This is a genomic window from Actinoplanes sp. NPDC023936, from assembly GCF_040639325.1.
GTDB lineage: Bacteria > Actinomycetota > Actinomycetes > Mycobacteriales > Micromonosporaceae > Actinoplanes.
The window spans coordinates 67,867-125,537 of the sequence record NZ_JBEZZR010000024.1; the positions used below are offsets into that span (position 1 = coordinate 67,867).

Here is a 57,671-nt window from a genome sequence, read left to right on the forward strand (position 1 = left end):
GTCCACACGCGCTGTGGTGCCGCGGGTTGCGTGGGGACTTGAGGTGCGGAGCGCGCCCGTATTCCACACGCGCTGTGGTGCCGCGGGTTGCGTGGGGACTTGAGGTGCGGAGCGCGCCCGTATTCCACACGCGCTGTGGTGCCGCGGGTTGCGTGGGGTTTTGAGGTGCGGAGCGCGCCCGTATTCCACACGCGCTGTGGTGCCGCGGGTTGCGTGGGGCTTTGAGGTGCGGAGCGCGCCCGAATTTCACACGCGCTGTGGTGCCGCGGGTTGCGTGGGGCTTTGAGGTGCGGAGCGCGCCTGAACTTCACACGCGCTGTGGTGCCGCGGGTTGCGTGGGGACTTGAGGTGCGGAGCGCGCCTGAACTTCACACGCGCGATGCGAGCTGCCGCGCCCGCTGAGCGTGCCTCTCACGGGATTGGGCACGCACAGCACCACGGGAACCGCACTTGACGGTCCTTCATGGCGCTGGAGGGCGATGAGCGTACCCAAACGGGCCTTAGGTCGGCCACGCACCCGGCGCAAGCAAGCGATGAGGCCGCGACCCCCAGAGGGTCGCGGCCTCATCAGAGGATCACACGGATCAGCGACCGCCGAAGCCCGCGTTGTTGTCGCGGTACTCGTCGGCGGCCTGGCCGTCGCGCGTGAAGTCCCACCCGCCGGCGGCTTCCCGGCCCGGGCGGCCACCCATCGCGAAGCCGCCGATCTCCTGACCCCGCCGCCAGCCGCGGAAGTACCCCGTGGTGTGCGCGGCGATCGACGCGGCGTCGCGGACGATGCGCAGCGGGCGTTCCTCGCGCAGGGGCGAGCCCGGCACCAGGTTGGCCTGCGGCACCCGCTTGGGCAGGCCGGCTGAGGTCTCGGCGGCGACGGCGGGAGTGGCGGCCTTCTCCGCCGCACGCCAGCCGCTGTCGTTCGGGTTGGACCAGTCGACCTTCTCGGTCTCGGTGGTGCCGCCGGTGAACCACGCCGACCGGGCCGCCGCGAAGATGAGCAGGTCACCGTCGTTGCCGTCGGCCGGGACCGGCGGGCTGGCGCTGCGGTCGAGGGCGGTCAGTCTCGACGCGCTCTTACTCGCGCGCAGCGAGGGCGAGCTACCGGCCGGGTCCAGCGAGGAGCCGCCGGAGCGGCTGCGGGCCGGGTCGAGCGAGGAGCCGCCGGGGCGGCTGCCCGTCGGGTCGAGCGAGGAGCCGCTGGAGCGGCCGCCGGCCGGGTCGAGCGAGGAGCCGCCGGGGCGGCTGCCCGTCGGGTCCAGCGAGGAGCCGCTGGAGCGGCCGCCGGCCGGGTCGAGCGAGGAGCCGCCGGGCCGGCTGCCCGCCGGGTCCAGTGAGGAGGCGTTGGAGCGGCTGCCGGCCGGGTCGAGCGGCGAGCCGACGGCACGGCCCTCGACGAGGCGCAGCGGCGGCGGCTCCTTGGGCATGTCCTGCCACGGCGGCTTGACCCGTCCGCCGGCGGGCGCCGGGCTGACCGAGGCAGCGGCCGGGCTGACCGAGGCGGCGGCCGGCGGCGGGACCGCCAGGTCGTCCTTGTCGGGGTTGAGCAGCGGCCAGTTGGCACGCGAACCGGGGCCCGAGATCTCCTGGCCGGGGCGCTGTGCCGGGGCGGACGGCGCGGACGGGGCGGACGGCGCGGGCGACGTCGGCTGCGCGGGCAGCGGCAGGCTGAAGTCGGTCGGGCCGCCCGGCACGCCGTTCGCCGGGTTGGTTTTCGGCCGGGACGGGATGACCGTGCGCTGACGCTCGGCCCGCGCCCGGTTCAACTCGGCGTTGGTGAGCGTCGGCCGGAACGGCTCGCCGGCCTCGGCCGGGGTGGCCCGGCCGCCGGGCTGCGCGGACGTCGGCGTGGCCGAGGGCCGGGACGCCGGGACGCCGGGACGCGTCCCCGGGGTGATCGGGGTCATGCCGGGGGGAGGCGGCGGAACCGAGACCGGCCGGTTGCCGGGCGTGGCGCCGCGGCTGGGCAGGCCGGGAAGGCCGTTCGCCGCGGCCGGTGCGATCGGCGGCGGTGCGATCGGGTCCGGCGCGACCGGGGGAGGGGTCATCGGCTGCGGCACGGCGGGGCCGCTGCCGCTCGTCGCCGGCTCGGGACGGCTGCGTCGGCCGAACCGCGGGTTCTCCCCGGTCGGCACGGGCTGCAGCGGCGCAGGCTCGGTGGTGGCCCGGCGTGCCGCGCGGCGTCCCACGTTGGGGTGGGCGCCGGGCATGGCGCCCCGGGCGGTCAGCGTGCCGACGAGCGCGGTGCAGGCGGCGTCGCAGGAACGGATCGCGCCGATCGCCTGGCGCACGGCGTCGGCAGCGGCCGGGGCGAGCGACTTGTTGACCCCGCCCCGCCGCGGCGACTCGCTGATCGCCACCTGCAGGGCGGTGACAGCGGCGATCAGCTGGTCGTCGCTGCCGGCGCCGTTGCGGGCCAGCTCACCGGCGATCTCGCGGGTGACGTGGCCGGTGTCGCCGGGCCGGCCGGTGATCCGGCCGGGCTCGGGCACCGCTTCCAGGACGGCCATGGCCAGCGGGTGCGCGGGATCCGGGTACGCCCGGAGGGCCGCCGGATAGAGCTCGCGCAGCACCTCACGGAGCGCGACAGCCGCCGCGTTCCGGCCGACGAGCATCGCGACGTGCGCGGCCAGGACGGGTTTGTAACTGACCAGCTCGCGCGGGGTCGGCAGGTTGATCGCCGCGATCGCGCCGGCCTGCAACGCCCGGGCCAGGCCGACGGCCCGGCGGGCGGCGAGCGGCGCCGCGATCTCCTCGGGGGAGTCGTCGTCGGAGAAACGCTCGGCGTAGTCGTCCGCGTCGTCGTCGTCGACGACGACCAGTGGCCGCCCGGCGGCGGTGAGCAGCGACGTGACGACGTGGTCGTCACTGTCCGCGGCGACTGCCGCGTCGCTGAATCCCGTCGTCCGTTCCACGAGCAGCGTGCCCAGCTGGGCGTAGCCCGCCGGGTCGTCGCTGATCTCGTGAACGCCGAGCAGCCGGCCTGCGTCGTCCACCACGGCGATGGTCAGTGGCGCGGCCGAAGCCGTACGCACCGAATCATCAGCCGACGCCAGACCGCAGTACACGCGCACGAGCGCCACGGCGTCGTCCTCCTCCCCGGGACTGCTTTTACTCACTGGCCAAGGACTGATGTTCCCTGGTAATCGGTCAGTCACGCCAGTCCACAGCGGCAGAGATCTTGCCGATGACCGAGCGCCAGCCGAGACTCGCCTGTTGTGCTCCGATTTTCTTCAACCGCCGACGTCCGAAGAATCCACCCATCCCACCGCTTTCCGCGGAACGCAGGGACTCGTCCAGGTCGTCGAGCGGAGAACCGGGCGACAGGGCCAGGATCACCGGCTTGATGCGGAGAGCATGCCCGAGGTCGCGGGCCACTTCGCCGGCGGCGATGAGGAGCGGAAGGTCCCACGTGTCGTGGCCGCCGCGCAGGTTCTCCACCACGAGGTCGAGCTCGTAGCGGTTCTCCGGCAGCGGGTCGATGTCGCTCGACTGTACCCGCTCGGCGACAGCCTCCCAGGTGTCCAATTGTGCGAGATCGTGCGGAGCACCCGAACGAAGGAAGGCCACGAGCGATTCGGTGCTCTTGAAGGCGAGCAGCCGGCCCTTGTGGCTGAGGAACACCGGAACTTCCTCGTCGTCCGGCTGGTCGGCGGCCGTTTCCGGCTCGTCGTCCGCCTTGGCCTCGGTCTCGGCGTCGGTCGCGCTCTCCGAGGAATCGGATTTCTCCGACAGCTCGGATTCAACGCGGGCGGCCTCCAGCGCCTGCCGCTCCAACTCCTCGTCGCTGACCTCGACGAACTCCTCGCCGTCCTCCTCGCGGACGCGCTTGCGCGCCTCGAACGGGTCGTCCTCGTCGACCTCGATCTCGGTCGGCGTCACCACGCCGGCCGCCCGGTACGCCCGCAGGGTCAGACCCACACCACCCGGCAGCGCGATCTCCACCGGCTCGATGCGGACAGAATCCCAAAGCTCACGCCCGGACGGCCCCTCGGACGAAGGCTGCTCGGCCACCGGCGCGGACGCCTCGGGCTCGTCGGACTGGCTGGTCACGGTTGACCTCCGGATGCTCAATGGGGTGGCGGGACGGGTGACTCTGGGCACACACCCTAGTCCGCAACGCTGTGTGACAAAGGCCCCGGTCGGCTCACTCGCCCTTCGGGTGCCACACGGTCTTCGTCTCCAGCAGCGCTGTCATCGGCCGCAGCCCCGGATCGGCGGTGAAGTCGGCGCCCGGACGCGGGCGGATCACGCGTTTCAAGGTCCCGGCGGCGGCCCGCTCCAGCTCGGCGGCGAGCTCGGGGTGCTCAACGCCGGTGAGATCCAGCGCGTTGACGTCGGCGTGCGCGGCCAGCCAGGGCGCGGTCTCCGCGTACCTCCCGGTGAGAATGTTCACCACGCCGCCGGGCACGTCGGAGGTGGCGAGCACCTCGGCCAGAGTGATCGCGACCTGCGGTTCCGGCGCGAGGACCACCACGGTGTTCCCGGTCACCACGGCCGGGGCGATCACGCTGACCAGACCGAGCAGTGACGGCGGGGCGACCACCGCGACCACGCCGGTGGGCTCCGGCGCGGAGATGTTGAAGAACGGGCCGGCCACCGGGTTCGCCCCGCCGGCCACCTGGGCGATCTTGTCGGACCAGCCGGCGTACCAGACCCAGCGGTCGATCGTGGCGTCCACCTCGTCGGCTTTCACCCCGAGCGCGGTGAACTCGCGGCGGCGGGCCTCCAGCATCTCGGCGATCCGGTAGAGCACCTGACCGCGGTTGTACGCCGTGGCGCCCGCCCACTTCTTCTGCGCCGACCGTGCCGCCACCACCGCGTCGCGGGCGTCCTTGCGGGAGGCGAGGGCCACGTTGTCGCCGGTCACCACGAAGGTCCGTCCTGACTCGCTGCGAGGGAACGCGCCACCGATGTAGAGCTTGTAGGTCTTGCGGACGGCAAGACGAGACGACTTAGGCAAGGTAGGCCTCCAACCCGTGCCGGCCACCTTCCCGGCCGTAACCGGACTCCTTGTAGCCGCCGAACGGCGACGCCGGGTCGAACTTGTTGAACGTGTTCGCCCACACCACGCCGGCGCGGAGCTTGTCGGCGATCGCGAGGATCCGCGAGCCCTTCTCCGACCAGACGCCGGCCGACAGGCCGTACGGCGTGTTGTTGGCCTTTTCCACGGCCTCCGCCGGTGTCCGGAAGGTGAGCACCGAGAGCACCGGCCCGAAGATCTCCTCCCGGGCGATCCGATGCGCCTGCGTCACCCCGGTGAAGATGGTCGGGGCGAACCAGAAGCCGCGATCCGGCAGCTGACACTCCGGCGACCAGCGCTCCGCGCCTTCCGTACCGCCTATTTCCGACAATTCGGTAATGCGAGCCAGCTGTGCCGCCGAATTGATCGCGCCGATGTCGGTGTTCTTGTCGAGCGGGTCACCGACCCGCAGCGTCGACATCCGGCGCTTCAGCGAGGTGAGCAGTTCCTCGGCGATCGACTCCTGCACCAGCAGCCGGGAGCCCGCGCAGCACACGTGCCCCTGGTTGAAGAAGATCCCGTTCACGATGCCCTCGACCGCCTGGTCGATCGGGGCGTCCTCGAAGACGATATTCGCGGCCTTGCCGCCCAGCTCCAGGGTGAGCCGCTTGCCGGTGCCGGCCACCGCGCGGGCGATCTCCCGGCCCACCTCGGTCGAGCCGGTGAAGGCCACCTTGTTCACATCCGGGTGCTGCACCAGGTACGCCCCGGTGTCACCGGCGCCGGTGACGATGTTGACCACGCCCGGCGGCAGGTCGGCCTGCCGGCAGACGTCGGCGAAGAAGAGCGCCGACAGCGGGGTGGTCTCGGCCGGCTTGAGCACCACGGTGTTGCCGGTGGCGAGCGCCGGAGCGATCTTCCAGGCCAGCATCAGCAGCGGGAAGTTCCACGGGATGACCTGACCGGCCACGCCGAGCGGCCGCGGGTCCGGGCCGAAGCCGGCGTAGCCCAGCTTGTCCGCCCAGCCCGCGTAGTAGAAGAAGTGCGCCGCGACGAGCGGAAGGTCGACGTCGCGCGACTCCTTGATCGGTTTCCCGTTGTCGAGCGACTCGAGAACCGCCAGCTCACGCGATCTTTCCTGAATGATCCGAGCGATGCGGAACAGGTACTTCGCGCGCTCGCTGCCCGGCAGTGCCGACCACGACTCGAAGGCTCGCCGGGCCGCGGCGACGGCCCGGTCGACGTCGTCATGACCCGCCGAAGCGACCTCGGCGAGCACCTCCTCGGTCGCCGGGTTCACCGTCTTGAAGCTGCCACCCTCTTTGGGCGGGTCGAAGGAGCCGTCGATGAAGAGGCCGTAGGAAGAGGCGATCTCGACGACGGAACGAGACTCGGGAGCTGGTGCGTAAGAGAACATCGGCCTCAGTCCAGGGTGAAGTAGTCCGGACCGGCGTAGTGACCGGTAGCCAGCTTGGTGCGCTGCATGAGCAAATCGTTGAGCAGCGACGACGCCCCGAACCGGAACCAGTCCGGGCTCAGCCAGTCGTCGCCGACGGTCTCGTTGATCATCACCAGGTACTTGATGGCGTCCTTGGTGTTCTTGATGCCGCCGGCCGGCTTGACCCCGACCTGCCGGCCGTGGCGGTCCCGGAAGTCCCGCACCGCCTCCAGCATGACCAGGGTGATCGGCAGCGTCGCGTTGACAGCGACCTTGCCGGTGGAGGTCTTGATGAAGTCGGCGCCGGCCAGCATCGCGAGCCAGGACGCGCGGCGGACGTTGTCGTACGTCGCCAGCTCCCCGGTCTCCAGGATCACCTTGAGATGTGCGCTGCCGCACGCCTCCTTGACCGCGACGATCTCGTCGAAGACCCGGTCGTAGTCGCCGGCCAGGAACGCGCCCCGGCTGATCACCATGTCGATCTCGTCAGCGCCGGCCTCGACCGCGCTCCGGGTGTCGGCGAGCTTGACGTCGAGCGGCGCCTGCCCGGACGGGAACGCGGTGGCGACACTGGCCAGGTGCACTCCCGAGCCGGCGAGCGCGGCCGCGGCGACCGGGACCATCGCCGGGTAGACGCAGATCGCGGCGACCGGCGGGCAACCGGGATCGGCCGGGTCGGGCCGCCTGCCTTTCGCGCAGAGCGCCCGGACCTTGCCCGGCGTGTCCGCGCCCTCGAGCGTGGTCAGATCGACCATCCGGATGGCCAGGTCGATCGCTGTCGCCTTGGCGCTGGTCTTCACCGAACGGGTGCCGAGTGCCGCCGCCCTCGCCTCGACTCCGACCTTGTCGACCCCGGGCAGGCCGCGCAGGAAGGAACGAAGATCGGACGACCCGACGGACGCTGTCGCAGTCATGAAATCGATTCTAAGCAACCCTGTGACAGTTGATCTTGAATGAACGGTAGGTTGAGGCCGTGGACGTCCTTGTCGTAGATCATCCGTTGGCACAGACCCGGCTCACCGCGATGCGCCGCACCGAGACCGAGTCCGGTGTCTTCCGTGCCTCGCTGCACGAGCTGACCACGATGGTGGTCTACGAGGCGGCCCGCCTCTTCGCCGTCGAGAAGTACCCCATCGAGACGCCCGTCGCCGCCACCGAGGGCACCCGCCTGGCGAACCCGCCGCTGATCGTCCCGGTCCTCCGCGCCGGCCTGGGCATGGCCGACGCCGCGCTGGGCCTGCTCCCGGAGTCGTCGATGGGCTTCGTCGGCCTGGCCCGCGACGAGAAGACGTATGAGCCGCGCGCCTACATGGAGTCGCTCCCCGCTGACCTCTCCGGCCAGCCGGTCCTCGTCCTCGACCCGATGCTCGCCACCGGCGGCTCCCTGCTGCACTGCTGCAAGCTCCTCGCCGACCGCGGCTGCACCGACATCATCATCTGCTGCGTCCTGGCCGCCCCCGAGGGCATCGAGCGCCTGTCGAACTCCGACCTCCCGCTCCGCCTGGTCACCGCCTCGATCGACGAGGGCCTGAACGAGAAGGCCTACATCGTCCCCGGCCTCGGCGACGCCGGCGACCGCCAGTTCGGCGGCATGCGCCGCTTCTGACCGGCTGCCCCCTAAGGCCGCGTCTCTCTCCCGGTGAGAGGGGTGCGGCCTTTCTTGCGGGTACGCGCCACCCCTCCCCAACCGCACCCAGCCACTCCCCGAGAGTCCCCGCGACCCAGGACCGCCGTCCCGGCCGCCACGCGCGTTTCGCTATCGCTGCACCCGCGCGCGGAGACAGCCCCGAGCCCGCGCCGGCTCCCGCAGAGCGGCGCCCATCGGCCACGCCGGCTCCCGCAGAGCAGCGCTCAGCGCCCACGCCGAGCAACGCCCTGCGCCCGTGCCCACGCCGGGCGTCACGAGGGGTCACGGCAACGGCGGAGCGTTTCGGCGTTGCGTCATTCTGTGGGGCCTGGAGCATCCGCGCACTTCCGCGAAGCGCCGCCTTTACCCCGGATGCCGGCACACGGAGTCACGATCACGGGCGCTGGCGGCAGGCCGCTCTCGGGCGCTGGCGGCGGGCCGCTCTCGCGCGCTGGCGGCGGGTCGCTCTCGGGCGCTGGCGGCGGGCCGCCCGCGCGCGCGGGCCGGTCATCGCGGCAGGACAGGGCGGGACGGCTCGGGTGCGGGGTGGCGGCGGGACCGGGTCTGCCGGCGGGACGGGGCGCGGGGTGACCATGCACCTGTCGCCGTAGGACGCGCTGCGGCCCGGGGACGGCAGGTGCTCGCGCGGACTCTCGGGCAGTGGCCGGGTGCGGTCGGGGAGGGGTGGCGCGTACCCGATCAGGTGTTGTAGCTCCACGAGGTCGCGCGCCCTGCGGAGAAGGGCATCACGCCGTGGAAGACCTGGGGGTCGTCGGCGAAGACCAGGGGGAGGAAGTGGCGGTCGGACTCCCACATCGGGAGCTTTCCGGCCAGGACGTCGGCGATGTCCACCCAGTGCAGCGAGCCCTCCGGGTTGGCGCTGTGCGGGGTGCCGGACCAGTCGGTGACCCGGAAGAGGAAGGCCAGCCAGTTCTCCCCGTTGCGGCCGAAGCCGGGCCAGGAGATGGTGCCGGCCAGTTCGACGCCGGCGCAGTCGAGGCCCGCCTCTTCGCGGATCTCGCGGCGGAGGCCGGTGACGACGTCCTCGCCGGGCTCGAGCTTGCCGCCCAGGCCGTTGTAGTAACCGAAGTGGATGTCATCGGGCCGGGCGTCCCGGCGGATCATCAAGATCTGGCGACGATCGGGGGAGAAGACGTAGCCGAGAGTGGCGACGATGGCCTGCACCTGCCCACCTTAGAGCATGCCGTTGGGTGACAAAACGGTGCATGATGGTACGAATCGTCCTCACGTCGGGCCCTGCTGTTCTGCTAACGTTCGCCGAACAGCCGACGCATAGAGTGAGAATCCGCGTCGAAATTCCAGGAGGGTACACGGGAATGGATTCCGTGCTGAGCATCATCGTGCCGATCTACAACGTGGCACCCTACCTGGAGGAATGCCTCTCCTCGATCGCGGCTCAGTACTATCGCCAGCTCGAGGTCGTCATGGTGGACGACGGGTCGACGGACGAAAGCGGTGAGATCGCCGCCGAGTTCGCCGCTCGCGACCCCCGCTTCAAGCTGGTGACGAAGGCCAACGCCGGGCTGGGCGCCGCACGCAACACCGGTGTCGAGCACGCCACCGGTGAGTTCCTGATGTTCGTGGACAGCGACGACGTGCTGCCGCCGGCCGCGTGTGAGCTGCTCGTCTCCTCGATCGCCGAGACCGGGTCGGACTTCGCGTCCGGCAACGTCTACCGGCTGACCAGCCGCGGCGTGCACCAGTCCGGCCTGCACCGGGCCGCGTTCGCCACCACGAGTCTGCGCACCCACGTGAGCAAGCAGACCTCGCTGATGGACGACCGGACCGCGTGGAACAAGGTCTTCCGCCGCTCGTTCTGGGACCAGCACCAGCTGGCCTTCCCGGAGGGCGTGCTCTACGAGGACACCCCCGTGATGGTCCCGGCGCACGTGCTCGCGAAGAGCGTCGACGTGCTGGACGTGCCGGTCTACTACTGGCGTGAGCGCGAGGGCGCCGACAAGTCGATCACCCAGCGCCGGGACGAGATCAAGGGCTTCATCGACCGGCTGGCCGGCGTGGAGTCGGTGAGCCGGTTCCTCGGCAAGCACAAGCAGCAGAAGCTGAAGCGGCTCTACGACGCCTCCGCGCTCAAGGGCGACCTGATGCTGTTCATGCGGGTGCTGCCGAAGGTCGACGAGGACTACCACCGGCAGTTCCTGGACGGCTGCAACCGCTTCCTGGCGACCGTCGACGACCGGGTCTACGACGAGATCCCGGCGGCGCACCGGGTGCTGTGGCGGCTGGTCCGCAACCGGATGCTGCCCGAACTGCTGGAGATGATCCCGACCGTCCGCGCGCGGCACCGGATCGTCCGCAAGGGCCTGCGCCGGTACCACAAGCTGATGTTCCTCGAGGACCGCCTGCCGAACGTGCCCCGCACGCTGTTCCTGGCCGGCACCCCGCGCCCGCGCACCCGGGTGCACGACGCGCAGTGGCGCGGCGACAAGCTGCGGATCCGCGGTCACGCGTTCATCCCCGGGCAGTCCGCCGCGCACGCGTGGTCGACCACCCGGCTGATCTGGCTGCGCGACGAGAGCGGCCGCCGGACCAAGCGCCAGGCGCTGGCGAACCACAAGTGCCTGGACGCCACGGCGGTGCACGGCAGCCCGTCGATGAACTACGACTGGTCCGGCTTCGAGTCGGAGGTCGACGTGCAGTCGCTGCGCGGCGACGACGGCAAGTGGCACGACGGGGTCTGGACGGTCGTGGTCGGCGTCCTCGGCCTCGGCCAGAAGAGCAAGGGCCCGCTGACCGTCGGCGAGCACGCCAACCCGATCCGGCTCACCAGCCTCTACGTCGACAAAGACGTCCGGGTCACCCCGGTCGTCACGAACGGCAAGTTCCAGCTGCACGTCGAGCATGTCGGGGCCCGGCTCACCAACGGTGGGCTGGACGACCAGGGTGACCACGTGGTGATCCGGGGCGAGGTGACCGGGCCGAACCGGCGGCCGGCCACGGCGCGGCTGTCGCGCACCTCGGGGATCGCCTGGCGCAGCTACCCGGTGGAGATCTCCGACGACCGGTTCGAGTTCCGGATCCCGGTCACCGACCTGCAGGACGAGACCCTCGAGTACCCGCAGCTGCTGCCCGGCGAGCCCGGTGAGCGGTGGGACGTCGAGCTCTCGGCCGGCGACGAGCACGCCGCGCCGATCCCGCTGGCGATGCACGACTACTTCACGTTCCCGCCGCTCTACCTGAGCGGGCGCACGGTCAACGTGCTGCCGGACCGCAAGGGTCACCCGGTGCTGACCGCGCTGCCGCTGACCCCGGCGATCTCCGGTGTCACGTCGCTGAGCACCGGGTTCCGGCTCACCGGCACGCTGCCGCCGACCGGTGACTGGAGCGACATGCGGGTCGTCGCCCGGATCTCCAACGCCCGGGAGACGAGGCACTTCCCGGTGAAGGTCGACGGCACCACCTGGAGCCTCGACCTGGACCCGCTGCGGGTGCCGAACTTCGGCTGGGACATCCGGCTCAAGGCCGGCACGTGGAACGTCTTCTACCGGCTCGGCGAAGGCCCGATCCGGCCGCTTCCGCTCGCCGTCGGCAGCATGGAGAGCCTGCCGGTGGGCCACCCGGCCGACCCCGAGCGGGTCACCTTCGAGTGGCTGACCGACCAGCGCAGCGTGATCCGGGTCCGTACCGCGCTCACCGACTCGGAGCGGGGCAAGGCGAACGGTTTCCGCAGCCGCACCGAGCTCTACCCGAGGATGCGCAAGGCGCCGCTGCGCGACGTCGTGCTCTACAACAGCTTCACCGGCCGGCAGTACTCGGACAGCCCGCGCGCGGTGCACGAGGAGCTCGTCGCCCGCGGTCTGCCGCTCGGCCACCTCTGGGTGGTCACCGACGGCCAGGCCGCCGTGCCGGACACCGCCAAGGCCGTCGCGCTGTGGCGCCACGAGTGGTACGAAGCGCTCGCCACCAGCCGGTACATCGTCACCAACCAGCACCTGCCCGGCTGGTTCGAGCGCCGCCCGGACCAGGTGGTGATCCAGACCTGGCACGGCACCCCGCTCAAGCGGATCGGCTTCGACATCGAGGACCTGCAGTTCGCCGACAAGCAGTACTTCGAGAAGCTGGAGACCGAGGCGAAGAACTGGAGTCACCTGGTCTCGCCGAACACGTTCAGCACGCCGATCCTGCGGCGCGCGTTCCGCTTCCCCGGCGAGATCCTGGAGATCGGCTACCCGCGTAACGACGTGCTCTTCCTGGAGGGCGAGAAGCGGGACGCGCTGGTCGCCGACGTGCGTCGGCGGATCGGCCTGCCCGAGGGCAAGAAGGTCGTGGTCTACGCGCCGACCTGGCGTGACGACGAGTACTACAGCGGCGGCGCCTACAAGATCACGATGATGCTGGACCTGGAAGCGGCTCGGGAGCGTCTCGGCGACGACCACGTGCTGCTGATCCGCCGCCACCCGAACGTGGTCGACGAGATCCGCGGGGCCGGCAACGGCTTTGTCTATGATGTCTCGACATATCCGGACATGGCCGATCTGCTGGCGATCGCGGACGTGCTGATCACCGATTACTCCTCGGTGATGTTCGACTTCGCGAGCACCGGCCGGCCGATGCTGTTCTTCACCTACGACCTGGAGAACTACCGGGACAACCTGCGCGGCTTCTACTTCGACTTCGAGGCCGAGGCGCCGGGGCCGCTGCTGAGCACCTCGGACGAGGTGATCGAGGCGATCCGCACCTCGGATCAGGTGGTGGAGAAGTACGCGACCCAGTACCAGGCGTTCAAGGAACGGGCCAGCGACCTCGACGACGGACACGCGGCGGCCCGTCTGGCCGACGCCATGCTGGCAGCCGGGAACAAGAGCAAGTGACCGACCTGGGGATCCGATCCCGTGACTCGGAGCACTATCGTTGTCAAATATGACCCCCATTCCGCTCGCTGAGGAACTCCTCCTCCTCGCGTACGACGACCAGACCGGTAAGGCGACCGGCTCACGCATCGGGCTTGACCTGGGCATGGCCGCAGCCATCCTGATCGACCTCGCACTGGCGAACCGGATCGCATACGCCGCTGACGGCTATCTCAAGGTGGTCGACGCCACGCCGATCGGTGACGCGGTCGCCGACGCCGTGCTGGACAAGGTCGCGGCGGACGAGCCGCACACCCCGGCGCAGTGGCTGCAACGGCTGCGCCATCGGCTGCGTACCCGGGTCTTGGAAGATCTCTGCGAGCGGGGTGTCGTCCGCGACGTCGACGAGACTCAGCTCGGCGTGATCCACGTGCACCGCTACCCGACCAGCGACCCGGCCTACGAGGCCGAGATCCGTCAGCGTCTGGCCGCCGCCCTGATCGGGAACACCCTTCCCGACGAGCGCACGGCCGCGCTGGCGACGCTGCTCGTCGCGGCCCGGATGGAGCCGGCGCTGAAACTGCCGCCGGACGAGGCCGAGCGGGCTCACGAGCGGCTCGAGGAGATCGCCAGCAACGCCGGGTTCGTCGGCGACGTGTCGCTGGAGGACTCCATCGTGCGTCCGAGCGTCGCCCTGGTGGTGGCCACGCTGGGCCGGGCGATCACGGCCGCGCTGGGCGCGCCCAAACCCCTGTGACGGGTACGGACTGAGGCGCGGCCTCGCGAACCACTGCTCCCCGGGAGTCGGCGCGAGGCGGTGCCTTGGTCCCGGCCGCTGCGCGGCTGCCGGCGACGGGTGCCGGGTCAAGCCCTTCGGCTCCCGCCGCCTGCGGACCTCTCAGACGCCCAGGGTGGTCGCGATCTCCGCGCGCAGATCGACGAGGGCGGCGGCGGCCCGCTCCCGCGCCGAGCCCAGGCCGGCCGCGCTCACCGGTTCCACCACTTCCAGGTACGCCTTGAGCTTCGGCTCGGTGCCCGACGGCCGGATCACCACGCGTGCGGCCGACGTCCGGAACGTCAGCACGTCGTTCGCCGGCCTCAGGTCGGCCACCTCGGTCACCGGGGAGCCGAGCAGGGTGGTCGGCGGGTTCTGCCGGGCCCGGGTCATCGCCCGGCCGATCTCGGCGAGGTCGTCGACGCGTACCGACAGCTGGTCGGTGGCGTGCACGCCGAATTCGGCCGCCAGCTCGTCGAGACGGTCGCTCAGCGTCCGCCCGGAGGTCTTCAGCTCGGCGGCCAGCTCGGCGACCGTCAGCGCGGCCGTGATGCCGTCCTTGTCACGGACCATGGCCGGGGCGACGCAGTACCCGAGCGCCTCCTCGTACCCGAACGCCAGCTCCTCGGCGGCCCGGACGATCCACTTGAAGCCGGTGAGGGTCTCCGCGTACGGCACGCCACGGGCGGCGCTGAGGCGGCCCAGCAGCGACGAGGAGACGATCGTGGTGGCGTACGTGCCGGGGACGCCACGCCGGATCAGGTGGTCGGCGAGGAGGACGCCCAGCTCGTCACCGCGCAGCGGGCGCCAGGAGCCGTCGCCGGTGGGGATCGCCACGGCGCAGCGGTCCGCGTCCGGGTCGTTGGCGATCGCCAGGTCGGCGTTCTCGGCGCCGGCGAGCGCGAGCAGGTGATCCATCGCGCCCGGCTCTTCCGGGTTGGGGAAGTGCACGGTCGGGAACTCGGGGTCGGGCTGCTCCTGGTCCGCCACGACCGACGGGGCGCCGAATCCGGCCGCGGTGAAGGCGGCGGCCAGGGTCTCGCCGCCGACACCGTGCAGGGGCGTGTAGGCGATCCGCAGGTCCCGCGGGCCGCCCTCGGTGAGCACCGAGACGGCGCTCCGCACGTACTCTTCGGCGATGTCGTCGCTCAGCACGGTCCCCGGCTCGCCCAGCGGAACCGCGGCGAGACTTCCCACCGCCCGGATCGCCGCCTCGATCCCGGCGTCGGCCGGCGGCACGATCTGCGCGCCGTCACCGGCCGGACCGCCGAGCGCGGCGCCCAGGTACACCTTGTAGCCGTTGTCCTGCGGCGGGTTGTGGCTCGCCGTCACCATCACGCCGGCCACCGCGTCCAGCGCTCGCACCGCGTAGGCCAGCACCGGGGTGGGCAGCGTGCGGGGCATCAGCAGCGCTCGGCGGCCGGCGCCGGTCGCCACCCGGGCGGTCCGCTCGGCGAACTCCCGGGAGCCGTGCCGGGCGTCGTACCCGATCACCAGCGGCCCTTCGCCGCCCTGCGCGGCGAGCCAGGCGACAAGCCCGGCCGCTGCTTGGGTGACCACCGCCAGATTCATGCCGTTCGGCCCGGCGCGCAGCGGGCCGCGCAGCCCGGCCGTGCCGAAGGTGAGCGGGCCGGAGAACCTGTCGCGCAGCTCCGCGGCGGTGGCCGGGAGCCGGTCGATCAGTTCCCGGAGCTCGGCGCGGCTCGCCGGGTCGGGGTCGTCGGCGAGCCAGGCCTCGGCCCGCTCTTCAAGGTGCACATCAACGTCGGACGCCATCAGGGATTGATAGCACAGCGTCACAGGTTGATCTTGAAGGTCTCCGCCATCTTGGTGAAGTACTTCTTGCTCTCCGCGAAGTTCGCTTCCGGCGAGGTGAGGTAGAACGAGTACATCCGGTCGCCGACCGTGGTCATCCGCCAGATGCCGTGACGCCGGGCCTCGCCGTCGCCGCAGGTGTACTCGAACTGCGCGCCGGGGTTGCCGGACACCTGGACCTCGATGGTCTCGCCCTGCGCGTACGGCTTGGGGCAGTTCTTCGACTTCTTCAGCGTGGCGGGCGCGGTCTCGTTGACGAACCGGGTCGGCGCGATCGAGCCCTTCTCGACCAGGATCCGTACCTTGACCCCGTTGTTGTCCGGGTTCACGTAGTCCACGTAGGTCTTGCCGGTGGACCGGGTCCACCCGGCCGGGACCAGCACGCTGATCGGGGCGCCGCCCTTGAAGGGCTGCGTCTCGAACGGCGTGTCGACCGGCGGCGCGGCGCTGGCCGGCGCCTGCGCCTGCGGCTGCTGGGCCGGATCGGGATCGCCGCCCAGCGAGAAGACCAGGATCAGCAACAGCACCACGGCCGCCGCGGCGCCGCCGGTGATCAGCTGCTTGTTGCGCGGCCAGGACCGGAACGTGGTGACCAGTTTCTCGGCGGTCTCCCGCGCGCCCGTGGTGACCTTGTCGATCGTGGCCCGGCGCTTGGCCGCCGGGCTCATCACCACGGTCCCGGGGCGCTGCTCGCCGCTCGGGCTCCACGGGGTCTGCGGGGGGATCACGCTCGTCGTGTCGCCGGAGTGGCCCTGCTGAGCCGGCATCATGCCGGTCGGGTACCCGGCGCCGGCCGCCTCCGGCGCGCGGCGGCGGCCGCCCGCGTTCTGCGTCTCCAGCTTGCTGAGGTGGTCGGTGAGCGACTCGCCGGGCTGGAGCATGGCCCGGCCGCCGATCTGGCCGGAGGGCTGGGCCGGAGCATGCTGGCTGGGGATCTGCGGCGGGATCTGCTGGGTGGCGCCCGGCGCCGGGCTGGTCGGCCGGGACGAGACCACCGAGTACGGGTCGGTCATCAGGTGCGGCGGCTGCTTGCTGGCGAGCGGACCGGCCAGCTGCTGGCGCAGGATCGTGCGAGCGGTCTGCACGTCCATCCGCTGGCTCGGGTTCTTCTCCAGCAGGCCCATCAGCACCGGGGTGAGCGAGCCGGCCCGCACCACCGGGGCCGGCGGGTCCTCGACCACGGCGTGCATGGTCTCGATCGGGTCGCCCTTGTCGAACGGCGGGCGGCCCTCGATCGCGGTGTAGAGCGTGACGCCCAGCGAGAACAGGTCGCTCGGCGGGCCGAAGTCGTGGCCCATCGCCCGCTCGGGTGAGATGAAGTGCGGCGAGCCGAGAACCATGCCGGGCGTGGTGAGCTGCACGTCGGTCGGCATCCGGGCGACGCCGAAGTCGGTCAGCACGCAGCGGCCGTCCTGGCAGATCAGCACGTTCGCCGGTTTCACGTCCCGGTGCAGCACGCCGTGCGCGTGGGCCACCTCGAGCGCGCCGAGCAGCGCGATGCCGATCTTGGCGACCACGCGCGGGGAGACCGGGCCGTCCTCGATGACCATGTCGGCGAGGCTGCGCGCGTCCAGCAGCTCCATCACGATCCACGGCCGGCCGTTCTCGTGGACCACGTCGTAGACCTGGACGACGGCGGGGTGCTGGAGCGCGGCGGCGGCGCGGGCCTCCCGCATGGTGCGCTCGTACATCGCGTCGCGGTCGCTGGGCGCCAGACCGGGCGGGAGGATCACCTCCTTGATCGCCACGTCCCGGCGCAGCAGCGTGTCCGCCGCGCGCCACACCGTGCCCATGCCGCCGTGACCCACCGCGGCGCGCAGCGTGTACCGCCCGCCGATGAGCGTGCCCGGGGCCGCACGTCCGCTGAGGGGGGAGGTGTTGCCACCGCTCCACGTCGGAATCTGAGTCACTGAGGATGCCACCGAGGGGGTATAGGGGCTGTCGGCCAACCCCGCTATCTTGCCCGGTGGGTGGCGTTCAATGAAAGTCACTGCGGGAGTGTTCCACTCACTTCGACGGTGGGTAGCCGCAACGTGGCCGAGGGTGGAGCGCAAGGAAACGCAGGGTGCAAAATCCCTCACTGTCGGCGTCCTTTGCGAACATTAGGATCACGATGTGAATGCAGAGTCCGGGTTCCCGATCAAGCCGGTCTACGGCCCCGACGACGTTCCTCAAGGCGTCGGAGACGAACAGCCGGGTCAATATCCCTACACCCGCGGCGTCTATCCGACGATGTACACCAAACGGCCGTGGACCATGCGGCAGTACGCCGGATTCGGCACCGCGGCCGAGTCCAACGCCCGCTATCACCAGCTGCTGGCGGCCGGCACGATGGGCCTCTCGGTGGCCTTCGACCTGCCCACCCAGATGGGGTACGACTCGGACGACCCGATCGCGCACGGCGAGGTCGGCAAGGTCGGCGTGGCGATCGACTCGATCGACGACATGCGGCTTCTCTTCAAGGACATCCCGCTCGACAAGGTGTCCACCTCGATGACGATCAACGCGCCCGGCTCGGTGCTGCTGCTGCTCTACCAGCTGGTCGCCGAGGAGCAGGGCGTGCCCGGGTCGGCCCTTCAGGGGACGATCCAGAACGACATCCTGAAGGAGTACATCGCCCGGGGGACGTACATCTTCCCGCCCAAGCCGTCGCTGCGGCTGGTCGCCGACACGTTCGCCTACTGCAAGGCGGAGATCCCGAAATGGAACACCATTTCGATCTCCGGCTACCACATGGCCGAGGCCGGGGCGACGCCCGCGCAGGAGATCGCGTTCACTCTGGCGAACGGCATCGAGTACGTACGGGCCGCGATCGCCGCCGGATTGGCCGTCGACGATTTCGCGCCGCGGCTGTCGTTCTTCTTCGTCGCGCGGACCACGCTGCTCGAGGAGATCGCGAAGTTCCGGGCGGCGCGGCGGATGTGGGCCCGGATCATGCGGGACGAATTCGGCGCCAAGGACCCGAAATCGCTCATGCTGCGGTTCCACACACAGACCGCCGGCGTCCAGCTCACCGCGCAGCAGCCCGAGGTCAACCTGATCCGGGTCGCGATCCAGGCGCTCGGCGCGGTCGCCGGCGGCACCCAGTCGCTGCACACCAACTCGTACGACGAGGCGCTCGCCCTGCCGACCGAGAAATCCGCCCGCCTCGCGCTGCGTACCCAGCAGGTCCTCGCGTACGAGAGCGGGCTGACCGGCACGGTGGACCCGTTCGCCGGCTCGTACGCGGTGGAGGCGCTGACCGACGCCGTCGAGCGGGAGGCGACCACGCTGATCGAGCGGGTCTTCGAGCACGGGTCCGCGGTCGACGCGATCGAGCAGGGCTTCCAGAAGGGCGAGATCGAGAAGTCCGCGTACCAGATCGCCAACGAGATCGATTCCGGCGAGCGGGTCGTCATCGGCGTGAACCGGTTCGCCGCCGAGAGCGAGGAGAAGTACGAGCCGCTGCGTGTCGACCCGGCGATCGAGTCCGCTCAGGTGAACCGGCTCGCCACGCTGCGTGCCGAGCGGGACAACCCGGCGGTGCAGGCCGCCCTGGCGGATCTGGGAAAGGCCGCGGCCGGAAGCGTGAACGTCCTACCGTTGATGAAGGAGGCGTTGCGCCTGCGTGCAACGGTGGGGGAGGTGTGCCACACGTTGCGGGGGGTATGGGGCGTCCACCGGCCGGTCGAACGCTTCTGATCGACGGGTCCCCGGCAACGCACCTGTAGTACGTCGCGTCACCTCCGCGATTCACTACCCGTTGAGGGGTTGGCGGGCCGGGACGATCTCCCGTGTGCCCGCCCTGCCTCGGCTGTGGGACGTGAAGATCTCTTTACCCACCCGTTACACAGCGTGACTGAAATCGGGCTAGGCTGGCGCGCGTCGCCAAACCCGACAAACCTCTAGAACGAATACGGAAGCCGACGTGACTACTGCTCTGACGGCGCCGGAAGGTGTCGATACGTCGTGGCCCGGGCCCCCTCCCGGTGCTGACCCGCTCCCCGGCCAGCTGGACCGCTGGCTCGCCGCGAGGGGCGCAGAGCTGGTAACGATTCGCCGGCACATTCACGCCCACCCCGAGCCGTCACACTCCGAGTTCGAGACCGCCGCCCTGATCGCCCGTGAGCTGACCGTGGCCGGTCTCTCCCCGCGCCTGATGCCGCGCGGCAACGGGGTGATCTGCGACATCGGCGAGGGTGACCGGGTCATCGCGTTCCGGGCCGACATCGACGCGCTGCCGTTGCAGGACCTCAAGGATGTGCCGTACCGCAGCACCGTCGACAGGCTGGCGCACGCCTGCGGCCACGACGTGCACACCACCGTGGCCCTCGGCCTCGGTCTCGCCCTCGCCCAGCTCAACGAGCAGGGCGAACTCCCCGGCCGGGTGCGCCTGATCTTCCAGCCGGCCGAGGAGGCGATGCCCTCCGGCGCCCCCGAGGTGATCTCGGCCGGCGCTCTCAAGGACGTCTCCGCGATCTTCGCGCTGCACTGCTACCCGCAGCTGCCGGCCGGTCTGGTCGGCGTCCGCTCCGGCCCGTTCACCGCGGCCGCCGACGCCGTCGAGGTCAAGCTCAGCGGACCCGGCGGGCACACCGCCCGGCCGCACCTGACGGCCGACCTGGTGCACGCGCTGGGCCGGGTCATCATCGACGTGCCCTCGCTGCTGAACCGCCGGATCGACCCGCGGGCCGGGATCTCGCTGGTCTGGGGCGCGGTGCACGCCGGTCAGGCGTTCAACGCGATCCCGGGCGCCGGCGAGGTGCGCGGCACCGTCCGGGTGCTCAGCCGGGAAGCGTGGCGGGAGGCGCCGGAACTGGTCACCAAGCTGATCCACGACGTGGTCGCGGGAACCGGCGCCCAGGTCGACGTCAACTACATCCGCGGCGTCCCGCCGGTGATCAACGACCGGATGGCCTCGGCGATCATCGCGGGCGCCGCCGGCGCCGCGCTCGGCGCCGACCGGGTGGTCGAGGCCGAGCTCAGCATGGGCGGCGAGGACTTCTCGTTCTATCTGGAGAACGTGCCCGGCGCGATGATCCGGCTGGGCACCGCGGTTCCCGGCTCGGACGTGCGTCACGACCTCCATCAGGGCGACTTCGACGTGGACGAGCGCTGCATCGGGTACGGGGTTCGGGTGATGACGCACACGGCGCTCGCGGCCCTGTCGTCGGGCGCCTTCTGAGTTTCCGCTTGGGGCGTGGCGGGTCCGCTGGAGCGTCGCGGGTCCGCTGGGTGTCCGGGTTCGCTACGGCGTCGCGGCCGGCGGGGTGGTCGTGGCGGGCGGCGACGGGAGTTGCCGCCGCCGGTACCGGCGGATCGCGTAGACGGCCGCCGCTGCCGGGACGCCGACGGCCAGGAGCCAGGGCAGCAGCACGCCCAGAACGGTCAGCAGGACGGCCAGTGACGCCTTCAGCGCGTCCCAGCCGCCGGCGAGGCCGGCCAGGAAGCCCGGCGGCTCGTCGTCCGGGTCGCTGACCGCCGCCTCCGGGTCGAGCAGCACCACGGTGATCGTGGAGAGCGCGGTGAGGTCGGCGAGCCGGCGCTTCTTCGCCTCCAGCGAGGCCAGGTCCGCCTCCCGGGTGGCCACCTCGCGCTCCAGCATCACCAGGTCGTCCAGCGAGTTGGCCCGGGCGAGCAGCTTCTTGCCGCTCTCCACCCGGGCCTTCTGCACCGAGATCCGGGCGTCCAGGTCGACGACCTCCTCGGTGACGTCCTCGGTGTTGATCCCGCGGGTCTCCTCGTCGCCGAGACCGGCGAGCTCCTCCACGGCAGAGTTGAACTTCGCGGCCGGGATCCGCAGCGTCAGATTCGCGGTTTTCGCCCCGTCGCCGCTGTGCCGCTCGTCGCCGCCGACGAAGCCGCCCGCCGCCGAGGCGATGCCCGTCGCTCGCGCCGCTGCCGTGGTGACGTCCTCCACCCGTACCGTGATGGAGCCGGTGTAGATGATGGAGCGCTGGTCGACGCGCAGGTCCGGCGCTTGCGCCGGAGCGTTCTTGCCCTGCTCCGCAGCACCCTCGGCGGCCTGTGGCGCGGCCGCGCCGCCGGCACTGTCGGCATTGCCGCCGTCGGCACGGCCGACCGCCGGCTCCGCCTGCGAGGCGGTCCCCTCATCGCTGCTGTCCGCGCCGCAGCCGGCCAGCAGGGCCCCCGCGAGCAGTGCGGCGGCGATCAGTTTGGTGGCTCCCCGTTTATGCATCGTCACTCCGATCTCTTCAGGCTTGACCGTTGGGACGTACGCCACGCGACTCGTGGTTCCGGCAGACTGGCTGGTAACCGGTAACGATTGAACTGCGGAGGGATCCCGTGCGCGTCACGAAGTTCACGCATTCATGCCTGCGACTGGAAGGCGCGGGAGTTCTCGTGGTGGATCCCGGCGAATTCTCCGAGTCGTCCGCATTGGCCGGTGCGGATGCCGTGCTCATCACCCATGAGCACGCCGACCACCTGGACGTCGCGGCGGTCACGGCCGCAGCCGGGCGCCGGCCGGATCTGCGGATCTTCGCGCACGAGGCGGTGCTGCCCCTGCTCGCCGACGTGGCCGAGACGACCACCGCGGTGACGGCGGGGGAGGAGTTCGAGGCCGCCGGGTTCCGGATCCGGGCGTACGGCGGGCAGCACGCGATCATTCACCCGTACGTGCCGGTCTTCGCGAACCTCGGCTTCCTGATCGACGACGGCGCCACGAACGTCTACCACCCGGGTGACTCGTTCGTCCGGCCCGGCGACGAGGCGGTGGACACGCTGTTCGCGCCGATGAACGCGCCGTGGGCCACGATCGCCGAGTCCCTGGAGTTCGTCCGGTCGGTGCGGCCGGGGCGGGCGTACGCGCTGCATGACGGGCTGCTCAACGAGCGCGGCTCGGCCATCTACGGCAAGCACCTGGAGAGCTTCTCGGAAACCACCTTTCGGCAGGTGGCGCCGGGCACTGTGCTGGACTCGGGCACTGTGCCGGACTGACGTGGAGACCGACATCGACGACAGCGTGCGGCGGCTCTACGAGGAGCCACCGGACGGCTTCGTGGCGACCCGCTCCGCCGCGATCGAGGAAGCCCGCAAGGCCGGCGACCGGGACGCGGCCAAGCGGCTCGCCGCCCTGAAGAAGCCGACCGTGGCCGCCTGGGTGGTCAATCTGCTCGCGCTCAAGCGCCCCGACCTGATCGACGAGTTGGTGGAGCTCTCGTCCGCGCTGCGCACCGCACAGCGCGACCTGCACGGCGACCAGCTGCGCGAACTGTCGACCCAGCGCCGCCAGTTCGTCTCGGCGATGGTCGCGGCGGCCCGCAAACTCGCCGTCGCTGCGGGCGTCCCGGCCGCACGGCTCCCGCTCGGCGAGGTGGAGGCGACGCTGACCGCGGCCCTCGCCGAGCCGGAGATCGCCGAACAGGTCCGCACCGGGAGGCTGATCCGGGCGGCTACGTATGCGGGGTTCGGGGAGGTGCCGCGGCCTCGCCTGCGCCTGGTGACGGACGGTCCCGAACCCGATATTTCGGATTTGGCGCCCGAGGAGCAGGCGGAGGCGCACGGCAGCGCGGCTTTTGGGGGCGGTGCGGCCGGGCCGGGCAGGTCCGGGGGCGGTGCGGTGGGGCCGGGCAGGTCCGGGGGCGGTGCGGTGGGGCCGGCCAGGTCGGAGGGCGGTGCGGCCGGGACGGCGCGGTCCCGGGGCGATGCCGCTGGGAGGTCCGGCGGCGATGCGGCTGGGGCGGCCGGTTTCGGCGGCGGGGCCGCCGAGCTGGGCGTTGCCGAGGGTGCTCGGGAGCGGGCTGCGGCGGAGAGGCGGCAGCGCGAGGCGGAGCAGCGGAAGCGGGAGCTCGAACGGAGACGGCGGGAGCTGGAGCGGGAGATGGCGACCGCGCTGGCGGCGGAGCGGCGGGCCGACGCGCAGCTGGAGCGTGCCGAGGCGGCCGAGCGGGACGCCGGGCATCTGGTCGAGGACCTGGACGCCGAGCTGGCCGAGCTGGAACGCCGCCGCACCGAAGCCGTCGCCGACGTGGCCCGGCGAAAACTGGCCCGCCGCACCGCCGAGCGCGAGTCCGCCGCGGCTCGCCGGCGGGTGGGTGACGTTCAGGCGGCGCTGGAAGACATCTCACCCCCCTGACCCCCGCTACCCGCTCTGCCGCCGCCCGCCCGCCCGTGCTGGGCGGGGCTGGGCGGCGCGAGGCGGGGCGGCGCGGCGCGGTGCCGGGGCGGGGGCTTGGAGTGAGGGGAGTGAGCGCCGGGAGCGTTTTCTTTCGGGGGGCGGGGAGGGCAGAATCGGGCAGGTGACCCCCGAACAGGCTGCCGCCAACACCAAGGCCGGACTCGCCGCGATTGTCGGGGCCTTCGCGGAGTCACCGCAGACGTTGCGCCGTGCCCGGCTGCTGGGGCTCTCCGGGTGGGCCTATCACGTGTCGGCGCGGGCCGGGGCGCTCGGTGAGGTCCGGCCGGAGACGGTGGCGGCGGCGCTCGCCTTCATCGCTCCGGAGGCCGTCACCGACGGGTGGGAGGCGACCGCCAAGACGTCGGCGCCGGTGGAGGTCGCCACCTGGCATCTGCACGAGCTCTGTGCGTGGGGTGTCGAGCAGCTGGGGCCGTACCCTCGGATCGCTCGTCTTCTGGAACTCGGCGGCCGGGTGGTGGAAGCGGTCGACGCGGCGGGGCTGACCCTGTTCGCGGCGTGGCGGGCGATGCCGGTGCCGGATCCGGCGCCGGGGGCGCGGGCCGCCGTGCTGCTGCACCTGCTGCACGAGCACCGGCAGGGTGTGCACGTCATGGCGGTGCGGGCGAGCGGTCTCACCCCGCTCGAAGCGATCATCGCGGGGCCGGACGGCGAGACCGGGGCCGTGGCGTTCGGATGGCAGCCGCCCTATCCGCCGGCCGGCCCGCTGGTGCGGCGGCTGATGTGGGCCGAGGCGGTGGCGAACTCGCTGGCCGGGCAGGCCTACGCGGCCCTGGACCGCAGTGAGCGGGTGGAGTTCGCCGGGCTGCTGGAGTCGCTCGGCCACCGCCTGGCCCGCTGAAAAATCGGTGGCGGGGCGATGTGCCGCATGGTCGGATGCGGGGATGTCCGATCTGCCGCCCGGCTGGACCCTGCGCCGGCCCACCCTCGACGACGTGCCGGCCATCCTCGACCTGGTGCATGCGAGTGACATCGCGGCGGTCGGCGAGCCCGACTTCACCCTCGACGAGGTGCACGAGGAGCTGACCGGCCCGCACACCGACATGTCCCGGGACTGCTGGCTCGCGTTCGACCCGGAGGGCGGGCTGGCCGGCTGGGCGTACCCGCGCAATCACACCGGCCAGGCCCGGGACTTCGTCGAGGTCTACGTGCGGCCGGGGACCGGTCTGCCGGCACAGCGCCCGCTGCTGCGCCTGATGATGGCGCGCATGGTGGAGCGGGCCGCGGAGTTCGGCCATCCGGTCTACACGGTGCGGGCCGGCGCGATTCCGAACGAGACGGAGTACATCGCGGCGCTGTCCGACGCCGGGTTCACCTTCCTGAAGCAGCATGCCCGGATGCAGATGCCGCTCGCCGGTGTTCCGGAGCAGCCGCCGGCGCCGCCGGCCGGGGTGCTGGTCCGGCCGGTGCGGGACGGCGACGAGGACGAGATGCGGCGGTTCCACGCGGTGATCGAGGAGGCGTTCCGGGATTCCGATCACCGGGCGCTCGATTACGACGACTGGCGCGCGCAGGTCCGGGCCGAGTCCGGGGTGGCGTTCGACGAGTGGTTGGTCGCCGAGGTGGACGGGGCGGTGGCGGGTGTGCTCCAGTCCGGCGGCTCGGGTGGCGACGACGAGAACGACGAGGGCTGGGTCCGGTCGCTGGCGGTGCTCCGCCCGTACCGGAAGCGGGGTGTGGGTGAGGCCCTGCTGCGCCGAGCCTTCTCGGTCTACGCGGCCAAAGGCCGCGCGAAAGCCGGCCTCGGCGTCGATCTGGCGAACCCGACCGACGCCGCGAGCCTGTATGCCAAGGTCGGCATGACCGCGCTGTACCGCGCGAATGTCTACGAGACCACGGTGACCAGGGCTTAGACCTCGGGCGAGGAAGTCCCGGTGGGGCGGGAGCGCAGCTCGGCGACGTAGTCGTCGGGCGCGCCGGCCTTCTCCGCCGCGTTGGCGATCTCGGAGAGGTACCACGCGGTGGGCAGGCCGCCCTCGTAACCGGTGAAGACGTAGATCCAGGCGGGCACGTCACCGTCGAGCGTCGATACACGCACGGTGAGCTTCTGGTACGCCCCCGCAGTCACTCCCTCGACCTCGTCGAGCTGTGCCGCGTCCCATGGGTGGACGTCGTAGAGCGAGACGAACACCCGGTCGCCCGGTGACTCGACGACCGTGGTTACCGCCCCCTCCCAGCCCATATCTCCCTCACCGGCAAAGGTGAGGCGCCAGCCTTCGATCCACCCCACGCCAACCATCGGCGAGTGCGGACAGTAGGCCCGCATGCGGGCGGGATCCAGGTTCGAGCCATACGCGGCGTAGTGACGCACGGCGACGACACTAGCCGGAGTAGGGGGTGGTGAGAATATAGAACGTGCGTGTCGGCACGTCTCAACCGATTTTGCATAGATTTTCCCCAGCGGGGGAAAGCTCAATGGTTTTTTGGAGGTCTGGTAGTCGTGAGTCGGATCGTGATCATCGGTGGGGGGCCGGGAGGCTACGAAGCGGCCCTGGTCGCGGCCCAACTCGGCGCGGACGTGACCCTCGTGGAGGCGGACGGGCCCGGTGGCGCGTGCGTGCTCACCGACTGCGTGCCGTCCAAGACCTTCATCGCCAGCTCGGAGGTGATGACCGGGTACCGGCACAACGAGCGGTTCGGCATCCGTTCGGCCGGCCTGGACGGCGTGAGCGTCGACGCCGCGGCGGTGAACCAGCGGGTGAAGTCGCTGGCGCTGGCGCAGTCCGGCGACATCCAGACCAAGCTGATCAAGGCAGGCGTGGACGTGGTCCGCGGCCGGGCGAAACTCGGCGAGGACCGGCTCGGTCACACCCATCAGGTGCTGATCACCCCGGAGGACCGGGAGACGTACGCGGTGGAGGCGGACACGGTCCTGCTGGCCACCGGCGCCACCCCGCGGGTGCTCTCCTCGATGCGCCCGGACGGTGAGCGGATCCTGGACTGGCGGCAGGTCTACGACCTGACCGAGCTGCCCAGCCACCTCGTGGTGATCGGTTCCGGTGTGACAGGCGCCGAGTTCGCCAGCGCGTACCTGGCGATGGGCGTCCAGGTGACGCTGGTGTCGAGCCGGGAGCGGGTGATGCCGCACGAGGACGCGGACGCCGCCATGGCGATCGAGCGGGTGTTCCGCGAGCGCGGCATGACGATCCTCAGCCAGGCCCGCGGCAAGTCGGTGGTGAACACCGGCGACGGCGTCCAGGTCACCCTCGGCGACGGCAAGGTGATCGAGGCGTCGCACGCGCTGATCGCGGTCGGCGCGATCCCGAACACCGCCGGCCTCGGCCTCGAGGAGTACGGCGTGGCGGTCGGCGACGGCGGCTACGTGACGGTGGACCGGGTGTCGCGGACGAACGTGCCGGGCATCTACGCCGCCGGTGACTGCACCGGCGTGCTGCCGCTGGCCAGCGTCGCCGCGATGCAGGGCCGGATCGCGATCTGGCACGCGATGGGCGAGGCGGTGGCGCCGCTACGGCTGCGGACCGTCTCGGCGAACGTCTTCACCGACCCGGAGCTGGCCACGGTCGGGGTGTCGCAGAACGAGGTGGACTCCGGCCGTACCCCGGCGCGTCAGGTGATGCTGCCGCTGACCGGTAACGCCCGGGCCAAGATGGCCGGTCTGCAGGACGGTTTCGTGAAGCTGTTCTGCCGCCCGGCGACCGGGCAGATCGTCGGCGGTGTCGTGGTGGCGCCGAAGGCCAGCGAGCTGATCCTGCCGATCACCATGGCGATCGAGAACAACCTGACCGTCGATCAGCTGGCGCACACCATCACGATCTACCCGTCGCTTTCCGGGTCGATCGCGGAAGCGGCACGCCAGTTGATGCAGCACGAGGTGCAGTAGGCGGTTTCTCGCCGGCGGCCGGCTCCGCGCTCTCGGGGGCCGGGCCGCCGCCGAAGAGCGCGAGGATCCACCCGGCCGTGCCGAAGACCACGGCGGCCGTGGCGGCGACGGCGAACAGCCGCCACGCCGACTGGGTGATCGCGGTGCCGCCGAGATGACCGACGAGGCCGCCGTAACTCGCCCAGCACACCGACGCGAGGCCGTCGTAGGTGACGAAGAGCTTCACCGGGTACCCGGTACGGCCGGCGTGGTACCCGGATGCCATCCGGCCGCCCGGGACGAACCGGCAGAGCAGCATGACGAGCGGGCCGGGCCGGCGCAGACCGCGGGTGAACCGCTCGGCGGCACGCCGGGTCCGGCCGGGCTCGGAATCGTCGCCGCGCGGCGCGAACCGTTCGCGTAATGCGCTCAAACGGGCACCGGTCGAGCGGCCCAGGACGAAGGCCACGGCATCCCCGGTGAACATCCCGATCGCTCCCACCGCGATCACGGCGGCCAGATCGAGATTGCCGTAGACAGTGAGCGCCCCAGAGGTGATCATGATGGCCTGGATGGGCACGACCGGCACCAGAGCGTCCACCGCGAGGAAACCGAACAGGGCGAGGTACGCCCATGCGGGCGTGGCCAGCATGGTCAACAATTCGGTCATCGGCAGATCACCTCGCGGCTTCGGGGCTCACGGCATTGTGCGTGGTCGTAGCTGAGAGTGCGCTGTGCTGTCAGCATCCGGTTATCACCATGCACGCTCGCGCGGCGCCATCCGTCATGACGACGGACACGTTACGTGCGAGGTTCACCCCTGCGCGCCTGGTTTTCGATGGCGGCGGGTCCGCGGCGTACGGTGGGACTGCCCGTGCCGCCGGGTCTCGGATTCCCCGGCGACGCGGCGCGGGCCGCCGGTAGGTCCCGTATCGGCGGCCCGCCCTGGTAAGCCGATTGTGGTCAGGCGATCTCGCAGATCACCGTGCCCGCGGTGATGGTGGCGCCGACCTCGACGGTCAGGCCGGAGACCGTGCCCGCGCGGTGCGCCTGCAGCGGCTGCTCCATCTTCATCGCTTCGATGACCACGATCGTGTCGCCCTCGGCCACCTCGTCGCCGTCCTGCACGGCGACCTTGACGATCGTGCCCTGCATCGGGGCGGTGAGCCCGCCGCTGGTCACCGCGGACGTGGCGCCCTGGGATCCGCGGGGACGGCTCGCGCTGCGTCTGGGGGAGGCTGACCCCGTACCGGAGAAGAGGGTCTTGGGAAGACGGACCTCGATGCGCTTGCCGCCCACCTCGACCACGACGGTCTCGCGTTCGGCGGTCTCGGCGGAGGCCGCGGCCGGCGCGGCGAACGGCGGCACGGTGTTGTCCCACTCGGTTTCGATCCAGCGGGTGTGCACGGTGAACGGCTCGCCGGTGAACGCCTCGTCGCGGATGACCGCGCGGTGGAACGGCAGGACCGTGGCGATCCCCTCGATGACCGTCTCGTCGAGGACGCGGCGGGAGCGTTCGAGGGCTTCCGCCCGGGTCGCGCCGGTCACGATGATCTTGGCGAGCATCGAGTCGAAGTTGCCGCCGATCACGCTGCCCTTCTCGACGCCGGAGTCGACCCGGACGCCGGGACCGAACGGCCAGGTCAGCTCCGTGACAGTGCCGGGAGCGGGCAGGAAGTTGCGGCCGGCGTCCTCACCGTTGATCCGGAACTCGATCGCGTGGCCGCGCGGAACCGGGTCGGCGGTGATGTCCAGCGGGAGACCGGCGGCGATCCGGAACTGCTCGCGGACCAGGTCGATGCCGGTGGTCTCCTCGCTGACCGGATGCTCGACCTGCAGGCGGGTGTTGACCTCGAGGAACGAGATGGTGCCGTCCTGGCCGACCAGGTATTCCACGGTGCCGGCGCCGTAGTAGCCGGCTTCCCGGCAGATCGCCTTCGCACTCTCGTGGATCTTGGAGCGTTGCTCGTCGCTGAGGAACGGCGCGGGGGCCTCCTCGACGAGTTTCTGGTGCCGGCGCTGCAGCGAGCAGTCCCGCGTGCCGACCACCACGACGTTGCCGTGGGTGTCCGCGACGACCTGGGCCTCGACATGCCGGGGCCGGTCCAGGTAACGCTCGACGAAGCACTCGCCGCGGCCGAACGCGGCCACCGCCTCCCGGGTCGCGCTCTCGAACAGCGCCGGGATCTCCTCGATGGTGCGTGCCACCTTCAGCCCTCGGCCGCCACCGCCGAACGCGGCCTTGATCGCCACCGGCAGGCCGTGCTGCTCGGCGAACGCGACGATCTCCGCGGCGTCGGACACCGGATCCGGTGTTCCGGGCACCAGCGGCGCGCCCGCCCGCTGCGCGATGTGCCGCGCCGTCACCTTGTCACCGAGATCCCGGATCGCCTGCGGCGAGGGACCGATCCAGGTCAGGCCCTTCTCCAGGACCGCCTCGGCGAACTCGGCGTTCTCGGAGAGGAAGCCGTAACCGGGGTGGACCGCGTCGGCGCCGCTCCGTGCCGCCACGTCGAGCAGTTTGTCGATGCGCAGGTACGTGTCGGCGGCTGTCTCGCCGTCGAGCGCCCACGCTTCGTCCGCTGCTCGCGCGTGCAGCGCGTCCCGGTCGCTGTCGGCGTAGACGGCGACGCTCGTGAGGCCGGCGTCCTTGCAGGCCCGGATCACCCGGAGGGCGATCTCGCCACGGTTGGCGATCAATATCTTCCGCACGGGTAGAGCCTAACGGTCGTTCGGCCCGGTTTCCGCCGCAGCGGTGTGATTCTGGATTAACTTTTACTTCCGCCAGAGGCTCGTGATCGGGACACCCATCTCCGCCAGGAGGGTTCGCAGCAGCGGCAGCGACAGGCCGATCACGTTGCCCGGGTCGCCCTCGATCCGTTCCACGAACGCGCCGCCCCGGCCGTCCAGGGTGAACGCTCCGGCCACCTGGAGCGGCTCGCCGGACGCCACGTAAGCCTCGATCTCGGCGTCGCTCACGTCCGCGAAGTGCACCACCGTGGTGCCGACCGACTCCGCCTGCAAGCCGCTGACCAGTCCGGTCAGGTGATGGCCGGTGTGCAGGACGCCGGACTTGCCGCGCATCGCGGACCAGCGCTTGACCGCCTCCTCCGGGCTCGCCGGCTTGCCGAAGATCTCGCCGTCGAACGCCAGCACCGAGTCGCAGCCGAGCACCAGCGCGCCGGGGTCGGCCGGGAGGTCGGCGGCGACCGTCCGGGCCTTCATCCGGGCGAGAGCGAGACAGAGCGTGTGCGCGTCCTCGGCCTCGACGACGCTTTCGTCCACGCCGCTCACGATGACCTCGGCGTCGATGCCCGCGCCGGTCAGGAGGGCACGTCGGGCCGGGCTGGCCGAGGCGAGGATCAGGCGGTACGTGATGTCGTTCTGCACGGGAATGGACACTACAAGGCGTGGTAGTGGGCCCGTGGGCGCAAGCGGCATGTTTCCGCCGTTTCGGGCCGGTCAGGGGCGTCTTCGGGCTCGGCCACGGGCGTCTTCGGGTCCGGTCAGTAGCGTCTTCGGGCCCGGCCACGGGCGTCTTCGGGCCCGGTCAGGGGCGTCCGAGGGCCGGGCCGGGATCTATCGGTGTCTCCGGCGGGGGAGTTATGACCGGGTTGACGCCGCTGTTCGTCTCCCAGGGGTCCTGGTGCGTCGTCCTGCGGGCGGCGGGCTGGTCGTCGCGGCGCGCCGGTGCGGGCAGCCGGCCGATCACGCCGCCGACCGGATTGACCCGGGGCATGCGCTGCTCCGGCGCCGGGCCGGGCGGCCCGTCCGGGGACGGCGCGCCGATGATCCCGTTCACCGGAAGGACGCGGCGAACCGGTGCGGCCGGGGAAGCTGCGGCTCCGGGGCCGGGACTGCCGATCACGCCCGGGTGGCGCCTGGCGGATGGTGTCCTCGATCTTCCGGGATCGTCCCCCTGGCGGCCGGTGAGCGGTTCCGGCTTCCGCGCGGTGGCCGGCGCGGTCTTCCGGCTCCGGCCTGTGGTGTTGTCCCGCTGATCGGATGCCCGCTGATCGGATCCGCGCTTGTCCGATCCGCGCTGCTCCGTTACGCGCTGCTCCGAGGTCCGCTGCTCCGACGTCCACTGCTGAGATGTCAGCTGATCCGGTGCCGCCTGTGCCGGCCTGCGGCTGCGGGACAGCTCCGGCGCGTTGACCGGGAGCGGGAATCGGTCGCCCACCGTCGCCGGCTGGTATCGCGGCGGCACCACCAGCGCCGTCTGTGCCTGCGCCAGCTCCGTGCTCAACGCCTGCATGACCGCCCGCGCCCGCGCCTCCAGCGCCTCCTGCCGTCCCTGGGGAACCGGTCGTCGCGGCGGCACGCCACGCGCCTTGCCCGGGGCCAGCTGGTACAGCCTCTTCTCCTCGGCGAACGCCGCCAGCAGCGCCTGGTTGACGGCGTGCTCCCGGTGGATCTCGGCCATCTCCCGCCGGGCCGCCTCGATCGCGGCGCTGGCCCCGGTGAAGGCCCGGTGGTTGGCGATCGCCGCCTCGTGCGTCTCCGCCAGATTGGCGAGGAGCGCGTCCAGGCGGGCGAAATAGGCGGCTGCCGCGGCGCTGCGACCAGGCGGCCATGCCGCCACGAGCTTTGCCCGGTACGCCGTAACTTGTGAAATGTGCGAGAGGACCAACTCGTGGGATCGCCGCCAGCCGCCGCTCAGCCGTGCGTACGCCGACGAGTCGTGGGACGCGAGCATCGCCCACATCTGGTCGACGCGCAGCGAAGCCCAGTCGGTGCCACCACCACCGCCGGTCGCGGAGATCATGGCGCGTGCCGCAGGCCGGCCGCCGCCGACACGTCACTCGCCGCGTACCGGGCGCCGGCCTCCCGCGCCGCGTCGGCGAGACCGTATGTCCCGTTGGCGTAGTGGTGGACGTTCTGCAGGGTCGCTTCCTGCGCACGCTCGTGGGCGTGCACGAAGAGCCCCAGCTCGCTGAACGTGCGGTCGGCTTCCGGCAGCCGGGTGAGCATCGTGCTGCTCACCGTGACCGCCTCCGGTGCGTAATCCCGCTCCACGGCCCCGGCCAGCTGGGCGGCGACCTCCTCCATGGCGAGGAGGTCCGCCTCGATGTGACAAGCGTCGCCCGGCCATGAGAGGGTCACCTCTCCGAGGTTATCCGGTCACGGCGCGTATGACTTCCCCTGTGGACAGTCGTCAGCGGGGGAGGGCGGATGCTCGCCAGCCGCGCGCCGCGCCGGTCGGCCGTGCTGATCTGCTCCACTCCGAGACCGGTTGTGACGGTGTTTCGTAATTGACCGAAGTGGATCGAGATGTCAGGATGGCGGCCAGCGCGGCCACCTCATGATCGTCTAGGCTTCCTCGTACGACGCTGACCAGCGGTTCCGCATTCATCAACCGAGCGTACGACGGGTGCCCGGAGATCCGGTGACACGTGTCCCACACTCGGCTGATCAATTCGCGGCCGCTCGACAGAACCAGGTATTTTCTGCGTGATGTCTTCTTCTCCCCCACTCGTTGTCGCTGATCGTTACCGGCTCGTTGCGCCGCTCGGTCAGGGCGGGATGGGGCGTGTCTGGCGGGCGACCGATGTCGTCCTGCACCGGGACGTGGCCATCAAGGAGCTCGTTCCGCCGCCGGGGCTCACCCCGGCCGAGCGGCAGGAGATGCGCGAGCGCTCACTGCGTGAGGCACGCGCCATCGCCCGGCTCAACAACATCAACGTGGTGCGCGTCTTCGACGTGCTGCGGACCGCCGACGACCCGTGGATCGTCATGGAGTACGTCGCGTCCCGCTCGTTGCAGGACACGCTGGCGCAGGACGGGCCGTTCAACGCGGTCCGGGCCGCGGAGATCGGTCTCGGCGTGCTCAACGCGCTGCGAGCCGCGCACCGCGCCGGCGTCGTGCACCGTGACGTCAAGCCGGGCAACGTGCTGCTCGGCCACGACGGCCGGGTGGTGCTGACCGATTTCGGTCTGGCCACGGTTCCCGGCGACCCGAACGTGACCCGCACCGGTCTGGTGCTGGGCTCCCCGGCGTACATCGCTCCCGAGCGCGCCCGTGACGGCACCGCCGGTGCGGCCGCCGACCTCTGGTCGCTAGGCGCCACCCTGTTCGCCGCGGTGGAGGGTCAGTCGCCGTTCGCGCGGCCGTCCGCCATCGCCACGCTCGCCGCGCTGGCGACCGAAAATGTTCCTCCTTCTCGGAACGCGGGGCCGCTCAAGCCCGTACTCAATGGCCTGCTGCGCAAGGATCCCGCCCACCGCATCGATGCGGAGGAGGCCGAGCGCCTGCTGGCGCGAGCCGCCGGCCGGCGATCGAAGATCGCCTTCCCGATGAGCCCGACCATGCGCCGCCCCGGTGCCGGCCGGGAGCGCCCGTCGCTGCCGAGCGGTCCCGGTGGCCCGCCGGTGCTGCCCGGTGCCGGCTGGGGGACCGCGACCGGTTCGGCCCCGGTCGTGCCGACGCCGCGTCCCCCGGTCGCCAACACGCCGCCGCAGGGTCGTCCCCCGATCTTCGCGCCGGGCAAGGCGCCGGTCGGTGGTCCGGTGCCCTCCGACCCGCCGGCGCGTGGCCCGCAGCCTCCGAAGCCGCTGGATGCCACACGCGTCGACGCACCCCCGGTCCAAGACCCTCCGGGTACGGGGTATCCGCCTCGTGGCGGCGTGCAGGGCGGCCCTCGCGGTGGGGCGCCCGGCGTTCCGCGCGGTGGTGTGCAGGGTGGTCAGCGCGGTGGAGTGCCCGGTGCGCCACAGGGTGGTCCCGGCCAGGACGGCCGGGCTCCGGGGCGGGTTCACGGAGTTCCTTCGGGGGCTCCGACGCGTATCGGTTTTACGGCTGCTGACGTGGCTGCGAACCGGCGGAAGAAGGCCGCGCCCGAGCACGAGCGCTCGTTGGCGGCGGCCACCGGCGCCTATCCGGTCGTGCCCGGGGCCGGCGAGGGCGCGCAGGCGACGACGGCTCCGGCCGGCGCCTATCCGATCGTGCCGACGCCCGGTCAGCCCGCGCCGGCCGAGCCCGCTTCGCCGGTCGTTCAGCCGGCCGAGTCGGCCTCGCCGGTCGCTCAGCCGGCCGAGTCTGCTTCGCCGGTCGTTCAGCCGGCTGCGGCGGCGCGGTCCTCGGCTTCCGCTGAGCCTGCATCGGCCGGCGCATCCCGGGACGAGAAGGACGAAAAGCCGCAGCTGGCCGTCCCTGTGCAGAAGCCGGCGGCCATAAAGCCGGAATCGGCGCAGAAGGACGTGGCTGGCGGCGTAGCGCAGGACGGGCAAGCCCCGGACGAGCTTCCGGTGGACGAGTCCGCGCGGAAGGACGAGCCGGCCGTGCGGGCGCCGGAGGGCACGGCCGTCGCGGAGAAGGATGCCGAGCCGGCCCGGGACTCTGCCGCGGCTCCGGCCACAGCGGGTTCGGAGAAGTCCGAGGCCGCTCCGACCGGAGCCGGCGCGACTTCCGAGCCCTCGGCAGGGCCTTCGGCGGGGAAGCCGTCGGCAACGTCCGAAGCGGACACGTCGAAGCCGGCCGGCAGCGATGCGGCTGTCACCGAGCCCGCAACCCGCGAGTCCGCGGACACGAAGCCAGCCGCGGGTCAGTCCGACGGGGCTGAGCCGGTGGCCGAGCAGGCGAAGGCGGCGGACTCTGCCGCTGAGAAGGCGAAACCGGCCGTAACGAAGTCCGCGCCCGTCGCGGAGCGGGCCGAGCCGGGGACCCCGGAGGCTGCCGCCGACAAGCCGTCAGCCGGCGACAAGCCGGAGGCTGGCGAGACCGCGAAGGCCGCTGACGCGCCGGGCGCTGGCGAGACCGCGAAGGCCGACACGCCGGAGGCTCCGGAGAAGGCTGAGTCTGCCGGCGAGCCAGCCAGTGCTGCCGGCAAGTCGGGGAGTGCTGCCGGGGCGCCGGAACCGGTCGCCGCGGCGTCGGTGACGGAACCGTCCGGCGTGGCTACCGCCGCCCCGGACGCTGACCGGACCACTGTCGTCGGCAAGCCGGCGGACGCCGACCGGACCACGCTCCTGGGCAGCCCCGCGGACGCGGACAAGACCACCGTCGTCGGCCGCGACGCGGCCGGCCGGACCCCGGGCAGGGCACGGCGCGCCACGGGCGGGGCAGGGAGCATCACGGGCGGGGCGGGGCGCACCACCGGTGGGCGGGACGCGGACGATCGGACCGCTGTCGTCGCGCCGCTCTCGCCGCCCGGACCCCGGCGGGTGCCCTCCGGAGCGGACGCGGACTCCGCGACCCGGGTCGTCGGAGGGACCGGCTCAAGAGCCGGCTTCGAGCGGCCCAGCCGTCCCGCGTGGACGCCGATGCAGATGCGTCCGACGGAGCGGCGCGGTGGCATCACCGTGCTCGGCACCACGCTGACCCGGCGGCAGGCCGCTGTCGGGCTCGGGATCGTGCTCACCTTCCTGCTGCTGATCGGCATCATCGTGGCTCAGGCGTTCGGTGACGACGCGGAGGGCTCCGCCGGCACGACGCCCGTCCTGGGCGATGCCGCGGCTGCCGCCGGCGAGCCGGCGCCAGGCGGCTCCGCGCCGGCCAAGGGCGATGCCTCCGCCCCGGCGGCGAGCAGCCCGGCGCCGTCGGCGAGTTCGGCGGCCGGCGGCGTCCCGAGCGGCTGGCGGACCTACAACGGGTCGGGCTTCAGCCTTCCGGTGCCGAAGGGCGCGTCGGTGAGCGGTGGCGGCAGCGAGACCCGGGTGAACTTCGACAACCGGCTGCTCATCATCAATCGGGTGAACCAGGAGCTGGACGACCCGGGCGAGTACTGGCAGGAGCAGAGCACCAGCCACTACCGGAGCTACAACAACGTCGGCGTCAACGAGGTCGACTTCCACGGTGACGCGGCCGACTGGGAGTACTACTACACCACCAACAGCGGCAACGAGCAGCACGTGGTCCGCCGGGTGTTCGCGATCGAGGACACCACCTGGAGCCTCTCCTGGTACACGTCTCCGGACGACTGGGACGCGGCGAAGAAGGACCTCGCAGCCATCTACGCGGGATTCCAGGCCAAGTAGTCGCACCTCCATGCGTGAGATCGAGACGGCTGGGTAGTAGATCCAGAGTCACGGATGGAGGTACATCATGAACTGCCGACGACACGGCAGTAAGCCGACTCTGGCCCTCTGGATGCTTGTCGCGGTCGCCGACATCGCGATCGTCGTCGCTGCCACCGGGCTGCTCATGGCATTTCTGATCGTCGCCGCGCTGGCCGTGGTGGCCGGCGGCGCGCTCGCGTTCCGCAACCTGCGCCGGCCGCAACCCGAGCCGGTGAAAGTGGTCGCGCGGCGCCGCGCATAGCGTGATCGGCTACAGTCCCCGGCGTGTTGTCGATCGACGGTGTGACTGACCTGTGGGACCAACTTCTCGGAGCTCAGCCCGATCCACCCGGTTTGCTGGTTCTGCTCACCGCGGTGGCCGGGTTCCTCGCGGTCGCGTTCAGGCCGGTGTGGCGGATCGCCCGCAACGCCGTCACGATCGCGCACGAGGGCGGGCACGCGCTGTTCGCGCTGCTGACCGGGCGCAAGCTGCGGGGCATCCGGCTGGAGTTCGACACGTCGGGCCTGACGCTGTCGGCCGGCCGTCCGACCGGCCCCGGGATGATCCTCACCCTGCTCGGCGGCTACATCGCGCCGTCGCTGGTGGGTGTGCTCGGCGCCTGGCTGCTCGGCGGCAACCGGATCACGTTGCTGCTCTGGCTCGCCGTGGTGCTGCTGCTCCTCATGCTGATCAACATCCGGAACCTGTTCGGCGTGGTCTCGCTCGTGATCACCGGGGCGATCGTGTTCGCCGTCTCCTGGTACGCGTCTGCCCAGGTCCAGGCCGTCTTCGCGTACGCGGGAGTCTGGTTCTTGCTCTTCGGTGGTGTCCGCCCGGTCTTCGAGCTGCAGAAGCTGCGCAGCCGCGGCCGCATGCGTGACTCGGACGCCGACCAGCTCAGCCGCCTCACGCACCTGCCCGCCATGTTCTGGGTGGGCGTCTTCCTGGTGGTGAACCTGGTGGCCTTGCTGGCCGGCGCCGTCCTGCTGGCCGGCCAGTGGCTCCCCGCCGCGACCCCCTAAGCGCGTAGCCAGAAGTTCGGTACGTAACGCGCTCGGTTAGAGGGACGTACCAACATAAAGACCTCGTCGTGGGGTCCGATCGAGTTTCCACACAGGAACCGACACCACGACGAGGTCTCACGCCAGTATGCGCCCCGCGCACCGTTACGCCGTGCTCACCGAGCAGCAACACACCGAACTGATTACCGCACTGCAGGGCCAATGGCGTACCGCCACCCGGATAGTGATGATCCTCTTGTCGTCCGCCGGCTGGTCCGCCTCCGAGATCGCCGAGGTGCTCGCCTACGACCCTAAGACGGTCCGCGCCTGGATCACCCGTCATCAGCATGAAGGCCTGCCCGGCCTCCCCGATCGGCCCCGCAAAGGCCGCCCCCGCAAAGGCAGCCCACGCCTCGGCGAACGCATCCACCGCCTCCTGCAAACCCCGAGATCCTGGACCACCGCCCGGATCTGGCGGGTCCTCGGACGACCGAAACTGAGCCTGTCCACCATGCGCCGCCGCATCCGCGAACAAGCCCGCTGGTCCCGGCCCCGCCTGATCGCCAAAAGCGACCCGGACCGCGACCAGATCTGCGCCGATATCCGCCAGCACATCACCGCCCTGCCCACCGGCGCAGTCGTACTCGCCGAAGACGAAACCCACCTCGACCTGCTCGCCCGCGTCCGGTCCTGCTGGATGCCCACCGGCCTACGCCACCGGGTCGTGACCCCCGGCAGCAACCTGCGCCGCAGCGTCCACGGCGCCGTCAACCTCGCCACCGGCACCGTCCACCACCACGTCAGCGTCAAGAACGTCTCCGTGGTCTTCTGCTACTTCCTGCAGCAACTACTCAACGCCTACCCGAACGCCCCGACAGTGGTGGTGATCTGCGACAACGGCACCACCCACCACAGCAAAATCACCCAACGCTGGCTGGCTGACAACCCCCGCATGCAGGTCATCACCGGCGCCAGATACAGCCCCCAGGACAACCCCGTCGAACGGATCTGGGCAGTCCTCAAGCAATACACCGCCAACACCGCACCAGCGACCATCGCCGACCGCGTCCGACAAGCCCACGCCTTCTTCCGCCACCGCACCGACGCCCAAAACCTCACCACCGCAGCGCCCTGGACCTCCCCATGGCTACCCGACGGATACGGGAAAGACTTCTGGCCAGGCGCTTAGAGGGGGATGTTGCCGTGCTTCTTGGGCGGCAGGGTTTCGCGCTTGGTGCGGAGCATCCGTAGCGCCCTGGTGACCTGTGCGCGGGTCTGTGAGGGCTGGATGACCGCGTCGACGTAACCCCGCTCGGCCGCGATGTAGGGGTTGGCGAGGGTGTCCTCGTACTCCTGGATGAGTTCGGCCCGGCGGGCGACCGGGTCGTCGGCCGCGGCGAGTTCGCCGCGGTAGAGGATGTTGACGGCGCCCTGGGCACCCATCACCGCGATCTGCGCGGTCGGCCAGGCGAAGTTGACGTCGGCGCCGAGGTGCTTGGAGCCCATCACGTCGTAGGCGCCGCCGTACGCCTTGCGGGTGATCACGGTGACCTTGGGGACTGTCGCCTCCGCGTACGCGTAGATCAGCTTGGCGCCGCGCCGGATGATGCCGTCCCACTCCTGTCCGGTGCCGGGCAGGAAGCCGGGCACGTCGACGAACGTCAGGACCGGGATGTTGAACGCGTCGCAGGTACGGACGAACCGTGCCGCCTTCTCGGACGCGGCGATGTCGAGCGTGCCGGCGAGGCTGAGCGGCTGGTTGGCGACGACGCCGACGGGTCGCCCTTCGACGCGGCCGAACCCGACCACGATGTTCGTCGCGTAGAGCGGCTGGACCTCGAGGAAGTCGTCGACGACGGTCTCGACGACCTTCTTGATGTCGTACGGCTGGTTCGGCGAGTCCGGGATCAGGGTGTCCAGGTGCTTGTCGGGCTCGGCGAGGTCGGCGTCCGACTCGAAGACCTCCGGCTCGTCGAGGTTGTTGCTCGGCAGGTAGGAGAGCAGCGCCCGCACGTACTCGATCGCGTCCTCCTCGTCCGAGGCGAGGTAGTGGGCGTTGCCGGAGCGGGTGTTGTGGGTGCGGGCCCCGCCGAGGTCCTCCATGCCGACCTCTTCACCGGTGACCGTCTTGATCACGTCGGGTCCGGTGATGAACATGTGCGAGGTCTGGTCGACCATCACGGTGAAGTCGGTGATCGCCGGGGAGTAGACGGCGCCGCCCGCGCAGGGACCCATGATCAGCGAGATCTGCGGGATGACGCCGCTGGCCCGTACGTTGCGGAAGAAGATGTCGGCGTAGAGGCCGAGCGCGACCACGCCCTCCTGGATCCGGGCGCCGCCGGAGTCGTTGATCCCGATGATCGGGCAGCCGATCTTCATGGCCAGGTCGAGCACTTTGACGATCTTGGAGCCGAAGACCTCGCCGAGCGAGCCGCCGAAGACCGTGAAGTCCTGGGAGAACACGCAGACCTGGCGGCCGTCGATGGTGCCGTGGCCGGTGACGACGCCGTCGCCGTAGGGCCGGTTCTTGTCCAGGCCGAAGGCGGTAGAGCGGTGCCGGGCCAGTTCGTCGAGCTCGACGAACGAGTCCTTGTCGAGCAGCATCTCGATGCGCTCGCGGGCGGTCTTCTTGCCTCGGGCGTGCTGCTTCTCGATGGCCCGCTCGGATCCGGCATGCACGGCCTCCTCGGTCCGGCGGGCGAGGTCGGCGAGCTTTCCGGCGGTCGTGTGTATGTCGGGCTGCGTTGTCACGGTGGTCTCCCGCTCCGATGCGACGATGCACTCGGGGGTGATCGTAACCAAGTGTGCGTTCAGGTCCGGTCCGGTCGATCTCGGGCCTGCCTGATCGGGTGGGGCGGGGCGCGACGTTACGTGAGCGTTTCATACCCAATGCCCCATTCGTTACTCTCCCCGTGACGAACTGGATGACAGCGGCTGGATTCGCGCTCATCGCAGGCGGCCTCGCCACATTGATCAGCTTCTGGTCGGTGATCTTCGGTGGGACCGGCTCGGCTTCTCGGCGCCGGCGCGTGACGACGCAGGACCGTCCGGCGCCCGCTGCGCGGGAGCTCCCGCCGGCTCCCGCCGCGCCGATCGAGCCCCCGCCGCTGGCTGCTCCGCCGCTTGCTCCTCTGCCGCTTGCTCCTCTGCCCCTTGCTGCTCCGCCGCTTGCGCGACCGCCAGCCGCACGCCCGGCCGCGCCCCCACTGGTGGAGCAGGCGGCTGTCCCGCATCCGCTGGTGGAACAGGCTCCTGTCGCGCACCCGCCTGTCGCGCACCCGGCTGTGGCGCACCCACCTGCCGCGCCGCCGGTGCCCCGCCGTCGTCGGAGGATCGCAGCGGCCTTCAGCGGCCGCCCATCGTTGACCGCGTCCTCCCCGGCCGGTCTCGCCACGATCGGCCTGGCCGACGACGAGGAGCCGGCTTACGAAGGCCCGGCTTACGAAGGCCCGGCTTACGAGGGCCCGGCCTACCGGGACCCCGCTTACGAGGGCCCGGCCTACGAGGAACACCTCGCCCACCCGGAACCCGAGATCCCCGAGGACGACGAACCGGATCCCGAGGTGACCGATCCGGAATATGACGACGAACCCGATTACGCCGATCCCCATTACGCCGACCCCGGCTACGACGCCTCCTTCGCGCCACCCGCACCCCGCCCGGCCCTCGCCCCCGTCGACGAGCCGGTGCGCGACCTCTGGGCGTTGCGCGACGCCGAACACCGCACCGACGCCCGCTTCGCGGACATTTTCCATGGGTACGGGCACCGCCCCGCCCCGGACCGATCGGACCGAAATTACGGCGACCGCGTCGGCAACTGGGTGCGCCCGAACTATCCGGCTCTGGACGACCGCCCACCGTCCGGCGAGTACTGGACCCCGGTGCCGGACGACCTCTACACCGACCCGGAGCCGTCCGCCCGGGGCTACGGCTGGCCGGTGCCCGTGGAACGGTTGCCGCAGGTGCCCTCCTACGAGCCGGCGACCGGTTTTGATCTCACCCCGGTGCAGGCAGCCGAGCCCACCGCGCTCGTGCCGTCCACCTGGCCGCCGGAATCCGTCGCCAACCCGGAATCCGTCGCCAACCCGGGACCCGACGACAACCCGCTCCGGGTGCCCCGCTCCTGGCGTGACCGTGAGGAGCGGCGGGCCTGGCGTGACCACGAGGAGAAGCGCCCGTGGCGCGACCGCGCCGAGAGGCTGGAGGGCCGCTCCCGTCACGACCGCCCCCGCCCGCGTCCCCGCCCCGCCGTGCCGGCATCCGGCTACGTGAGCCGCCACGCGGCCGGCCCCCAGCCCTGATCAAAGGGCACCCGAGCGAGGCCGCCCTCGCGAGCCCCGAAAGCGGCCAGCCAGGGCGGGCCGCCCGCCGTGCCGACCAGGGCATGCCGCAGGCCGCGCCGGGCCGCACGCCGCGCCGGGCCGCACGTCGCGCCCGGCATAGGCTTCGAGGGTGACCTCCTCGTCGTATGCCGACCTCGACCGCCCGCCCCTCTCCGCCCGGGCGCTCACCCGCGCCCTGGTGGTGCCGGGTGGCTTCTGGTCCCGGCTCGACATCCGGACCGAGACCGGCTCGACGAACGCCGACGCGGCCGACGCGGCCCGGCGCGACGAGCCGGAGGGCTTGGTCGTGGTGGCCGAGAGCCAGTCGGCCGGGCGGGGACGCCGGGACCGGCAGTGGACGTCACCACCCCGCGCCGGTTTGACGCTCAGTGTCCTGTTGCGACCCTCGGCGCCGGATGCGGAGCGGGGCTGGCCGGCGGTGCCGCCCGGATCGTACGGATGGCTGCCGTTGCTGGCCGGGGTGGCGCTGCGCGAGGCGGTGACCCGGGTGGCCGGCGTCGAGGCGGCCCTGAAGTGGCCGAACGACCTCCTCGTCGACGACCGCAAGTGCGCCGGCATCCTGGCCGAGGTGGCCGGCGACGCGATAGTCGTCGGCATCGGGCTGAACGTCAGCACGTACCCGGAGGAGCTGCCCCCGACGAACGGTGTGGCGGCCACCTCGCTGCGGGTGGCCGGCGCCGAGAACATCGACCGGGACCCGCTGCTGCGGGCGCTGCTGCGCGGGTTCGCCCGGTGGTACCAGGGCTGGCGGGAGGCGGGCGGCGACGCCGAGATGTGCGGGCTGACCGCTGAGTACCGCCGGGGCTGCGCCACGATCGGCCGCGAGGTCCGGGTGCTGCTGCCGAGCGGGGGTGAGCTGACCGGCGAGGCGGCCACGGTGGACCGGGACGGCCAGTTGGTGATCCGTACGGTGGACGGCACGGAACATCGGGTCTCAGCGGGTGACGTGTTGCACGTACGCTGACCGCGTGGCGTTCCCGGAGGATGTGCTCACCGAGGAGGAGGAGGTCGTCCTCCATCTCGCTCCGCATTGGAAGGCGGCGGTGGCGCCGGTCGCGGTCCTGCTGCTCGCGCTGACCGGCGAGATCCTCGCCTGGGTCATGCTGCCGGACACCGAGGGCGGCACTGTCGCCCTGTGGCTGATCTCCGCGATCCTGCTCTGGAACTCGCTGCGGTACGGGGTGCGCCCGCTGGTGATCTGGCGTTTCATCCACTACGTCTTCACCAACGAGCGGATCCTGCTGCAGCACGGCGTGCTCGTCCGGGAGCGTCGCGACCTGCCGCTGAACCGGGTGAACGACCACGCGCTGGCCCAGTCGGTGCTGGACCGGATGCTGGGCAGCGGCACGCTGACGATCGATTCGATCGGCGACCAGAGCGCGGTGCTGGCCGGGTTGCCGCACGCCCAGCGGGTGCAGACGACGCTCTACGAGCTGATCGAGCACAGCCCGGCCGAGCCCGAGGACGAGGCCGAGGAGGAGCCGGAAGAGCAAACAGCGCCGGAGCCGCGTCGCGGCCTGTTCCGGCGCTGAAGAGGTCCGCTGAGAAGGGTCTCAGCGGGCGTCGAGCTCTGCCTGCAGGTCCAGGCGGGCGACGCTGCCCGGTTCATCGACGGCGCTGAGCTCGGCGAGCCCGGCCGTCGCGTCCAGCTCGGTGATCGCCGCTTCGTGGCCGTCGACCGGCGGCTTGAGGAAGACGAACGTGCGGTACGCCCAGAAGCGGAAGACCGTGGCGATGCCGATGCCGATCACGGTGGCCGTCATGAAGAGCAGCTCGTCGTGCTCCTCGGTGAGGCCGAAACCGTACTTGCCGATGGCGATGGCGCCGGACTGGATCAGCATGCCGATCAGGTTGAACCCGAAGAAGAGCGTGTACTCCCGGCGCAGCGCGGTGCGGGTGTGGTTCCGGTACGTCCAGTACCGGTTCGCCAGGTACGCCAGCGTGGTGGTGACCACCGTGCCGATGACGCTGGCCTTCACGGCGCCGATGTCGAGCAGGACGTAGGTGATCGCCATGTAGAGCAGCGTGTTGCCGGCGCCGATGATGCCGAAGGCCATGGCCTCCGGGGCGAGGCGGCGCAGGCGTTCCGTCAGCGTGCTGGCTGAGGGCATTGGACAACCTTACGGGTACAGGGGCAGTGACGCCGGGGTTAGTGTGCGGACGACGACGACGGCGCCACGCTCTGGTCCGGCGGGTCTCCGGCGGTCGCGGCCTCGTCCTTGCCCGAGTCGCCGGTGACCCGGAAGACGAAGCGGCGGTATGACCAGAAGCGGAACATGGTAGCCAACGCGGTGCCCACGAACTGGCCCGAGATGGTGTCCGCGAGCTGACTCTCGAACACCGGCCAGATCCGGCCGAGGCCGTAGTGGCTGAGCGCGAGGATGGCCAGTGAGATGCCCAGGCCGATCGCGTTCATCACGAAGAACAGCGTGTACTGCCGGGCCATGTGGGTGTGCTGGCCGTGACGCCAGGTCCAGAACCTGTTTCCGAAGAAGGCGACGGTCGTCGCGATCACCGTGGAGATGGTCTTGGCCAGCAGTGGTTCCGTGCCGGAACCGCGCAGGACACTGAAGATGGCCAGGTCGATGGCGAACGCGATGCTGCCGACCGTGCCGAACTTGCCCAGCTCACGGACGAGCGCCTGCAGGCGTGTGCGCAGGCTGGGCGGCTGCGCCGGGTTGGGAGGCACGGGACCGAGGGTACCTGTGGCCGTCACCTGCCGCTGTCCGCGCTGCCTTCTCTTTCGTGCGTCGCCGCCGAGTCTTAACCGTGGGTCCCGGCATGGTGACGCTGGCGTAACGCTGTGTGCCGGAATCCGTCGACCTCCCGGATCTCGGCGAGCCGGCCCCGGCATTCGGCGCACCAGGCCAGGTGGGTGCGCATGCGGTGGGCGTCGCGGGCGGCGAGCCGGCCGCGGACCTGGCCGCCCAGCCGCTCGCCGGCCCACCGGCATTCCGGGTGATCGGCAGCGGTCACGTGCTGCTGCAGATAGAGGCTGCGCAGCCCCTCGCGGGCACGATGGGCGAGAACGGCCACGGCGTTCGGCGTGAGACCCATGCGCGGCGCCAGCTCGGCCGGTGTCGAGCCCTCCACCTCGGTCTGCCACAGCACGTCGCGCCAGCGCGGGGGGAGCTGCCGGAACGCGGCCGCGGCGTACGCGCGTTCCAGCCGTTCCAGCGCCGGGTCGGTGTACGGCTCGCCGGCGTCGTACCGGGTCAGATCGTCGGTGAACTCGAGCCGGCGATCCACCTTGGCGCGCTGGTAGCAGACGTGCCGCATGGTGGTGTGCAGGTAGGCGCGGAACGCGACGAGCGGCCCGCGTCCGGCCCGCAGGGTCGCGAACACCTTGGCGAACGTCTCGGCGGCCAGGTCGTCCACGTCGGCCGGGTCGCGGACCAGCCCGTACGCGAACTGCCGCACGGCCGCGTGGTGCCGCTCGTAGAGCGTGCCGAACGCGGCAGTGTCGCCCGCCCGGACGGCGCTCAGCAAGTCGGTGTCCGAGTCCGCGTCGTTGCCGGGGGTCGTCATTCCGCCTCCTGTGGCCGGACCAGCGGGGGAAGTGGCCAGAATTGCGAGGAAAGCCCGATTAGGTGAAAGTCTAAGGCGTTAAGTCCGTTTTGTGAAAGTTGCCATCAGCGACGGTGTGCCTCGAGCCGGGATGCGGCGAGGCTGCGCGCAGGTGCACCAAGAGGCGAAGAATCGATCGTCTGCGCGCATCGCAACCATAGATTGTGCGGTTGTCCACAGGTTCTACCGATGAACTCCATGCGCTGTCGGGCTTACGCTCATGTGACTCCCATGACAGAGCCGGACTCGACCGGCCGATTCGTCATTGGTCAGTGCCGACCGAAGGAGCTTCATCTTGTCTCTGCCCCCTACCTCGCATCCCCGCCTGCTGGCCTGGGTGGACGAGGTCGCCGCCCTGACAACGCCCGACCGGATCGTCTGGTGCGACGGTTCGGAGGCCGAATGGACCCGGCTCACCGACGAGCTCGTCGACTCCGGAGCGCTGGTCCGCCTCAACCCGGAGAAGAAACCGAACTCGTTCTGGGCACGCACCGACCCGTCGGACGTCGCGCGTGTCGAGGAGCGGACCTTCATCTGCTCGGTCGACGAGGCGGACGCCGGTCCGACCAACAACTGGATGGCTCCGGCCGAGATGAAGCAGCTCATGACGGAGCTGTACCGGGGATCCATGCGGGGCCGCACGATGTACGTGGTCCCGTTCTGCATGGGCCCGATCGACGCCGAGAACCCGATGTTCGGTGTCGAGTTGACCGACAGCCCGTACGTCGTCTCCAGCATGCGCATCATGACCCGGATGGGGGCAGAGGTCCTGAGCGCGATGGGCGACGACGCGGACTACGTGCCGTGCCTGCACTCGATCGGCGCGCCGCTCGCCGACGGGGAGCAGGACGTCGCCTGGCCGTGCAACGAGACCAAGTACATCTCGCACTTCCCGGAGACCCGCGAGATCTGGTCGTACGGGTCCGGCTACGGCGGCAACTCGCTGCTCGGCAAGAAGTGCTACGCGCTGCGGATCGCCAGCGTGGCCGCCCGTGACGAGGGCTGGCTCGCCGAGCACATGCTGATCATGAAGCTCACCTCGCCGGAGGGCCAGGTCCGCTACATCGCCGGCGCGTTCCCGTCGGCGTGCGGCAAGACCAACCTGGCCATGCTGGAGCCGACGCTGCCCGGCTGGAAGGTCGAGACGGTCGGCGACGACATCGCCTGGATGCGGTTCGGCGAGGACGGCCGGCTCTGGGCCACCAACCCGGAGTTCGGGCTGTTCGGCGTCGCGCCCGGCACCGACTTCCACACCAACCCGAACGCGATGCGGACGCTCGCCAAGGGCAACTCGGTCTTCACCAACGTGGCGCTCACCGACGACGGCGACATCTGGTGGGAGGGCATGGGCGAGCCGCCCGCGCACCTGACCGACTGGAAGGGCCACGACTGGACGCCGGAGTCCGACGCCGTCTCCAGCCACCCGAACAGCCGGTTCTGCACCCCGATCGAGCAGTGCCCGATCCTCGCCGAGGAGTACCACGACCCGCGGGGCGTGCCGATCGACGCGATCCTCTTCGGCGGCCGCCGCAAGACCACGATCCCGCTGGTCAGCGAGGCCCGCGACTGGGTGCACGGCGTCTACCTCGGTGCCACGCTCTCCAGCGAGACCACGGCCGCCGCGGTCGGCCAGGTCGGTGTGGTGCGCCGGGACCCGATGGCGATGCTGCCGTTCATCGGCTACCACGCCGGTGACTACTTCCAGCACTGGATCGACATGGCGAAGGGCGCCTCCGGCGACGCCGACAAGCTTCCCAAGGTCTTCTACGTGAACTGGTTCCGCCGGGACGCCGACGGCGGGTTCCTCTGGCCGGGCTTCGGCGAGAACAGCCGGGTGCTCAAGTGGGTCGTCGAGCGCCTGGACGGCAAGGCCGACGCGGTGGAGACCCCGATCGGCCACGTGCCGACGCCCGAGTCGCTCGACCTGACCGGCCTGGACATCGATCCGGCCGCGGTGGAAGCCGTGCTCCGGGTCGACCCGGAGGAGTGGCTGGCCGAGATCCCGCAGGTCACCGAGTGGTTCACCAAGTTCGGTGACAAGCTGCCGGCCGTGCTCTGGGCCGAGTTGGACGCGCTGCGGGCCCGCCTGGCCGACGCCTGACCCTGCCCGGCCCGGCGCCGGAGTGACATCGTGGCGTCATGGACGTCTATGACGTTGCGGTGATCGGTGCCGGGCCGGCCGGTTCGGCCGCCGCCCTGGCCGCGCTGCGGGGCGGCGCGAGCGTGCTGCTGCTGGACCGGGCGGACTTCCCGCGGGACAAGCCGTGCGGCGACGGGATCGCGGCTGAGGCCGTCGACGTGCTGACCGGCCTCGGCGTGCCGGACCCGGTGCGAGGCTTCCGGCAGGTGGAACGGTTGCGGCTGGTGGCGCCCGGCGGCGCCGCGGTGGCCCGGCCGCTGCCGCGCCCGGCGCACACCGTGCCCCGGCGGATCTTCGACGAGCGCCTGGTCCGTGCGGCGGTGGCGGGTGGCGCCGAGTGGCGCCGGCACACCACCCGGAGGGTACGGGGTGACGACCCCGTCGTGATCGACGAGAGGTACCGGGCGCGGGTGCTGATCGGGGCGGACGGCGCCGGATCGGTGGTGCGGCGCAGCCTCGGCCACGGCGCGAACCCGGCCGGGCACCTGGCGATCGCGATCCGCGGCTACGCGCCGGCCGCGGACACCGGTGAGCAGGTCATCATCACGACCCGGCAGCGCTGGCCGGCGTACGCCTGGCAGTTCCCGATCGGCGACGGCACCGCCAACGTGGGATACGGGGAGCTGTTGCGGGGGCGGCCGCTGTCCCGGGCGTACCTGCGCAATCGGCTCGCCGTGCTGCTGCCCGGCGCCGAGCCGGTGAGCGTGCGCGGGCACCACCTGCCGCTGTCGACCGCCCGGCCGGTGGCGGGCCGCGGCCGGATGCTGCTCGCCGGCGACGCGCTCTCCCTGATCAACCCGCTGACCGGCGAGGGGATCTTCTACGCCGTGCTGTCCGGAGCGCTGGCCGGCGCGGAAGCGGCACGCGGGCCACGCGACGTGGCCCGGCGGTACGCCGAGGCGCTGCGCCGCCGGCTCGGGCGCCATCTGCGGCACTCGGGGCTCGCGGCCCGGCTCACCGCGTGGCCGCACGTGGCCGACGCCGCCGTCACCGCGGCCGCCGCCGATCCCGGCACGTTCGCCCGGATGGTGGAGCTCGGGCTCGCGGACGGACTGCTCGACGTTCGCACGATCGGACGCATCGCGACGCGGATGGTGCACTGGCGGGCCGTCCCCGCTTGAGCCCTCAGCGGGGATGGCTACCCTTTGCGGTGATGAGTCTGCGTTCTCTGATCTATTCCATTTACGAGCGGCGGCTGGCCGGGAAGCTCGTCGGCAAGCCCGTGCCCCGGCACGTCGGCGTCATGTGCGACGGCAATCGCCGGTGGGCCCGCGAGATGGGCTTCGTCGACCCCAACGACGGGCACCGGGTCGGCGCGACCCGGGTCAAGGAGCTGCTGACCTGGTGCGACCAGGCCGGCATCGAGCATGTCACGCTCTACCTGCTGGCGACCGACAACCTGCAGCGCCCGGCCGCCGAGCTCGACCCGCTCGTGAAGATCATCGAGGATCTCGCGACCGAGCTGGCCGAGGACGGCAACCCGTGGCGGCTGCGGATGGTCGGCGCGCTCGACGTGCTGCCCTCGGCGACGGCCGCCACGCTGAAGGCGGCGCAGGAGAAGACCCGCGACCGCCGCGACGGCGTCGAGGTCAACATGGCGGTGGGCTACGGCGGACGGCGGGAGATCACCGACGCGGTGCGCTCGCTGCTCTACGAGCACGCCGCGACCGGGGGCACCGTGGAGGAGCTCGCCGAGATCCTCGACGTGGAGCACATCGCCGAGCACCTCTACACCCGTGGCCAGCCCGACCCGGACCTGGTCATCCGGACCAGCGGCGAGCAGCGGCTCTCCGGCTTCCTGCTGTGGCAGTCGGCGAACTCGGAGTTCTACTTCCACGACGCCAACTGGCCGGACTTCCGCCGCATCGACTTCCTGCGGGCGCTGCGGTCGTACGGCAACCGGCAGCGCCGTTACGGCGCCTAGAAGCGCTTCAGCCCCTCGCTGAGGAAGGTGGCCACGGCCTCCGGCGAGTCCAGCGTCAGGTCGGCGGCGCTGGACACCTCGGCCCCGGTCTCCGGGTTCGCCACGGCCACCGCCATGCCGAAGAAGCCCGGGTCGACGGCCTCCCGGGCGCGCAGCGCGTCGAACGCCTTGATGTCGGACATGTCGTCGCCGAAGTACCACGCGCAGCCGGCGTTGCGCACGCCCTCGGTGATGACCATGCCCTTGTCCTGGTCGACCGGGGGCTTGAGCTCGACGACCATCCGGCCGCCCTGGATCCGCAGGCCGAGCCGCTCGGCCTGCTCGTGGCCCCAGCGCTCGACGGTCCGGGCCAGGTCGGGCGCGGTCCGGTAGTGCAGGGCGACGGAGAGCCGCTTGTACTCCACCAGGATCTCGGCGGGCAGCTCGGTGCGGGCCTGCTCGGCGAGGCGGTCCATGGTGGGGACGAACTCCAGCGCCGCCGGCTCGGTCACCACCTGACCGTCGTGCCACACCTCGAGCCCGTACAGCCCGTAGAGGTCGACGCCCTCGAGGGACTCGAACCGCGAGCGCAGGAAGCTCACCGGCCGGGCTGAGACGATCGCCACACGGGCCACCACGGACGCCAGCCGCTCCAGCACGCCGAGGACGGCGGGAACCGGCTGCGAGGCGTCGGGATCGTCGGTGACCGGTGACAGGACACCGTCGAAATCGAAGAAGAACGTGGTCGACGAGGCTCTCCCGGCGGTGAAAGCCCAGGCCTCGTCGGTGGTCGGCGGATGTGTCGGACGAGTGCTCTCAGCCACGGGCTCAGATTACCCGCGGATGGTCGACTTTCATGCGTGATGATGTCGCCTGGGGCGAGCGTCACCCCTCGGTGCCCGATTTTGCGCACTACCGCAGGACGCAGTTGACCGCTAGCGTCTCCGGTATGGCACGGGGTCATCCCGAGCCAGCCGGCCGGCCCGGACCAGCGACAACTTGCGCCACAGGGCCCGCAATCCGTCCCTGTGCATGTGCCGGCGGCCGGAGGTGGCGGACCGCGGGTGGCGGGTTGCACGCCCGCTGGAGCAGGCCTGTGACATCTCGCCGTACCGATGCCGGTGTCGCCTCGAACTCCGACCCGGCCGACAAGGTGACCAAGACCCGTGCCACGACGCCGCGCCGCAGGGCGCGGGACCGGCACGCCGACGCGGAGCCGGCCCCGGCCGGTCGTGTCTTCGTCCTGGACACTTCGGTCCTGCTGTCCGACCCGGCGGCGTTCCGCCGGTTCACCGACCACGAGGTCGTCGTTCCGCTCGTGGTCATCTCCGAACTGGAGGGCAAACGTCACCACCCCGAGCTGGGCTGGTTCGCCCGGCAGTCGCTGCGCATGCTGGACGAGCTGCGGATCAAGCACGGCCGCCTCGACCAGCCGGTGCTCTGCAACGACGAGGGCGGCACGCTGCGGGTCGAGCTGAACCACGCCGATCAGAGTGTGCTGCCGCTCGGCTTCCGCAACGACTCGAACGACACCCGGATCCTTTCGGTGGCGCTCGGGCTGGCCGCGGAGGGCCGGGACGTCACGCTGGTCAGCAAGGACATGCCGCTGCGGGTGAAGGCCGCCTCGGTCGGCATCACCGCCGACGAGTACCGGCACGGCCAGGCCAGCGACCCGACCTGGACCGGCATGGCCGACCTGCAGCTCACCGAGGAGCAGGTGGTCGCGCTCTACGCCGGCGACGAGCTGGAGGTCGACGAGGCGGAGAACCTGCCCTGCCACACCGGCCTGGTGATCCACTCGCCACGCGGCTCGGCGCTGGCCCGGGTCAACCCGGACAAGACCGTCAAGCTGGTACGCGGCGACCGGGACGCGTTCGGCCTGCGCGGCCGCTCCGCGGAGCAGCGGGTGGCGCTGGACATCCTGCTCGACGAGTCGATCGGGATCGTCTCGCTCGGCGGCCGGGCCGGCACCGGCAAGTCCGCGCTGGCGCTCTGCGCCGGCCTGGAGGCGACGATGGAGCGCAATCGCCACAAGAAGGTGGTGGTGTTCCGCCCGCTCTACGCGGTCGGCGGCCAGGAGCTCGGCTATCTGCCCGGCAGCGAGGCGGAGAAGATGTCGCCCTGGGCGCAGGCCGTCTTCGACACGCTCGGCGCGGTCGCCCACGCCAACGTCGTCGAGGAGGTCATGGCCCGCGGCATGCTCGAGGTGCTGCCGCTGACCCACATCCGGGGCCGGAGCCTGCACGACGCGTTCGTCATCGTGGACGAGGCGCAGTCGCTGGAGCGCAACGTGCTGCTGACCGTGCTGTCCCGGATCGGCCAGAACTCGCGGGTGGTGCTCACCCACGATGTGGCTCAGCGTGACAATCTGCGGGTCGGCCGGCACGACGGTGTCACCGCCGTCATCGAAGCGCTGAAGGGGCATCCGATCTTCGCCCATGTCACGCTGACCCGTTCGGAGCGATCGCCGATCGCCGAGGTGGTCACCGACCTGCTGGAGGAGATCCCCCTGTGATCCCCCGGTGAGATGACGCCAGCGCGGGACTTTGTGCCGGATTGAGATAAAAAATCGTGTGACTAAAGTCACAAGACCGCGTTGGCATTTCACATCCACTTCACGTTGCGCCATGGTGTTCCGCGAGCGCCATCGAGTGGCAACGTGGTCGGAGATCGACTTCGGGCCACCCCCTCGGAGTTCGAGGCGGCGGCCCAGCGGGGTCGCGGTGCTCGCGGCGCGGTTCCACTCAGTGACGGTGGAGACGCGCCGCGTCATTGCCCCCGACGAAGGGATTCTTCGTGAAGCGGCTCTGGAGCCGGCTCGGAGTTCGTGCGGCATCCGTGGGTCTGCTGGTGACCGGTCTGGTCGGCGGCGTCTACCTCGGACAGAACCGGGAACTCGAGCAGCAGAGCGCCACGTCCCAGCTCGTCCTTCAGGCGGACGCCGACGAGATGCAGCTGCTCAAGCAGCGCCAGGCGCAGCACGCCGCGGCCCGGGCCGTCCGGAGCCAGGCGGAGGATGCCGCGGCGTCCAAGGCGGCGACCGAGGCGAAGACCGCGGCCACCAAGGCGCGGACGCTGGAGAAGAAGGCGATCGCCGCCGAGGCCGCCGAGAAGAAGGCGGCCGAGGAGAAGAAGAAGGCCGAGGCCGCGGAGGCCGGCGGGCCGGTGGCCTACACCGGCGACATCCCGGAGTCCTGCAACGAGTACAGCGGCAGCCGCAAGATCGGCTGCGCGATGACGCTCGACGCCGGTTTCGGTCTCTCCCAGTTCCCCTGCCTGGACAAGCTGTGGAAGAAGGAGAGTGGCTGGAACTACAAGGCCACCAACCGCAGCTCCGGCGCGTACGGGATCCCGCAGTCGCTGCCCGGCAGCAAGATGGCGTCGGCCGGCTCGGACTGGAAGACCAACCCGGCGACCCAGATCGAGTGGGGCCTCGGCTACATCAAGGGCCGGTACGGCACCCCGTGCAGCGCGTGGAGCCACTCGCAGAACGTCGGCTGGTACTGATCTGACCTAAACAGGGCTGCGCGGCACGCCGCGCAGCCCTGTTTTGCTGTGATCCAATGTCCGTATGGTCCGATATGTGGCTTCCTTTGTCGCGGCCGTGGCGGTCGCGCTGCCCGCCGGCGCCGCACCGGCCCACGCGGACCCGCGCATCCCCGAGGTGATCGGCGGCGAGATCGCCACCCCCGGCAAGTTCCCCTGGGCGGTGCGGCTCTCGATGGGGTGCGGCGGCGCGCTCACCGCTCCCCGCCTGGTCCTCACGGCCGGGCACTGCGTCGGCCCGACGGGCCCGAACCGCCGGATCACCGTGACCGCGGGCTCGGCCGACCTGAAAGCCGAGGACGCGGTCACGGTGAAGTCGGTCGAGGTCTTCCGGTCGCCCGGGTTCGTGACCGAGACCGAGGGCGAGGACTGGGCCCTGGTCCGGCTGGAACGCGCGCTCGACCTGCCCACCCTCGAACTGCCCGAGGACGCCAGCGGCGACCAGGGCCCGTTCACGGTGATGGGCTGGGGACAGACCCGGGAGAGCTCGCTGCGGCAGGAACGGCGGCTGCACTACGCCGAAGTGCCGATCATCGAGGACGCGGAGTGCGCGAAGGCGTACCGGCAGGCCGGGGTGGATCTGGTCCGGGACGAGTCGATCTGCGCCGGCCGGCACGGCGTCGACACCTGCCAGGGCGACTCCGGTGGGCCGATGGTGCGCCGCGACGCGGCCGGCACGTGGCGGCAGGTCGGCATCGTCAGCTGGGGACTGGGCTGCGCGCGGGACGGCTACTTCGGCGTCTACACCCAGGTCTCGACGTTCCGCGGCGAGATCCGGGCGGCCATCGTCAAGCTCGGCTGAGCCGCCCGGGTGGCCGGGGATGCGCCGGCCTGCCACCATCGGAGGATGGCGTACGGCTGGGCGCAGGCACGCGAGGACGAAGCGGCGAGATTCGGCACCGACGCGTTCTACGCGTCGCTGGGCCGGGCGTTCGTGACGATGTGCGCGGTCGTCCCGGGGCTCTTCCTGATCGAGGCGATCGACGTCGGCCTCGGTCCCGGCACGCTCGACGTGGCCGGCGGCATCATCCCGCGCCACGTCCAGGGCCTCGACGGGGTGCTGTTCAGCCCGTTCCTGCACGCCGACTGGGAGCATCTCTACGGCAACGCGGTGCCGCTCATCCTGCTCGGCACGTTCGTGCTGGCCGGCGGGATGCGCCGGTTCATCTGGTCGACCGTGGTGATCATGGCGGTGGCCGGGCTGGGCGTGTGGTTCATCGGCGACCCGCAGAGCGTCGTGGTCGGCGCCAGCGGCGTGATCTTCGGCTATCTGGGGCTGCTGCTCACCCGCGGCCTGGTCGAGCGCAGCTGGTGGAACTTCGCGGTGGCCGTCTTCATCGGCCTGCTGTACTGGTACCAGCTCTACGGCATCCTGCCCACCGACGCCCGGGTCTCCTGGCAGGGACACCTGCTCGGCCTGGTCGGCGGCGCGCTGGCGGCGGTGCTGTTCCGCCGCCGGCGCTGACCGATGCCGACCACCCGTCTCCGGCTAGAGCTAGAGCGTGGGCAGGTGCCCGTCGAAGTCCACCGCTGAGTAGAGCGCGAGCTTCTCCAGCCGGTGATACGAGTCGATCACCCGGATCGTGCCGCTCTTGGACCGCATCACGATCGACTGGGTGTGCGCCCCGCCGGACCGGTAACGCACCCCCTTGAGCAGGTCACCGGAGGTCACGCCGGTCGCCACGAAGAAGCAGTTGTCGCCGGTGACCAGGTCGTCGGTGGCGAGCACCCGGTCCAGGTCGTGCCCGGCGGCGATCGCCCGCTCCCGCTCCGCGTCGTCGTGCGGCCACAGCTTCGCCTGGATCATGCCGCCGAGACACTTGAGCGCGCACGCCGCGGTGATGCCCTCCGGGGTGCCGCCGATGCCCATCAGCACGTCCACGTCGGACTCCTCGCGGGCCGCCGAGATGGCCCCGGCGATGTCGCCGTCCGAGATGAACTTGATGTTCGCGCCGGCGTGCCGGACCTCCTCGACCAGTTTCGTGTGCCGGGGACGGTCCAGGATGCACACCGTCACGTCGGAGACGCTGGACCGCTTCGCCTTCGCGATGCGCTTGAGGTTCTCGGTGGCGCCGGCGTTGATGTCGATCACGTCGGCGCAGTCCGGGCCGACCGCGATCTTCTCCATGTAGAACACGGCGCTCGGGTCGAACATCGCGCCCCGCTCGGCGACCGCGAGGACCGCGACGGCGCCCGGCATCCCCTTGCTCATCAGGGTGGTGCCGTCCACCGGGTCGACCGCGACGTCCACCTCCGGCCCGGTGCCGTCGCCGACCTGCTCCCCGTTGAAGAGCATCGGCGCTTCGTCCTTCTCACCCTCGCCGATGACGACGACACCGCGCATCTGGATCGAGTTGATGAGCTTGCGCATGGCGTCGACGGCGGCGCCGTCACCGCCGTTCTTGTCACCACGGCCGACCCAGCGACCGGCGGCCATGGCGGCCGCTTCGGTGACTCGGACGAGGTCGAGGGCGATGTTGCGGTCGAGGTCCTGGGGGACTCGGGCTGGCACGGCGGCCTCCTCGCGACGTTGCGGGGCTGTCAAGTCCTCCGATCCTGGCATCCGAGGACGTGCCAAGTCTCGGTTCAGCGACATGGTTAACAATGGGTTCGTGGAACCCGCGACGTCTGTCCCCGCACCCGCGCCCGCGCGGCTCGCCCCGAAAGAGGGCCGCCGCCCCCGCGACATGGCTTATTCGCTGCTGGTGCTGCTCGTGCCGATCGCGCTGGTGATGATCTTCTGGAAGGTGGTCCTGGACGGCGACAAGCCGATTCCGAAGGACACGACCAGCGCGATCCAGTCGGCGTCGCGGCAGTTCACCGTGGTCCAGCCGGCCGGCCTGAGCGAGGACTGGTACGTCACGTCCGCCACCTTCCGCGAGGAGAACGGCGGGGCGACCCTGCGTCTCGGTTACGTCGACCCGGACGCCGACCCGATCCTGCTGGTGCAGAGCACGGTGCCGGCCGCGACCCTGGTGCCCGCCGAGGTGGGCGAGAAGGGCAAGCGGACCGGCACGTTCCGCGCCGGGAACCGCACCTGGATGACGTACTCCGGGCGGCCCGGAGAGACCGCGTTCATCGTCACCGAGCAGAACCGGACCATCCTGCTCATCGGCGAGACCGACCGCGAGGACATGGAGACCTTGGCGGCCGCGCTCCGCTGACCGCCTCTCAGCCGCCGGGCCGGGCTGCCTCTCAGTCGCCGGGCCGGGCCGCCCGGGCCGCCTCGATCCGCTCCCGGGCGCCGTCCAGCCAGCGCTGGCAGACGTCGGCCAGTTTCTCGCCGCGCTCCCACAGGGCGAGCGACTCCTCCAGGCTCCCGCCGCCCTGCTCCAGACGCTCCACCACGGACGCCAGCTCGGTGCGGGCCTGCTCGTAGCTGAGGTTCTCGTCGCTCACTCGTCACTTCCTACTCTTGCCGCCAGCTCGCCGGACGCGAGCCGGATCCGAAGAAGGTCGGCCGCGGCCACCTCGTCCGCGGCGCGGACCACGTGGCCGTCGGCGCGTTGCACGATCGCATAGCCGCGCTGCAGCGTCGCCGCCGGTGACAGCGCGCGCAGCCGGGCCACGGTGTGCCGCAGGTCGTCGTCGGCGCGGCGCAGCCGGTGCTCCAGGCTGCGCCCGGCCCGGTCACGCAGCGCGCCCACCTCGGCGGCGCGCTGGTCGATCAGCGACTCCGGGCGGGCCAGCACCGGCCGGGAGCGCCAGGACTCGATCCGGTGCCGCTCCCGGTCGATCAGGCCGAGCACCGCGCGGTCCAGCCGGTTGCGGGCGTGCTCGATCAGGCGCAGCTCGTCGGCGAGGTCCGGCACGATCCGCTTGGCGGCGTCGGTCGGGGTGGAGGCGCGCAGGTCGGCCACGTAGTCCAGCAGCGGCGCGTCGGTCTCGTGCCCGATCGCGCTGACGACCGGGGTGCGCGCCGCGAAGACCGCCCGGCAGAGCGCCTCGTCGGAGAAGGGCAGCAGGTCCTCGACGCTGCCACCGCCCCGGGCGATCACGATGACGTCGATCGTGTCGTCGTTGTCCAGCACCTTCAGCGCGTCGATCATCTGCGGCACCGCGGTCGGGCCCTGCACCGCCACGTTGATCACCCGGAACTCCACGGCCGGCCAGCGGCGTCGGGTGTTCATCAGCACGTCGCGCTCGGCGGCGCTGGCCCGCCCGGTGATCAGCCCGATCCGGCCGGGCAGGAACGGCAGCCGCCGCTTGCGGTCGCGGGCGAACAGGCCCTCCGCGCCGAGCAGTTTCTTCAGCCGCTCCAGCCGGGCGAGCAGCTCGCCGAGGCCGACCTGGCGGATCTCGTCGGCGCGCAGGCTCAGCGTGCCCCGGCCGGGATAGAACTCCGGTTTCGCGTGCATGGTGACCCGGGCGCCCTCGGACAGCTCCGGCGCGCCGGCGTCGAGCACGTCGCGGTGGGCCGTCACGGTCAGGCTCAGGTCGGCGGAGGGGTCGCGCAGGGTCAGGAAGACCACGCCCGAGCCGGGCCGGCGGCTGATCTGGGCGACCTGCCCGTCCACCCAGACCCAGCCGAGTTTCGCGATCCAGGCGCCCAGTTTCTGACTGACCACGCGGACCGGCCACGGCTCGTCGGGGCTGCTCTTGGGTTCCGGCTTCTTGGCCTCGGGCTGGGTCACCCGGCCAGATTACGGAAGCCCACCGACATTCTCCCCGCTGCGATCGCCGGTGGCGGCCATGGCGCGGGGCTCGGCGTGCCGCCCGGTGTAGGCGCCGAGGTCCACCGGGGTGCGCCGTTCCGGCAGCCGCTGCTCGATCAC

General features: G+C 71.3%; 49 protein-coding genes and 1 pseudogene (1 of these 50 running past the window's edge). 25 read left to right on the forward strand and 25 right to left on the reverse strand.

Translation table 11 applies throughout. The features are described from left to right. Positions 1–584: 584 nt before the first annotated feature. From AB0F72_RS27150 to deoC, 5 genes are all read right to left on the reverse strand, one after another. Complete coding sequence (locus tag AB0F72_RS27150) at positions 585–3,077, reverse strand: transposase (RefSeq protein WP_360436428.1); 2,493 nt, start codon at positions 3,075–3,077, stop codon at positions 585–587. A 67-nt stretch (positions 3,078–3,144) separates the two neighbouring features. Continuing rightward, entirely contained in the window at positions 3,145–4,047 is a 903-nt protein-coding gene (locus tag AB0F72_RS27155; RefSeq protein WP_360436430.1) for a DNA primase, read from the reverse strand. A gap of 94 nt (positions 4,048–4,141) precedes the next feature. After that, positions 4,142–4,957: an aldehyde dehydrogenase family protein gene (locus AB0F72_RS27160; protein ID WP_360436432.1), complete on the reverse strand. Its 816-nt coding sequence runs from the start codon at positions 4,955–4,957 to the stop codon at positions 4,142–4,144. Beyond that, positions 4,950–6,374, reverse strand: a complete 1,425-nt coding sequence (locus AB0F72_RS27165) for an aldehyde dehydrogenase family protein (RefSeq protein WP_360436434.1) — start codon at positions 6,372–6,374, stop codon at positions 4,950–4,952. Before AB0F72_RS27165 ends, AB0F72_RS27160 begins: the two co-directional genes overlap by 8 nt. A 5-nt stretch (positions 6,375–6,379) precedes the next feature. Then, complete coding sequence (gene deoC, locus AB0F72_RS27170) at positions 6,380–7,309, reverse strand: deoxyribose-phosphate aldolase (RefSeq protein WP_360436436.1); 930 nt, start codon at positions 7,307–7,309, stop codon at positions 6,380–6,382. A 59-nt stretch (positions 7,310–7,368) separates the two neighbouring features. Between deoC and upp the strand changes: the two genes are divergently transcribed. Next, positions 7,369–8,001 carry a uracil phosphoribosyltransferase gene (upp, locus tag AB0F72_RS27175; protein ID WP_360436438.1) on the forward strand — a complete coding sequence of 211 codons (633 nt, stop codon included), beginning with the start codon at positions 7,369–7,371 and terminating at the stop codon, positions 7,999–8,001. Between the two features lie 720 nt (positions 8,002–8,721). Here upp and AB0F72_RS27180 read toward each other — a convergent pair. Next, positions 8,722–9,207 (reverse strand): 8-oxo-dGTP diphosphatase, encoded by a 486-nt coding sequence (locus AB0F72_RS27180; RefSeq protein ID WP_360436440.1) that lies wholly within the window; start codon positions 9,205–9,207, stop codon positions 8,722–8,724. Between the two features lie 152 nt (positions 9,208–9,359). Here AB0F72_RS27180 and AB0F72_RS27185 point away from each other — a divergent pair, with 152 nt between their 5' ends. Together AB0F72_RS27185 and AB0F72_RS27190 are read left to right on the forward strand one after the other, a co-directional pair. Then, positions 9,360–12,872 carry a bifunctional glycosyltransferase family 2 protein/CDP-glycerol:glycerophosphate glycerophosphotransferase gene (locus AB0F72_RS27185; protein WP_360436442.1) on the forward strand — a complete coding sequence of 1,171 codons (3,513 nt, stop codon included), beginning with the start codon at positions 9,360–9,362 and terminating at the stop codon, positions 12,870–12,872. Positions 12,873–12,921: 49 nt separating this feature from the next. After that, entirely contained in the window at positions 12,922–13,608 is a 687-nt protein-coding gene (locus tag AB0F72_RS27190) for a GPP34 family phosphoprotein (RefSeq protein WP_360436444.1), read from the forward strand. Positions 13,609–13,749: 141 nt separating this feature from the next. Here AB0F72_RS27190 and AB0F72_RS27195 read toward each other — a convergent pair whose 3' ends face one another. Both AB0F72_RS27195 and AB0F72_RS27200 read right to left on the reverse strand, forming a co-directional pair. Beyond that, positions 13,750–15,402, reverse strand: a complete 1,653-nt coding sequence (locus tag AB0F72_RS27195; protein WP_360436446.1) for a phospho-sugar mutase — start codon at positions 15,400–15,402, stop codon at positions 13,750–13,752. Positions 15,403–15,422: 20 nt separating this feature from the next. Continuing rightward, the gene (locus AB0F72_RS27200) at positions 15,423–17,351 is read right to left on the reverse strand and encodes a protein kinase (RefSeq protein ID WP_360436448.1); all 1,929 of its coding nucleotides are present in this window, start codon (positions 17,349–17,351) and stop codon (positions 15,423–15,425) included. Positions 17,352–17,556: 205 nt separating this feature from the next. Here AB0F72_RS27200 and AB0F72_RS27205 point away from each other — a divergent pair, with 205 nt between their 5' ends. Both AB0F72_RS27205 and AB0F72_RS27210 read left to right on the forward strand, forming a co-directional pair. Further along, positions 17,557–19,122 carry a methylmalonyl-CoA mutase family protein gene (locus AB0F72_RS27205; RefSeq protein WP_360436450.1) on the forward strand — a complete coding sequence of 522 codons (1,566 nt, stop codon included), beginning with the start codon at positions 17,557–17,559 and terminating at the stop codon, positions 19,120–19,122. A 226-nt stretch (positions 19,123–19,348) separates the two neighbouring features. Further along, entirely contained in the window at positions 19,349–20,605 is a 1,257-nt protein-coding gene (locus AB0F72_RS27210; protein WP_360436452.1) for an amidohydrolase, read from the forward strand. A 63-nt stretch (positions 20,606–20,668) separates the two neighbouring features. Here AB0F72_RS27210 and AB0F72_RS27215 read toward each other — a convergent pair whose 3' ends face one another. Beyond that, positions 20,669–21,619: a DUF4349 domain-containing protein gene (locus tag AB0F72_RS27215; RefSeq protein WP_360436454.1), complete on the reverse strand. Its 951-nt coding sequence runs from the start codon at positions 21,617–21,619 to the stop codon at positions 20,669–20,671. A 107-nt stretch (positions 21,620–21,726) separates the two neighbouring features. Here AB0F72_RS27215 and AB0F72_RS27220 point away from each other — a divergent pair, with 107 nt between their 5' ends. From AB0F72_RS27220 to AB0F72_RS27235, 4 genes are all read left to right on the forward strand, one after another. Next, on the forward strand, positions 21,727–22,380 hold the full coding sequence (locus AB0F72_RS27220) for an MBL fold metallo-hydrolase (RefSeq protein WP_360436456.1): 654 nt from the start codon (positions 21,727–21,729) through the stop codon (positions 22,378–22,380). A gap of 1 nt (position 22,381) precedes the next feature. Further along, complete coding sequence (locus AB0F72_RS27225) at positions 22,382–23,518, forward strand: hypothetical protein (RefSeq protein ID WP_360436458.1); 1,137 nt, start codon at positions 22,382–22,384, stop codon at positions 23,516–23,518. 163 nt (positions 23,519–23,681) lie between these two features. Beyond that, on the forward strand, positions 23,682–24,419 hold the full coding sequence (locus AB0F72_RS27230) for a hypothetical protein (protein ID WP_360436460.1): 738 nt from the start codon (positions 23,682–23,684) through the stop codon (positions 24,417–24,419). A 43-nt stretch (positions 24,420–24,462) separates the two neighbouring features. Further along, the gene (locus tag AB0F72_RS27235; RefSeq protein WP_360436462.1) at positions 24,463–25,431 is read left to right on the forward strand and encodes a GNAT family N-acetyltransferase; all 969 of its coding nucleotides are present in this window, start codon (positions 24,463–24,465) and stop codon (positions 25,429–25,431) included. Here AB0F72_RS27235 and AB0F72_RS27240 read toward each other — a convergent pair. After that, positions 25,428–25,889 carry a gamma-glutamylcyclotransferase gene (locus AB0F72_RS27240; RefSeq protein WP_360436464.1) on the reverse strand — a complete coding sequence of 154 codons (462 nt, stop codon included), beginning with the start codon at positions 25,887–25,889 and terminating at the stop codon, positions 25,428–25,430. The genes AB0F72_RS27235 and AB0F72_RS27240 overlap by 4 nt on opposite strands. A 129-nt stretch (positions 25,890–26,018) precedes the next feature. On the opposite strand from AB0F72_RS27240, the gene AB0F72_RS27245 reads away from it, so the two are divergent. After that, positions 26,019–27,419: an NAD(P)H-quinone dehydrogenase gene (locus tag AB0F72_RS27245; RefSeq protein ID WP_360436466.1), complete on the forward strand. Its 1,401-nt coding sequence runs from the start codon at positions 26,019–26,021 to the stop codon at positions 27,417–27,419. Here AB0F72_RS27245 and AB0F72_RS27250 read toward each other — a convergent pair. The 6 genes from AB0F72_RS27250 to AB0F72_RS27275 form a co-directional block, all read right to left on the reverse strand. After that, positions 27,346–28,068: a DedA family protein gene (locus AB0F72_RS27250; protein ID WP_360436468.1), complete on the reverse strand. Its 723-nt coding sequence runs from the start codon at positions 28,066–28,068 to the stop codon at positions 27,346–27,348. The two genes, AB0F72_RS27245 and AB0F72_RS27250, sit on opposite strands and share 74 nt — an antisense overlap. A 293-nt stretch (positions 28,069–28,361) precedes the next feature. Beyond that, positions 28,362–30,110 carry a biotin carboxylase N-terminal domain-containing protein gene (locus AB0F72_RS27255; RefSeq protein WP_360436470.1) on the reverse strand — a complete coding sequence of 583 codons (1,749 nt, stop codon included), beginning with the start codon at positions 30,108–30,110 and terminating at the stop codon, positions 28,362–28,364. A gap of 63 nt (positions 30,111–30,173) precedes the next feature. Then, positions 30,174–30,788 carry a Maf family protein gene (locus tag AB0F72_RS27260; RefSeq protein ID WP_360436472.1) on the reverse strand — a complete coding sequence of 205 codons (615 nt, stop codon included), beginning with the start codon at positions 30,786–30,788 and terminating at the stop codon, positions 30,174–30,176. Between the two features lie 160 nt (positions 30,789–30,948). Next, entirely contained in the window at positions 30,949–32,166 is a 1,218-nt protein-coding gene (locus AB0F72_RS27265; RefSeq protein WP_360436474.1) for a hypothetical protein, read from the reverse strand. After that, complete coding sequence (locus AB0F72_RS27270) at positions 32,163–32,504, reverse strand: hypothetical protein (protein WP_360436476.1); 342 nt, start codon at positions 32,502–32,504, stop codon at positions 32,163–32,165. The genes AB0F72_RS27265 and AB0F72_RS27270 overlap by 4 nt, the downstream gene beginning before the upstream one ends. Positions 32,505–32,556: 52 nt before the next feature. After that, positions 32,557–32,754, reverse strand: coding sequence for an acyl-CoA carboxylase subunit epsilon (locus tag AB0F72_RS27275; protein WP_360436478.1), 198 nt, complete (start codon positions 32,752–32,754; stop codon positions 32,557–32,559). A 101-nt stretch (positions 32,755–32,855) separates the two neighbouring features. Between AB0F72_RS27275 and AB0F72_RS27280 the strand changes: the two are divergent. The 4 genes and pseudogenes from AB0F72_RS27280 to AB0F72_RS27295 all read left to right on the forward strand — a co-directional run. Continuing rightward, positions 32,856–33,722, forward strand: a pseudogene (locus AB0F72_RS27280) (serine/threonine-protein kinase); the annotation flags it as partial. Positions 33,723–36,441: 2,719 nt separating this feature from the next. Continuing rightward, complete coding sequence (locus AB0F72_RS27285) at positions 36,442–36,657, forward strand: hypothetical protein (RefSeq protein WP_360436480.1); 216 nt, start codon at positions 36,442–36,444, stop codon at positions 36,655–36,657. 23 nt (positions 36,658–36,680) lie between these two features. Next, positions 36,681–37,418, forward strand: coding sequence for a M50 family metallopeptidase (locus AB0F72_RS27290; RefSeq protein WP_360436482.1), 738 nt, complete (start codon positions 36,681–36,683; stop codon positions 37,416–37,418). A gap of 127 nt (positions 37,419–37,545) precedes the next feature. After that, entirely contained in the window at positions 37,546–38,586 is a 1,041-nt protein-coding gene (locus tag AB0F72_RS27295) for an IS630 family transposase (RefSeq protein ID WP_360436484.1), read from the forward strand. Here the strand turns inward: AB0F72_RS27295 and AB0F72_RS27300 are convergent. Then, complete coding sequence (locus AB0F72_RS27300; RefSeq protein WP_360436486.1) at positions 38,583–40,148, reverse strand: acyl-CoA carboxylase subunit beta; 1,566 nt, start codon at positions 40,146–40,148, stop codon at positions 38,583–38,585. The two genes, AB0F72_RS27295 and AB0F72_RS27300, sit on opposite strands and share 4 nt — an antisense overlap. 611 nt (positions 40,149–40,759) lie before the next feature. On the opposite strand from AB0F72_RS27300, the gene AB0F72_RS27305 reads away from it, so the two are divergent. The 3 genes from AB0F72_RS27305 to AB0F72_RS27315 all read left to right on the forward strand — a co-directional run bounded on the left by AB0F72_RS27305 (position 40,760) and on the right by AB0F72_RS27315 (position 43,272). Continuing rightward, on the forward strand, positions 40,760–41,698 hold the full coding sequence (locus AB0F72_RS27305; RefSeq protein ID WP_360436488.1) for a hypothetical protein: 939 nt from the start codon (positions 40,760–40,762) through the stop codon (positions 41,696–41,698). 151 nt (positions 41,699–41,849) lie between these two features. Next, the gene (locus tag AB0F72_RS27310; RefSeq protein ID WP_360436490.1) at positions 41,850–42,704 is read left to right on the forward strand and encodes a biotin--[acetyl-CoA-carboxylase] ligase; all 855 of its coding nucleotides are present in this window, start codon (positions 41,850–41,852) and stop codon (positions 42,702–42,704) included. 4 nt (positions 42,705–42,708) lie between these two features. After that, positions 42,709–43,272: a PH domain-containing protein gene (locus AB0F72_RS27315; RefSeq protein WP_360436492.1), complete on the forward strand. Its 564-nt coding sequence runs from the start codon at positions 42,709–42,711 to the stop codon at positions 43,270–43,272. Positions 43,273–43,293: 21 nt separating this feature from the next. Here AB0F72_RS27315 and AB0F72_RS27320 read toward each other — a convergent pair whose 3' ends face one another. The 3 genes from AB0F72_RS27320 to AB0F72_RS27330 all read right to left on the reverse strand — a co-directional run bounded on the left by AB0F72_RS27320 (position 43,294) and on the right by AB0F72_RS27330 (position 45,268). Then, entirely contained in the window at positions 43,294–43,851 is a 558-nt protein-coding gene (locus tag AB0F72_RS27320) for a GtrA family protein (RefSeq protein ID WP_360436494.1), read from the reverse strand. A gap of 38 nt (positions 43,852–43,889) precedes the next feature. Next, on the reverse strand, positions 43,890–44,429 hold the full coding sequence (locus AB0F72_RS27325; RefSeq protein WP_360436496.1) for a GtrA family protein: 540 nt from the start codon (positions 44,427–44,429) through the stop codon (positions 43,890–43,892). Between the two features lie 74 nt (positions 44,430–44,503). Next, a complete protein-coding gene (locus tag AB0F72_RS27330; RefSeq protein ID WP_360436498.1) occupies positions 44,504–45,268 on the reverse strand; it encodes a sigma-70 family RNA polymerase sigma factor in 765 nt (254 codons plus the stop codon). 334 nt (positions 45,269–45,602) lie between these two features. Between AB0F72_RS27330 and AB0F72_RS27335 the strand changes: the two genes are divergently transcribed. From AB0F72_RS27335 to AB0F72_RS27345, 3 genes are read left to right on the forward strand one after another with little or no spacing between them, the layout of a single operon-like run. Then, positions 45,603–47,408, forward strand: a complete 1,806-nt coding sequence (locus AB0F72_RS27335; RefSeq protein WP_360436500.1) for a phosphoenolpyruvate carboxykinase (GTP) — start codon at positions 45,603–45,605, stop codon at positions 47,406–47,408. Between the two features lie 38 nt (positions 47,409–47,446). Then, on the forward strand, positions 47,447–48,568 hold the full coding sequence (locus AB0F72_RS27340; RefSeq protein ID WP_360436502.1) for a geranylgeranyl reductase family protein: 1,122 nt from the start codon (positions 47,447–47,449) through the stop codon (positions 48,566–48,568). 32 nt (positions 48,569–48,600) lie between these two features. Beyond that, complete coding sequence (locus tag AB0F72_RS27345; RefSeq protein ID WP_360436504.1) at positions 48,601–49,371, forward strand: isoprenyl transferase; 771 nt, start codon at positions 48,601–48,603, stop codon at positions 49,369–49,371. Here the strand turns inward: AB0F72_RS27345 and otsB are convergent. After that, entirely contained in the window at positions 49,368–50,174 is an 807-nt protein-coding gene (otsB, locus tag AB0F72_RS27350) for a trehalose-phosphatase (protein ID WP_360436506.1), read from the reverse strand. The genes AB0F72_RS27345 and otsB overlap by 4 nt on opposite strands. Before the next feature lie 272 nt (positions 50,175–50,446). Between otsB and AB0F72_RS27355 the strand changes: the two genes are divergently transcribed. The 4 genes from AB0F72_RS27355 to AB0F72_RS27370 all read left to right on the forward strand — a co-directional run bounded on the left by AB0F72_RS27355 (position 50,447) and on the right by AB0F72_RS27370 (position 54,361). Beyond that, positions 50,447–51,865: a PhoH family protein gene (locus AB0F72_RS27355; RefSeq protein WP_360436508.1), complete on the forward strand. Its 1,419-nt coding sequence runs from the start codon at positions 50,447–50,449 to the stop codon at positions 51,863–51,865. A gap of 281 nt (positions 51,866–52,146) precedes the next feature. Next, complete coding sequence (locus AB0F72_RS27360; protein ID WP_360436510.1) at positions 52,147–52,857, forward strand: lytic transglycosylase domain-containing protein; 711 nt, start codon at positions 52,147–52,149, stop codon at positions 52,855–52,857. Between the two features lie 76 nt (positions 52,858–52,933). Then, positions 52,934–53,698, forward strand: a complete 765-nt coding sequence (locus AB0F72_RS27365; RefSeq protein WP_360436512.1) for a serine protease — start codon at positions 52,934–52,936, stop codon at positions 53,696–53,698. A 45-nt stretch (positions 53,699–53,743) separates the two neighbouring features. Next, positions 53,744–54,361, forward strand: coding sequence for a rhomboid family intramembrane serine protease (locus AB0F72_RS27370; protein ID WP_360436514.1), 618 nt, complete (start codon positions 53,744–53,746; stop codon positions 54,359–54,361). A 30-nt stretch (positions 54,362–54,391) separates the two neighbouring features. On the opposite strand, the gene glpX is transcribed toward AB0F72_RS27370, so the two are convergent. Next, positions 54,392–55,408, reverse strand: a complete 1,017-nt coding sequence (glpX, locus tag AB0F72_RS27375; protein WP_360436516.1) for a class II fructose-bisphosphatase — start codon at positions 55,406–55,408, stop codon at positions 54,392–54,394. 100 nt (positions 55,409–55,508) lie between these two features. Between glpX and AB0F72_RS27380 the strand changes: the two genes are divergently transcribed. Further along, entirely contained in the window at positions 55,509–56,060 is a 552-nt protein-coding gene (locus AB0F72_RS27380; protein ID WP_360436518.1) for a DUF4245 domain-containing protein, read from the forward strand. Between the two features lie 31 nt (positions 56,061–56,091). Here the strand turns inward: AB0F72_RS27380 and AB0F72_RS27385 are convergent, their stop codons facing one another. The 3 genes in view from AB0F72_RS27385 to AB0F72_RS27395 are tightly spaced (at most 9 nt apart) and all read right to left on the reverse strand, a layout consistent with a single transcriptional unit that may run on beyond the window. Beyond that, the gene (locus tag AB0F72_RS27385; protein WP_014447531.1) at positions 56,092–56,295 is read right to left on the reverse strand and encodes an exodeoxyribonuclease VII small subunit; all 204 of its coding nucleotides are present in this window, start codon (positions 56,293–56,295) and stop codon (positions 56,092–56,094) included. Beyond that, on the reverse strand, positions 56,292–57,530 hold the full coding sequence (gene xseA / locus AB0F72_RS27390; RefSeq protein ID WP_360436521.1) for an exodeoxyribonuclease VII large subunit: 1,239 nt from the start codon (positions 57,528–57,530) through the stop codon (positions 56,292–56,294). Before xseA ends, AB0F72_RS27385 begins: the two co-directional genes overlap by 4 nt. 9 nt (positions 57,531–57,539) lie before the next feature. Then, a protein-coding gene (locus AB0F72_RS27395) for a hypothetical protein (RefSeq protein WP_360436523.1) crosses the window boundary here: on the reverse strand, positions 57,540–57,671 show its 3' portion. The gene runs 438 nt beyond the window's last position; the window shows 132 of its 570 coding nt (coding positions 439–570); its start codon lies beyond the right edge, outside the window — the gene reads right to left on this strand; its stop codon occupies positions 57,540–57,542.

Coding starts and splice junctions, on each gene's coding strand:
- AB0F72_RS27235 (WP_360436462.1), top strand. CDS start 24,463: ATGTCCGATCTGCCGCCCGGCTGGACCCTGCGCCGGCCCACCCTCGAC.
- AB0F72_RS27340 (WP_360436502.1), top strand. CDS start 47,447: ATGGACGTCTATGACGTTGCGGTGATCGGTGCCGGGCCGGCCGGTTCG.
- AB0F72_RS27250 (WP_360436468.1), bottom strand. CDS start 28,068: ATGACCGAATTGTTGACCATGCTGGCCACGCCCGCATGGGCGTACCTC.
- AB0F72_RS27285 (WP_360436480.1), top strand. CDS start 36,442: ATGAACTGCCGACGACACGGCAGTAAGCCGACTCTGGCCCTCTGGATG.
- AB0F72_RS27275 (WP_360436478.1), bottom strand. CDS start 32,754: ATGAATGCGGAACCGCTGGTCAGCGTCGTACGAGGAAGCCTAGACGAT.
- AB0F72_RS27345 (WP_360436504.1), top strand. CDS start 48,601: ATGAGTCTGCGTTCTCTGATCTATTCCATTTACGAGCGGCGGCTGGCC.
- AB0F72_RS27195 (WP_360436446.1), bottom strand. CDS start 15,402: ATGGCGTCCGACGTTGATGTGCACCTTGAAGAGCGGGCCGAGGCCTGG.
- AB0F72_RS27185 (WP_360436442.1), top strand. CDS start 9,360: ATGGATTCCGTGCTGAGCATCATCGTGCCGATCTACAACGTGGCACCC.
- deoC (WP_360436436.1), bottom strand. CDS start 7,309: ATGACTGCGACAGCGTCCGTCGGGTCGTCCGATCTTCGTTCCTTCCTG.
- AB0F72_RS27295 (WP_360436484.1), top strand. CDS start 37,546: ATGCGCCCCGCGCACCGTTACGCCGTGCTCACCGAGCAGCAACACACC.
- AB0F72_RS27370 (WP_360436514.1), top strand. CDS start 53,744: ATGGCGTACGGCTGGGCGCAGGCACGCGAGGACGAAGCGGCGAGATTC.
- AB0F72_RS27215 (WP_360436454.1), bottom strand. CDS start 21,619: ATGCATAAACGGGGAGCCACCAAACTGATCGCCGCCGCACTGCTCGCG.
- AB0F72_RS27190 (WP_360436444.1), top strand. CDS start 12,922: ATGACCCCCATTCCGCTCGCTGAGGAACTCCTCCTCCTCGCGTACGAC.
- AB0F72_RS27165 (WP_360436434.1), bottom strand. CDS start 6,374: ATGTTCTCTTACGCACCAGCTCCCGAGTCTCGTTCCGTCGTCGAGATC.
- AB0F72_RS27265 (WP_360436474.1), bottom strand. CDS start 32,166: ATGATCTCCGCGACCGGCGGTGGTGGTGGCACCGACTGGGCTTCGCTG.
- AB0F72_RS27330 (WP_360436498.1), bottom strand. CDS start 45,268: ATGACGACCCCCGGCAACGACGCGGACTCGGACACCGACTTGCTGAGC.
- AB0F72_RS27320 (WP_360436494.1), bottom strand. CDS start 43,851: ATGCCCTCAGCCAGCACGCTGACGGAACGCCTGCGCCGCCTCGCCCCG.